Source organism: Pseudoduganella umbonata (genome assembly GCF_014192225.1).
Classification (GTDB): domain Bacteria; phylum Pseudomonadota; class Gammaproteobacteria; order Burkholderiales; family Burkholderiaceae_D; genus Rugamonas; species Rugamonas umbonata.
The window spans coordinates 1-57,671 of record NZ_JACHXS010000014.1 but is presented as its reverse complement, the minus strand read 5'-3'; the positions used below and the strand labels follow the sequence as shown (position 1 = coordinate 57,671).

General features: G+C 66.6%; 40 protein-coding genes and 1 riboswitch (1 of these 41 running past the window's edge). Of the genes, 20 read left to right on the top strand and 20 right to left on the bottom strand.

All coding sequences use genetic code 11. The annotated features are described in order from the left end of the window. The 5 genes from FHS02_RS27765 to FHS02_RS27745 all read right to left on the bottom strand — a co-directional run. On the bottom strand, positions 1-484 hold the 5' portion of the coding sequence (locus FHS02_RS27765) for a biliverdin-producing heme oxygenase (protein ID WP_137313926.1). 137 nt of this gene lie to the left of the window's left edge; 484 of the gene's 621 nt are visible here — the first part of the coding sequence; it begins with the start codon at positions 482-484; its stop codon lies off the left edge, out of view. A 16-nt stretch (positions 485-500) separates the two neighbouring features. After that, positions 501-1,490 carry an FHA domain-containing protein gene (locus FHS02_RS27760; RefSeq protein ID WP_137313925.1) on the bottom strand — a complete coding sequence of 330 codons (990 nt, stop codon included), beginning with the start codon at positions 1,488-1,490 and terminating at the stop codon, positions 501-503. Then, entirely contained in the window at positions 1,487-2,908 is a 1,422-nt protein-coding gene (locus FHS02_RS27755) for a S1 family peptidase (protein ID WP_137313924.1), read from the bottom strand. Before FHS02_RS27755 ends, FHS02_RS27760 begins: the two co-directional genes overlap by 4 nt. A gap of 136 nt (positions 2,909-3,044) precedes the next feature. Next, the gene (gene ribA, locus FHS02_RS27750; RefSeq protein WP_137313923.1) at positions 3,045-3,701 is read right to left on the bottom strand and encodes a GTP cyclohydrolase II; all 657 of its coding nucleotides are present in this window, start codon (positions 3,699-3,701) and stop codon (positions 3,045-3,047) included. Positions 3,702-3,891: 190 nt separating this feature from the next. Beyond that, the gene (locus FHS02_RS27745) at positions 3,892-4,593 is read right to left on the bottom strand and encodes a pirin family protein (RefSeq protein ID WP_137313922.1); all 702 of its coding nucleotides are present in this window, start codon (positions 4,591-4,593) and stop codon (positions 3,892-3,894) included. Positions 4,594-4,733: 140 nt separating this feature from the next. Between FHS02_RS27745 and FHS02_RS27740 the strand changes: the two genes are divergently transcribed. The 4 genes from FHS02_RS27740 to FHS02_RS27725 all read left to right on the top strand — a co-directional run bounded on the left by FHS02_RS27740 (position 4,734) and on the right by FHS02_RS27725 (position 9,968). Continuing rightward, positions 4,734-5,654 (top strand): LysR substrate-binding domain-containing protein, encoded by a 921-nt coding sequence (locus FHS02_RS27740; RefSeq protein ID WP_137313921.1) that lies wholly within the window; start codon positions 4,734-4,736, stop codon positions 5,652-5,654. A gap of 130 nt (positions 5,655-5,784) precedes the next feature. Further along, positions 5,785-6,741, top strand: coding sequence for an EAL and HDOD domain-containing protein (locus tag FHS02_RS27735; RefSeq protein ID WP_137313920.1), 957 nt, complete (start codon positions 5,785-5,787; stop codon positions 6,739-6,741). Next, positions 6,728-8,956 carry a putative bifunctional diguanylate cyclase/phosphodiesterase gene (locus tag FHS02_RS27730; RefSeq protein WP_229422649.1) on the top strand — a complete coding sequence of 743 codons (2,229 nt, stop codon included), beginning with the start codon at positions 6,728-6,730 and terminating at the stop codon, positions 8,954-8,956. The genes FHS02_RS27735 and FHS02_RS27730 overlap by 14 nt, the downstream gene beginning before the upstream one ends. A gap of 67 nt (positions 8,957-9,023) precedes the next feature. Then, positions 9,024-9,968: a DMT family transporter gene (locus tag FHS02_RS27725; RefSeq protein ID WP_229422647.1), complete on the top strand. Its 945-nt coding sequence runs from the start codon at positions 9,024-9,026 to the stop codon at positions 9,966-9,968. Between the two features lie 88 nt (positions 9,969-10,056). Here FHS02_RS27725 and FHS02_RS27720 read toward each other — a convergent pair whose 3' ends face one another. Together FHS02_RS27720 and FHS02_RS27715 are read right to left on the bottom strand one after the other, a co-directional pair. Then, on the bottom strand, positions 10,057-10,425 hold the full coding sequence (locus tag FHS02_RS27720) for a KGG domain-containing protein (RefSeq protein ID WP_137313919.1): 369 nt from the start codon (positions 10,423-10,425) through the stop codon (positions 10,057-10,059). A gap of 239 nt (positions 10,426-10,664) precedes the next feature. After that, positions 10,665-10,877, bottom strand: coding sequence for a DUF3820 family protein (locus tag FHS02_RS27715; protein WP_137317417.1), 213 nt, complete (start codon positions 10,875-10,877; stop codon positions 10,665-10,667). Between the two features lie 115 nt (positions 10,878-10,992). Here FHS02_RS27715 and FHS02_RS27710 point away from each other — a divergent pair, with 115 nt between their 5' ends. Continuing rightward, complete coding sequence (locus FHS02_RS27710) at positions 10,993-12,198, top strand: MFS transporter (RefSeq protein WP_137313918.1); 1,206 nt, start codon at positions 10,993-10,995, stop codon at positions 12,196-12,198. On the opposite strand, the gene FHS02_RS27705 is transcribed toward FHS02_RS27710, so the two are convergent. Continuing rightward, positions 12,195-12,521, bottom strand: a complete 327-nt coding sequence (locus FHS02_RS27705; RefSeq protein ID WP_137313917.1) for a DUF3861 domain-containing protein — start codon at positions 12,519-12,521, stop codon at positions 12,195-12,197. The two genes, FHS02_RS27710 and FHS02_RS27705, sit on opposite strands and share 4 nt — an antisense overlap. 221 nt (positions 12,522-12,742) lie before the next feature. Here FHS02_RS27705 and FHS02_RS31745 point away from each other — a divergent pair, with 221 nt between their 5' ends. Further along, the gene (locus FHS02_RS31745; protein ID WP_229422645.1) at positions 12,743-13,780 is read left to right on the top strand and encodes a PEP-CTERM sorting domain-containing protein; all 1,038 of its coding nucleotides are present in this window, start codon (positions 12,743-12,745) and stop codon (positions 13,778-13,780) included. Positions 13,781-13,786: 6 nt separating this feature from the next. Here FHS02_RS31745 and FHS02_RS27695 read toward each other — a convergent pair whose 3' ends face one another. Next, the gene (locus tag FHS02_RS27695) at positions 13,787-14,857 is read right to left on the bottom strand and encodes an acyl-CoA dehydrogenase family protein (RefSeq protein WP_229422643.1); all 1,071 of its coding nucleotides are present in this window, start codon (positions 14,855-14,857) and stop codon (positions 13,787-13,789) included. A gap of 70 nt (positions 14,858-14,927) precedes the next feature. Beyond that, complete coding sequence (gene dgt / locus FHS02_RS27690; protein ID WP_137313915.1) at positions 14,928-16,145, bottom strand: dGTP triphosphohydrolase; 1,218 nt, start codon at positions 16,143-16,145, stop codon at positions 14,928-14,930. 106 nt (positions 16,146-16,251) lie between these two features. Here dgt and FHS02_RS27685 point away from each other — a divergent pair, with 106 nt between their 5' ends. Beyond that, positions 16,252-17,730 carry a sodium:solute symporter gene (locus FHS02_RS27685; RefSeq protein WP_137313914.1) on the top strand — a complete coding sequence of 493 codons (1,479 nt, stop codon included), beginning with the start codon at positions 16,252-16,254 and terminating at the stop codon, positions 17,728-17,730. Between the two features lie 51 nt (positions 17,731-17,781). Then, on the top strand, positions 17,782-19,662 hold the full coding sequence (gene sppA / locus FHS02_RS27680; protein ID WP_137313913.1) for a signal peptide peptidase SppA: 1,881 nt from the start codon (positions 17,782-17,784) through the stop codon (positions 19,660-19,662). A gap of 93 nt (positions 19,663-19,755) precedes the next feature. On the opposite strand, the gene FHS02_RS27675 is transcribed toward sppA, so the two are convergent. Then, the gene (locus FHS02_RS27675) at positions 19,756-22,548 is read right to left on the bottom strand and encodes a sensor domain-containing protein (protein ID WP_137313912.1); all 2,793 of its coding nucleotides are present in this window, start codon (positions 22,546-22,548) and stop codon (positions 19,756-19,758) included. Positions 22,549-23,015: 467 nt separating this feature from the next. Here FHS02_RS27675 and FHS02_RS27670 point away from each other — a divergent pair, with 467 nt between their 5' ends. From FHS02_RS27670 to FHS02_RS27645, 6 genes are all read left to right on the top strand, one after another. Further along, complete coding sequence (locus tag FHS02_RS27670; protein ID WP_175424806.1) at positions 23,016-31,937, top strand: DUF4214 domain-containing protein; 8,922 nt, start codon at positions 23,016-23,018, stop codon at positions 31,935-31,937. 368 nt (positions 31,938-32,305) lie between these two features. Beyond that, positions 32,306-33,847 (top strand): efflux RND transporter periplasmic adaptor subunit, encoded by a 1,542-nt coding sequence (locus FHS02_RS27665; protein ID WP_137313910.1) that lies wholly within the window; start codon positions 32,306-32,308, stop codon positions 33,845-33,847. Continuing rightward, positions 33,844-36,954 carry an efflux RND transporter permease subunit gene (locus FHS02_RS27660; RefSeq protein WP_137313909.1) on the top strand — a complete coding sequence of 1,037 codons (3,111 nt, stop codon included), beginning with the start codon at positions 33,844-33,846 and terminating at the stop codon, positions 36,952-36,954. The genes FHS02_RS27665 and FHS02_RS27660 overlap by 4 nt, the downstream gene beginning before the upstream one ends. After that, on the top strand, positions 36,951-40,208 hold the full coding sequence (locus FHS02_RS27655) for an efflux RND transporter permease subunit (RefSeq protein ID WP_137313908.1): 3,258 nt from the start codon (positions 36,951-36,953) through the stop codon (positions 40,206-40,208). The genes FHS02_RS27660 and FHS02_RS27655 overlap by 4 nt, the downstream gene beginning before the upstream one ends. Positions 40,209-40,216: 8 nt before the next feature. Continuing rightward, positions 40,217-41,596, top strand: coding sequence for an efflux transporter outer membrane subunit (locus tag FHS02_RS27650; protein ID WP_229422641.1), 1,380 nt, complete (start codon positions 40,217-40,219; stop codon positions 41,594-41,596). A 196-nt stretch (positions 41,597-41,792) separates the two neighbouring features. Continuing rightward, positions 41,793-43,928 (top strand): S46 family peptidase, encoded by a 2,136-nt coding sequence (locus tag FHS02_RS27645; protein WP_137313906.1) that lies wholly within the window; start codon positions 41,793-41,795, stop codon positions 43,926-43,928. Between the two features lie 231 nt (positions 43,929-44,159). On the opposite strand, the gene FHS02_RS27640 is transcribed toward FHS02_RS27645, so the two are convergent. Further along, positions 44,160-44,579, bottom strand: a complete 420-nt coding sequence (locus FHS02_RS27640; protein ID WP_137313905.1) for a DUF1810 domain-containing protein — start codon at positions 44,577-44,579, stop codon at positions 44,160-44,162. A 37-nt stretch (positions 44,580-44,616) separates the two neighbouring features. Beyond that, a complete protein-coding gene (locus FHS02_RS27635) occupies positions 44,617-46,572 on the bottom strand; it encodes an alpha/beta hydrolase family protein (RefSeq protein WP_137313904.1) in 1,956 nt (651 codons plus the stop codon). Between the two features lie 176 nt (positions 46,573-46,748). On the opposite strand from FHS02_RS27635, the gene pnuC reads away from it, so the two are divergent. Both pnuC and FHS02_RS27625 read left to right on the top strand, forming a co-directional pair. Then, positions 46,749-47,387 (top strand): nicotinamide riboside transporter PnuC, encoded by a 639-nt coding sequence (gene pnuC, locus FHS02_RS27630; RefSeq protein ID WP_137313903.1) that lies wholly within the window; start codon positions 46,749-46,751, stop codon positions 47,385-47,387. Between the two features lie 5 nt (positions 47,388-47,392). Then, complete coding sequence (locus FHS02_RS27625) at positions 47,393-47,896, top strand: AAA family ATPase (protein WP_137313902.1); 504 nt, start codon at positions 47,393-47,395, stop codon at positions 47,894-47,896. Positions 47,897-47,905: 9 nt separating this feature from the next. Here the strand turns inward: FHS02_RS27625 and FHS02_RS27620 are convergent, their stop codons facing one another. After that, positions 47,906-50,011 (bottom strand): TonB-dependent siderophore receptor, encoded by a 2,106-nt coding sequence (locus FHS02_RS27620; RefSeq protein ID WP_137313901.1) that lies wholly within the window; start codon positions 50,009-50,011, stop codon positions 47,906-47,908. Positions 50,012-50,090: 79 nt separating this feature from the next. Continuing rightward, positions 50,091-50,194, bottom strand: a riboswitch (TPP riboswitch). A 123-nt stretch (positions 50,195-50,317) separates the two neighbouring features. Between FHS02_RS27620 and FHS02_RS27615 the strand changes: the two genes are divergently transcribed. From FHS02_RS27615 to FHS02_RS27605, 3 genes are read left to right on the top strand one after another with little or no spacing between them, the layout of a single operon-like run. Then, on the top strand, positions 50,318-50,626 hold the full coding sequence (locus FHS02_RS27615; RefSeq protein WP_137313900.1) for a ferritin family protein: 309 nt from the start codon (positions 50,318-50,320) through the stop codon (positions 50,624-50,626). Positions 50,627-50,650: 24 nt separating this feature from the next. Next, positions 50,651-51,112 (top strand): Imm26 family immunity protein, encoded by a 462-nt coding sequence (locus tag FHS02_RS27610; RefSeq protein ID WP_137313899.1) that lies wholly within the window; start codon positions 50,651-50,653, stop codon positions 51,110-51,112. A 23-nt stretch (positions 51,113-51,135) separates the two neighbouring features. Continuing rightward, positions 51,136-51,549 carry a GFA family protein gene (locus FHS02_RS27605; RefSeq protein WP_137313898.1) on the top strand — a complete coding sequence of 138 codons (414 nt, stop codon included), beginning with the start codon at positions 51,136-51,138 and terminating at the stop codon, positions 51,547-51,549. Positions 51,550-51,643: 94 nt separating this feature from the next. Here FHS02_RS27605 and FHS02_RS27600 read toward each other — a convergent pair whose 3' ends face one another. From FHS02_RS27600 to ompR, 6 genes are all read right to left on the bottom strand, one after another. Continuing rightward, complete coding sequence (locus FHS02_RS27600; RefSeq protein WP_229422639.1) at positions 51,644-52,936, bottom strand: RNA polymerase sigma factor; 1,293 nt, start codon at positions 52,934-52,936, stop codon at positions 51,644-51,646. Next, on the bottom strand, positions 52,933-53,646 hold the full coding sequence (locus FHS02_RS27595; RefSeq protein WP_137313897.1) for a YciI family protein: 714 nt from the start codon (positions 53,644-53,646) through the stop codon (positions 52,933-52,935). Before FHS02_RS27595 ends, FHS02_RS27600 begins: the two co-directional genes overlap by 4 nt. Positions 53,647-53,673: 27 nt before the next feature. Next, on the bottom strand, positions 53,674-54,096 hold the full coding sequence (locus FHS02_RS27590) for a YciI family protein (protein ID WP_137313896.1): 423 nt from the start codon (positions 54,094-54,096) through the stop codon (positions 53,674-53,676). Between the two features lie 24 nt (positions 54,097-54,120). Continuing rightward, positions 54,121-54,606: a VOC family protein gene (locus tag FHS02_RS27585; protein WP_137313895.1), complete on the bottom strand. Its 486-nt coding sequence runs from the start codon at positions 54,604-54,606 to the stop codon at positions 54,121-54,123. A 190-nt stretch (positions 54,607-54,796) separates the two neighbouring features. Then, a complete protein-coding gene (locus FHS02_RS27580) occupies positions 54,797-56,149 on the bottom strand; it encodes an ATP-binding protein (protein ID WP_229422637.1) in 1,353 nt (450 codons plus the stop codon). Positions 56,150-56,162: 13 nt separating this feature from the next. Continuing rightward, positions 56,163-56,864, bottom strand: coding sequence for an osmolarity response regulator transcription factor OmpR (gene ompR / locus FHS02_RS27575; protein WP_229418989.1), 702 nt, complete (start codon positions 56,862-56,864; stop codon positions 56,163-56,165). Between the two features lie 264 nt (positions 56,865-57,128). On the opposite strand from ompR, the gene FHS02_RS27570 reads away from it, so the two are divergent. Then, positions 57,129-57,515 carry a hypothetical protein gene (locus FHS02_RS27570; protein WP_229422634.1) on the top strand — a complete coding sequence of 129 codons (387 nt, stop codon included), beginning with the start codon at positions 57,129-57,131 and terminating at the stop codon, positions 57,513-57,515. The last annotated feature ends 156 nt before the right edge of the window (positions 57,516-57,671 follow it).

Sequence of the window (57,671 nt, the reverse complement as noted above, 5' to 3'; positions counted from 1 at the left end):
TGCGGATGAAGTGCTGCCAGCGCGGGCCGGGCGGCGTGCCGGGGTGCAGGTAGCGCAGCGGGTGCGGCGCCAGCCGTTCCGCCAGCCGGCGATACAGTACCGCGCCGCCCAGCCGCGAGCCTTCGATCACGTATGACACGCCCCAGCGATAGGCGGCACTGTCGCGGCCATGCCAGGCCGGCGCGGCAGGTGCTGTGGCGGATAAGGGGCCGCTGCGTTCCAGCGACGGATGGGCCAGGTCGGCCTCGATCAGCGGCAGGTGCGGCATCGGCGCCAGCAATGCGGCGCACTGCGGGCCATCCGTGAAACGCTGTTGCCAGGCCTCGATCGGCAGCAGCCAGCGATGCAGCAGCGCGAGGTGGTCACGGTAGTCGTCCAGCGTCGCCGCCGGCCGGGCAAGCGGCATCCCGCCGTCCAGTTCGGCATGGCGGGCAGCGGTGGCATCGCGCAAGGCGGCGAGGATGTCGTAACGTTCTGCGGTCATCCCGGTATTGTATCGTTCAGTCAATAGTATCGCCGTCCGATTCGCCGTCGTCGCCCGGTACGTCATGCTTGCGCTCGGCATCGGCCTCGAGCCGCAGCCGCCCGGCGGCGCCCATGAAATCGTCGACGCTGTGGTCCGGGCTCTGGCGCACGGCCGGCGGCAGCAATACCGACATGTACAGTTCGTCGGACAGGCGCCCGGTGCCCTGCAGGTTGCTCATGATGACCAGCCCGGAGCCCAGCCCCAGCAGGATGCCGCAGGCGACCTGCAGGCGCCTGGCCGGCATGTGCGGGCGCACGGTGCGCACATGGAAGTACACCATGCAGCAGACGATCAGGATCGTCACGTGGTTGCCGTACCGTGTAAACGCCTCGGCGGACCAGGCAAACGCCAGGACCGCGGACAGCACCTTCCACGCGCCGATGGACACCAGGCCGGCGCCCAGGATGAACAGGTGCCGCCCCAGTCGGGCGTGGCTGCCGAACAGGCGGTTCACCAGCGCCCACACGCCGCTCCACACCAGCCCGGCGCCCAGGCCGGTGGCGATCGTCAGCAGGTAGCGGATCGCCTGGAAGCCTTCGGTATCGGTCAGCGCTTCGTCCACGCCGAGGAACAGCGCGATCAGTGCCAGCCCGGCCATTGCCGGTGCGCCGCCTTCCCAGGCATGCATCGTGGTATCGGTCAGTTCCGGCTCCACCGGGAACGCGGCGTTGCGCACGCGCAGCCGCGTATGCCCGAGCCGCACGGTGGTCGTGCCGTCCAGCGCCACTTCGTCCTGGCGCCGGCCGTGCAGCACGATGCCGTTCCGGCTGCCCAGGTCGCGCAGCACGAGGGCGCCGTCACGGTCCTGCTCGAGCACCGCATGGCGCGGCGCGGTATGGGCATCGTCGAGCACGAAATCGTTGTCGTAGCCGCGGCCCAGCGTGACGGGCAGCGACTCGAAGCGCTGCCTCGACAGCACGTCGCCGTTGCGGGCCAGGATCTCGATGAAATACGGTGCCGTCATTTGGCACCCGTGCGCGCCAGCGCTTCGAGGAAGGCGCGTGCCGTGCGCATGCCGTTGTCATAGGACACGCCACGCGCGTCCAGCCGGCTTTGCAGGTTCATCATGCCGTCGTCGGTACTGGCCGTCAGCAGCGAGAAATCGTACAGGCCGGCGAACTTGCGGTAGGCGCGCACGCACAGCACGGCGCGCATCGGCAGCGAGCCGTTGGTGACGAACTGCTCGGTGCATTGCGGTCCGGTCAGGCGGCTGTCCTTGTAGCTGCCGAACGACTCGTTCTTGAACGAGCTCGACGACAGCTGGGCGAAGCGGATCGCATCGAGCCCGGTACTGCGCAGGTATTGATGGCGGATGCCGATCGCCCCGGTCTGCAGCGAACCGGAGACGAATACCGACGACTCCATCGTGCAGCTGGTGGTGTCGACGGTGAACGGTTTCTCGGTGCGCGACGTGACCTGCGCGCTGGAGTTGCCCCAGCAGCGCATCTGCTCCGTCTCGCGCACCGGCACCTCGTAGGGGCCCATGGTTTTCTTCGTCAGCGGCCCGGCCAGCAGCTGGTCGACCATCGCCTTCTGGTGCGCCAGCAGCTGCTGGGTGACGACGGCCGTGAAATCCTTCGGTGCGACGGTTTTTTCGCCGACCTGCTTGAGCAGGCGCTGGGCATAGCGGATCGGTACGAGGAAGCTGACCAGCTCGCCGTCCAGCCGCTTGGCCACGTTGACCCCGGCCACCTCGCCATCCGCCGTCACGCTGGGACCGCCGCTCATGCCGGAATTGATCGGGCCGGTGAACATCAGCTGGTCGTAGAAGCTGCGCGAGATCACGCCGTTGTACGCGCCTTCCGAGATGGCGAAGCCCAGGTCCAGCGGATTGCCGAGCGAATACAGGTACTGGCCCTGGGTCAGCCGCACCGTATCTTCCGGCACCTTGAAGAAACCGGTGCCGTAGCGGTTGACGCGCACCACCGCCAGGTCGTGCAGCACGTCCACGGCCAGCAATTCGATATTGCCGCGCTGGCCGGAGGTATCGACCCATTCCCCGGTATAGGTGTCCGGATCGAGCGCGAATTGCGACACGACGTGGTAGTTGGTCAGCACCAGGTTCGACGTGCCGACCAGGAAGCCGGAGCCGACCGAGGATTGCGTGCGGCCGCTTTTCAGCAGCGAACGCACCTGCAGCAGGTCGGCCTTGGCCGCCGCATACAGTTTCTGCGCGGCGGAAGAGGGCGTGGGCAGCGGTTTGGAGTCAGCCTGCGCGCCTGGCGCCGGCATGCGCCGGGGAGCGGGCGCGGCGCCGGGCGGGTTCTGCGCGCCGGGCAGTGCCGGCGGTACCGATGGCGGAACGGGGGCGGCCGCTGCGGCGGCACCCCAGGACACGGTGATGGCGAATTGAACGCTTGCGGCAAGCCGGGTAGGTTTCATGCAGTTCCTGAACTACTTTTCGACAACGAAGAGTGTACCTCAGGAACCCACGACCGGGACCGGCGCCAGCCCGGCCGTTACGCTTGGTTACGTTTTACTGACGAATCAATATACGTGGCGTATCGGCCGGACGATTTTACTGTTCGCCGTCGCTGGTAGCGGTGGCGACGACCGGCGACATCATGTGGCCCAGTTTCAGCGCCTTGGTATTCAGGTAATGCTGGTTGAACACGTTGCGGTTGACCAGCAGCGGCACGCGCTCGGCAACCGGCATGCCCAGCTTTTCCATCGCGGCGATCTTGCGGGGGTTGTTCGTCATCAGTCGCAGCGTCTGCACGCCGAACTGGTGCAGCATCGGTGCCACCAGTTCATAACTGCGCTGGTCCGGCTTGAAGCCGAGCTGCTCGTTGGCCTGCACCGTATCGGCGCCCGCTTCCTGCAGCCGGTACGCGCGCATCTTGTTCAGCAGGCCGATGCCGCGGCCTTCCTGGCGCAGGTACAGCAGCACGCCGCGGCCCTCGGCCGCGATGCGCTGCAGCGCGCCTTCGAGCTGGGCGCCGCAATCGCAGCGCTGGGAAAACAGCACGTCGCCGGTCAGGCACTCGCTGTGCACGCGCGCCAGCACCGGCTTGCCATCGCCGATATCGCCCAGCACCATCGCCAGGTGTTCCTTGCCGGTCGAATGCTCGATGAACGCGTGCAGCGTGAATTCCGCCCAGGGCGTGGGCAGCGCGCACGAGGTGACGTATTCGAGATCGGCGGGATCGACAGGGATTTCAGCAACGGGCAACATGGCTAAGCTCTTTTCATTCGGGTACGCATAAGCCCTTCATCATAGCAAAGATTGCGCTTCCGGCAGTAGCGGCCAACGGCCGGGCAGGTGTTTCCATGCCCGAGCTCGCGTCCCCATGCCTGAGCTCGTGTCACCGTGCCTGGCAGGGCGAGCACTGCTCGCCCAACACGAGCACGGCCATGGTGATCGATCAGTACGGCAAGTCGAACACCAGTACCTCGGCGGCCTCGGCGTGGTCCAGCTTCACCTGCGTCTCGCGGGTGATCTTGACCGCGTCGCCGGTTTTCAGCGCGGTGCCGTTGACGCTCACCGTGCCGCGGATCACGTGCACATAGCTGGTGCGCTCGTCGTCCAGCGCATGCGTGACGCTGTCGCCCTCGTTCAGGATGGTTGCATAGATGCGCGCATCCTGGTGGATCAGTACCGAGCCGTCCTGGCGGTCCGGCGAAGCGATCAGGCGCAGCTTGCCGTGCTTGCTCTCAGGGGAGAAATGCTTTTCCTCGTATCCGGGGGCGATGCCGGTTTCCGACGGCTGGATCCAGATCTGCAGGAAGTGCACGCGCTCGGTCTTCGAGTGGTTGAACTCGCTGTGCCGCACGCCGGTGCCAGCCGTCATGCGCTGCACGTCGCCATAGCGCAGCACGCTGCCGTTGCCCATGCTGTCCTGGTGTTCCAGCGCCCCTTCCAGCACGTAGGAAATGATTTCCATGTCGCGGTGGCCGTGCGTGCCGAAGCCCTGGCCGGGCATCACCTTGTCTTCGTTGATCACCAGCAGCGGGCCAAAGCCCATGTGGCGCGGATCGTGGTAATGACCGAACGAGAAGGTATGGCGCGAATCGAGCCAGCCGTGGTTGGCGACACCGCGTTCTTCACTGCGACGGACTTCTTGCATGATATGCTCCTTGAATGTTGTTTGCGATCGTTTCGAACACATCGTCTGGTGTGTTCTCTGCTCGGATGAAAAGAGTATAGGCCTGTGCAAACGATTAAAAAAACGGAAAATTTACCCCTGTATTATCGAAAAAATCGAACATGCTCAGACTCAGCCTGGAAGCCTTGCAGATCGTCGATGCGATCGACCGCCGCGGCTCGTTTTCAGCCGCCGGCAAGGAATTGCACCGTGTACCGTCGACCATTTCCTACACGGTGGGCAAGCTCGAGGATGATCTCGGGGTGCAGGTGTTCGAGCGCAACGGCCCGAAAGTGGAGTTGACGAAAGCCGGCCGCGAACTGCTGAAGGAAGGCCGCTACCTGCTGCGCGCGGCGCAGGACCTGGAGCACCGGGTCAGGCGCGTGGCGTCCGGCTGGGAAACCGAACTGGCGATCGGCCACGATTCGATGTTTTCCAGCCTGGCATTCGGCGACGACATCCGCGCCTTCTATGACGTCGCCCAGCAGACGCGGCTGCGCATCGTGCGCGAGGCACTGTCGGGCACCTGGGAAGCACTGCTCGACCGGCGTGTCGACCTGGTGATCGGCGCGCCCGGCGACGGTCCGGCCGGCGGCGGCTACGTCTCCGAGCCGATCGGCACGCTGCGCTGGGTATTCGCGGTGGCGCCTGCCCATCCGCTGGCCAGCGTCGAAGGCACGCTGGGGCGAACCCACCTGCAGCAGTACCGCGCCGTCGCGATGGCCGATTCGGCGCGCCAGATGGCTCCCCGCACGGTCGGCCTGCTGCTGGGGCAGGATACGCTGACAGTCCCCGACATGGCCTCCAAGGTGCAGTACCAGGTGGCCGGGCTGGGCTTCGGCTTCCTGCCCGAACCGTGCGCGCGCGCCGCGATCGCCGCCGGCCTGCTGGTCGAGAAAGAGGTCGAGGAACCGAAACCGGACGAGACCTTCTACCTGGCCTGGCGCACCGGCGAAACGGGGGCCGCGCTGCAATGGTGGCTGGCGCGGATGCGCGCCGGCGAGCTGTTCGACCGCATGTGCCGCCATCTGCCGGCGACATGATTGCGGTGCGTCAATAAGATGCGATGCGGCAAGATTTTGTCCGACATTGTGTTGCGGTAACAGTTGACTGACGCCAATTATTCAAGGGTATCTTCTCGTGGTCGGCTTCCGCCCCTTCGAGAGAGTTGCCATGAATACGATCTTCCTGCAGTTGCTTGCCGACCGTCACGGCAGTCCTGCCGGCCTGCTGCTGGCCACATGCGCGGGCCAGCCGGACGAGCCCGCGCAAGCGCTGCTCCTGCTGGCGGCGAAATTTCCCTGTCACTACCGCACCGGCCTGGCCGAGCGCCTCGCGCTGCCGTTGCACCGGGCCGGTTGGCATCCACTGCCCGCCACCCGCATCTGGCGTGCCGATGTGCCGCCCGGCAAATCCTTGCCCGGACACGTGCTGTGGATCGAAGGCGACTGGGCACTGGCACCGCCGGAACGGCCGGTCGGCAACGGCGCGGCATCGCGCGCGCTGGCAATGCAGCTGGTGCAGCGCGTCAGTGCCGAGGCGGATACCCACGAGATCGAGGAACTGCTGCGCCACGATGCCACGCTGTCGTATCACCTGCTGCGGCTGGTCAATTCGCTGGGCATGGGCAACGGCCGCAAGGTCACCAGTTTTTCCCAGGCCATCCTGCTGCTGGGCAGGCAGCAGCTGCGCCGCTGGCTGAACCTGATGCTGTTCGCGGCGCGCGGTGGCGACGAACGTTCGGCCATGCTGCTCGCGCGAGTCTCGGTAAGGGCGCGGTTGATGGAACTGCTGGCCCGCGCCACCGGCCTGGATCGGCTGAACCAGGAACTGGCCTTCATGACCGGCATGTTTTCGCTGCTGGGCGTGCTGTTCGGCGCGCCGCTGGCCGACGTGCTGGCACCGCTTGCCATCGCCGATGCCGTGCAGGGTGCGCTGCTCCACCGCCAGGGCGAGCTGGGGGCGTTGCTGGCACTGGTGGAAGCGGCGGAGCGGGGCGATTTCGACCCGGTGGCGGCCGCGCTCGACCGTGCCCAGCTGCCTGCCGCCAGGTTCAACGACATGGTCGTCGAGGCCAACGAATGGATGCTGGTCGTGGCCGGCGACGCGGCGGGCCATGGCCATGGTTGACGAGGCGATCGCGCACTGCCAGTCGCTGTGCCGTGCGGCCCGCTCGCAAGCGGGCATCGCGCTGGCGGCAACGCTCGACCGGCTCGACAGCGCGCTGGGCGAACTGCGGAACGCCAGCGCGCCGGCCGCAGTGGGCGATCGGCCGCCTCCGCCCGAAGCGGACGAAGCTGCCGATGGGGCCGATGGGGCCGATTGGGCCGACGCGGCCGAAGCCGCGCTGGAACTCGATCTGGCCGGTTACGTCACTGCCTGGAACGCCGGTGCCGTGCGCATGTTCGGCTACACGGCCGGGGAAGCGGTCGGCCGCCACGTGCTGTTCCTGTATACGGACGACGACGGGGACGGCAGCATTGCCGAGCTCGTCCTGGAAACGGACCAGGCAAGCGCCGAGGTGCGGCGCCGCACGAAATCCGGCGACACGATCCGGGTTCGTCTCGCCATCATGCTGATGACCGATGGCCTGGGTAACGCTACCGGCATGCATGTGCGCCTCGGGCAGGTCGACGAAAGCCTGTCGGCTGCCGAGAAAGCCAGCCTGCACGCCCGCATCGTCGAAGACACTGACCAGGGCGTCATGATCACCGACGCGAGCGAACGCATCGTCTCGGTCAACGGTGCGTTCACGCGCATCACCGGGTACACGCTGGCCGACGCGGCAGGCAAGACCCCCGACCTGCTGTGCTCCGGCGTGCATGGGGAGGGCTTTCGCGCGCAGGCACGGGCCGCGATGGCCGGCGCGGCGCCGTGGCGCGGCGAAATCGTGGGCCGCCGCCGGAACGGCGAGCTGTTTCCGCAATCGGTGGTCGTCGGCGCCGTGCGCGATGCGGCCGGCCGCATCAGCCACGCCTTCTCGCTGTTGACCGACATCAGCGTGCACAAGAATGCCGAAGCGCGCATGCAGCGCATGGCCAACTACGACGCGTTGACCGGCCTGCCGAACCAGGGCCTGCTGATGCAGCTGCTGGGGCAGGCAATGACGGAAGCGCGGCGCAACCGCGAGCCGGGCGCGCTGCTGGTCGTGGAGGTCACGCGGCTGGGGGCGATCGCCGACACGCTGGGTCACGATGTGGGCAACGCGGTGCTGGTCGAAGCCGGCCGGCTGCTGCGCTCGCGTCTGCGCGAAGGCGACATCCTGGCGCGGCTCGGTGGCGGCAAGTTCGCCGTCGCGCTGCCGCGCATCGACCGGCGCGAGCATGCGGCGCTGGTGGCACGCAAGCTGGTCGACGTGCTGTCCACGCCGATCGCTGTCGGCACGCACGCGCTGCAGGTCGGCACCCAGGTGGGCATCGCGGTCTGGCCCGAGGATGCGGAGGAGCCAGGCGCCTTGCTGCGCGGCGCCGACGTGGCCGCCATGCGCGCCGGCGCCAGCATGGAACCGGCGCTGCAGTTCTTTTCCGAAGAGATGAACCAGCGCGTCAGGGAGCACCTGCGCATCGAGAGCGAATTGCGCGAAGCGCTGGCGAACGGCGAACTGATGCTGTACTACCAGCCGAAAGTGAGCCTGCGCAGCGGCCGGATCGTCGGCGCCGAGGCACTGCTGCGCTGGCGCCACCCGGTGCGCGGCCTGGTTTCGCCTGGCGTCTTCATCCCGGTCGCGGAAGAAACCGGCCTGATCACGGAGCTCGGCAACTGGGTCATCGAGGAAGCATGCGGGCAAATCCGGCGCTGGCGCGAGGCCGGGCTGGCCATGCCGCCCGTGGCGGTCAACCTGTCGGCGCGGCAGTTCGACCGTGGCCTGCCGCAGCGCATGGCCGACGCACTGGAACGCCACCAGGTGCGCCCCGAGCAGATCATGCTGGAGATTACCGAAAGCCTGCTGGTGCGGGGCGCCGAGCCCGTCGTGGCGATCATGAACGAGCTCGTGGCGATGGGCCTGGCACTGGCGCTGGATGACTTCGGCACCGGCTATTCAAGCCTGGCCTACCTGAAGAAATTCCCGATCAGTACCCTGAAAATCGATCGCGCCTTCGTGGTTGGCCTGCCGCACGAAGAAAACGACTGCGCCATCGCGCGCGCCATCGTCACGATGGGGCAGCAGATGCGGCAGGAAATCGTGGCCGAAGGCGTCGAGACCATGGACCAGATGGCGTTCCTGCGCGACCTGGGCTGCGACCAGCTGCAGGGCTACCTGTTCAGCCAGCCGGTCCCCGCCGCCGACTTCGAACGCATGGTGCGCGCGGGGCGGCGCCTGGCACTGGCCCTACCGGATCGCTGAACGCTGGCTCTTGGAAGGAACCAGCGGCACGGCGAGAATGATCCCTCGACAACAGGAGCGAGGGAATATGCAACTTACTGAACCGCCGGGCGTGGCCATGCAGCGCGCCGAAGCAGGTCAACTGGTGCTGGTGGCGGCGATCTGGGGCGCGTCGTACCTGTTCATCCGCATCGCGGCACCGGCATTCGGCCCGGTGGCGATGGCCGGCGCGCGGGCGCTGCTGGCGGCGCTGATGATGCTGCCGCTATTGCTGTGGCGCGGCCTGGGAGGCACCGCGCTGCGGCACTGGAAAGGCATCGCGCTGGTGGGCGTGACCAATGTGGCAGTGCCTTTCCTGCTGTTCAATTTCGCCGCGCTCGCCATTCCGGCCGGGTTGTCGGCCATCCTGTCGTCGACCACGCCGCTGTTCGCGGCGCTGATCGGCGCAATATGGCTCGGCGAAGGATTGACCGTGCAGCGGATGGTTGGGCTGGCGACCGGCTTCGCCGGCGTGGTGCTGCTGGTCGTCGACAAGGTGCAATTCGGCCAGGGCCCGCTGTGGCAGACACTCGCGGCAACGTTCGCGTGCCTGGCCGCGACGATGCTGTATGGCTTCACCGGCAACTTCACCAGGCGCCACATGGCGCACGTTCCGCCCGTGGCGGTGGCCGCGGGCAGCCAGGTGGCGGCCGCCGCGCTGCTGGCCTTGCCGATGGCGGCCAGCTGGCCAAATACGCTGCCTCCGGCACACGCCTGGACGGCGTTGCTGGCGCTGTGCGCGCTGTGCACCACGTTTGCGTACGTGCTGTTCTACGGCCTGATCGCGCGCCTCGGCGCCAGCCGGGCAATGAGCGCGCTGTTCCTGATTCCCGCGTTCGGCGTGCTGTGGGGCGGCCTGTTCCTGGGCGAACCGTTCACGCTGCGGATGGCCGCATGCTGCGGCGTGATCCTGTCCGGCTGCGCATTGACGATGGGCCTGCTGAAACTGCCGGGATGGCGGCGTGTGCCGGCGGCCGGTGACGCGCCTTTGTAAACGGGAAAGCCGCTCTGGCGAGCGGCTTTCGGTGTTCCCGAATGGCCGGGAACCGCGCCTGGGCGCAGGATGCTGCTACTTGCTGCGACTAGCGCTTGTCGTCGTTCTTGTGGCTCTGGCGACCGGCTTGCGCATGCTGTTCGGGCGTGCCGCCCCGGGTGCCGCCACCTTGACCGCCCTGGCCGCCCTGGTTGCCGCCGCCGCTTGAGCCTTGATTGCCCTGGCTGCCGCTCTGGCGGTTGCCATCGTTCTTGTGGCTCATGCTGCCAGCCTTGCGTGCCTCTTCCGAGGTGAATTCATGCGCATTGCCGGAAGCGTGCGCTGCGCGGCCGCCTTCGGAAGCGATTTCGCGCTGGCGTTCAGGGTCCATGGAAGCAAAGCCGCGGTTGCTGGTATCGCCGCTCTGGTTATTGCCTTTGTTGCCGCCCTGGTTGTTGCCTTGGTTCGATGATGCCATGGTTCTCTCCTTAGTCATGATGAACATTGCACATCCGTTACCCGACCTGTTGTCACACTGCTTTCGTGTGCAAGTCGTGTAAGGGAGCGCTCATCTTAGGCCCGTTGGATGGACGTTTTTATAAGAGCTCAGGAGGGGGGCGTGTAGGATAAAGCCTCATTGAAAAGTAACACAGCGGTTGCGTGATGTGACAATGCTAGCCGTGCTGAGACGTGCATTCCAGACATAAAATGCGCCGGTCACGACCGGGGCAGCGGGTCGAGCAAGCCGCGCAGATTGTTGTGATCGAGTTCGTACATCAGCGCCAGCAGCGCGCCCAGTTCGCCCTTCGGGAAACCCGCGCGCGCCATCCAGCCCAGGTAGTGGCCGGGCAGGTCGGCCAGCTTGCGTCCCTGGTATTTCCCATAGGGCATTTCGCGGACGAGCAGCAGGGATAACGCTTCGCTATTCATAGTAGAAACATGAATTGTTGCGCCCAGGTCAAAAAACTTCTGCGTGGGCGCGTCTTTTTCGAAAGAATGACTTCCGTGATACTGCACGGCATCCGCTACTTTACAGGAGTCATCCATGCCCATTGCCTTGCTGGCGCTCACCATCAGCGCCTTCGCCATCGGTACCACCGAATTCGTCATCGTCGGGCTGCTGCCCACGATTGCCGCCGACCTGCATGTCACGCTGCCCTCGGCCGGCCTGCTCGTCAGCCTGTATGCGCTGGGCGTCGCGGTCGGCGCACCCGTGCTGACCGCGCTCACCGGCAAGCTGCCGCGCAAGATCCTGCTGCTGGCGCTGATGGTGCTGTTCACTGCCGGCAACCTGCTGGCCTGGCAGGCCCCCGGCTATGAATCGCTGGTGGCCGCGCGCATCCTCACGGGCCTGGCGCACGGCGTGTTCTTCTCGATCGGCTCCACCATCGCCACGTCGCTGGTGCCGAAGGAAAAGGCGGCCAGCGCGATCGCCATCATGTTCACTGGCCTGACGGTGGCGCTGGTGACCGGCGTGCCGCTGGGTACCTTCATCGGCCAGCATTTCGGCTGGCGCGAAACCTTCCTGGCCGTGTCGGCGCTGGGTGTCGTCGCCTTCGTCGGCAGCCTGCTGTTCGTGCCGAAGCAGATCCCGCACACGAAACCGGCATCGCTGCTGGCACAGGTAAAGGTGCTGGCGCAACCGCGCCTGCTGCTGGTGTATGCCATGACGGCGGTCGGCTACGGCGGTTCGTTTATCGCGTTCACGTTTCTGGCGCCGATCCTGCAACAGCTGGCCGGCTTCGGCGAGAGCGCCGTCGGCGCCGTGATGCTGGTGTACGGCGTGTCGGTCGCGGTCGGCAATATCTGGGGCGGCAAGCTGGCGGACCGGCGCGGCCCCGTCGGTGCCCTGAAGATCATCTTCCCGGGCCTGGCCGCCGTGCTGCTGGCGCTGACATTCACCGCGCCGCACCCGTGGCTGGCAGTACTGACGGTCCTGCTGTGGGGAGCGGTGGCATTCGGCAACGTGGCCGGCCTGCAGGTGTATGTGGTGCAGCAGGCGGAGCACTACACGCCCCGCGCGGTGGACGTGGCATCCGGCCTGAATATCGCCGCGTTCAACCTCGGCATTGCCGGCGGCGCCTGGGGCGGCGGCCACATCGTCGATCGGCTCGGCCTCGTGCACACCGGCTGGATCGGCGCGCTGGTGGTGCTGGTGGCCTATGGCCTGACGGTATTGTCCGGCCGGCTGGACCGGCTGGATCCGCGGCTGGCCGCGTCAGGCCGATCGGTGCACGCGGCGGTTCACTAAGGCGTTTCGGGGTCCGCCGCCGGCTCGCCCGGCTGGGCGGGCCCTTTCTTCAGGTGCTTCATGAACTGCTTGAAGTGCGGCTGCAATTCCGCGAACAGCGGGTGGTCGCGGTTCTCCAGCATCACTTCGGAAAACAGCTTCAGCCCGACGGCCAGCGACGTGGCGGTCGGCGCGTCGAAGTCGCCGCGCCCGCGCATCCGTTCGACGATGGCGAAAATGTCGTCGTGGTTGCCGGTCTCGAATGCCAGCGGATCGCGCGTGACCGGGTTGCCACCGGGGTCCTGCAGGTGTTCGATCGTGATGCGGTAGCGGTGCTGTTTCATTGACTTCTCCGGGTTGGACTGCAGTGCCTTGGCATGCATGGCGCTGGCGCCCTGCAACGCATCACTGGCAGCTTATCAGCGGTATGCAGCGGACGGCGGCCGTTTGCTGCGCCCGCCTGAGCATGCCCGTGGCCGATCTGTAGTGCACGGGAGACACTTGCAGGCAGCAACCTTGGCGATCCGTATAGGTTCTACATCTCACTCAAGCGGAGATGCCGATCATGCGCAAACTGGCTGTTTCACTGTACTTCACGCTGGCAACGCTGCCGGCAGTTGCTGTACCGAACTATACGCTGACGGTGCTCGGCGACGCCGATGGCACGCAAGCCTGGGCCATGAACAATCGCGGGATCGGCGTCGGCGAGAATTTCCGCACGGACGAGACACTGATGTTCAGCAGGGGCGGCATTTCCGTCCTCCCGATGCCGGCGTCGGCGCAACACACGCCGCATGCCATCAACGACGCGAACACGATCGTCGGAACGACAAGGCCCGATGCCGGATACGCCCGCGCCTTTGTGTTACAGGATGGTGTGTACCGGGATATCGGTGGAAGGCAAGGTACCTACAGCCACGCCTGGGACGTCAACAATACCGGCACCGTGCTCGTCAACTATCTCGATATCCAACCAGATGGAGGCAGGGAGGGCGCCTACATCATGAAAGCGGACGGCAGCATGGTGGACCTGGGCGCGCTGGATCCCGGTGGCGACACGTTTGGAGTAGGAATTAACGACCGCGGGCAAGTTACCGGAATGGTGCGGTGGGCGGCGGGCGGATACGCCGTGCCATTCATCTGGGAAAACGGCACGATGACGAGCTTTGGCGGACTTGGAAGTACGTTCGGCGGCGTAAACGGCATCTCCGAACTCGGCCATGTATTCGGGACTTCTGCGGACTTGTTCTCCAGCCATGCCTGGGTCATCAGGGATGGCAGCGCCGAGTCCTACTCCGACCTGGCGCGTATCTTGTACATCGATACGGCCGGCCGGATCTATGGCCTTGACCAGCAATGGCAGGCCGCCATCGTCGAGGGCGGGACCATTACCCGTGTCGGCGACCTGATCGATGGCGCGTCCGGCTGGACCTTCTGGATGGACGCCGCCAACGAACGCGGCGACATCCTGACTTCGGCCTGCTACGCCGGCAATTGCGACTATACGGTGATGCTCACGGCGGTGCCGGAGCCCTCCACGTACGCGATGCTGCTGCTGGGCGGCCTCGCCCTGTATGGGCACGCGCGGCGGCGGCGGGCCTGATCGCCATCAGTCCGGCAGCAGCAGCGCATGCTGCGTAGCGGTATGAAAATCGCGCCAGACGCGGTTGATCGGCACGTCGTCGCGTGCCGCCTGCAGGCCACAGTAGGGATACAGGCAATCGACGGTACGGCGGCAGGTGTCGACCAGCTGCAAGGATACCCGCTGCAGGCCCGCCTCGTCCGCCACGGCGTGGCGCACCACGTCGGCCCAGGCGCGGTCGAGGACTTCGTACAGGGCCGCGCGGTGCGTTGCCAGTGCTTCCCGCGCCGCGGCCAGCCGTACCGCCACCGAGGGTACTTCGCCCAGCGGCACGCCGCTGCCATGCTGGCGCCGCGCGGCGATCAGCGGTTCGGCAAGTGCCAGGAAATGCGTCGCCATGCCGAGCAGGTTGGCGGCCAGCGTCACGTAGGCCAGCGCCATGAACGGAAAACGGTACAGCGGGCCGTCGGCCGTCGCATGGGCGGCGTCGATCGTGAAGCCGTGGCTGGCCGGTATCCGCGTGCCATCGAGCCGGTAGGCGTGCGACGCCGAGGCGCGCAGGCCGATCGCCTGCCATGAAGCTTCCAGCGCCACGTAGCGGGCCGGCACGACAAAGGCGCGGATGCGCGGCTTGCCCTGTTCGTCGCGCAGCACTTCGCCACGGGCGCGCAGCACGGCGTTCAGCGTGAAGTGGGTGGCCATCGGCGCACCGCTGGCGTAATCCCACCTGCCGCTGAGCACGAAATCGTCGCCGTCGGCATCGGCGAAGCCGGTCGGCGCGCCGCTGCCGGCCAGGCAAACGCCCGGCGTGGCCATGATGTCATGTGCCAGGGCAGGGGGCAGAAAACCGGCGAACCAGCCGGCGCCCGCGCACAGCGTGACGACCCATCCCAGGCTGCCGTCGGTGGCGGCGATCCGTTCTTCCAGCCGGACGACTTCGGGCAGCGGCAGCTCGGCACCGCCGGCGGCACGCGGTGCCAGCATCTTCAGCCAGCCCTGTTCATGAATGTCGGTTTGTTGCTCGGGCAGCAGGAAGCCCGCCAGCTCCGCCTCCCGCCACGTATCCGTTGAAGGGGTGACAAAACCGGTGACAGGCACCAGTTTTTTTGAAACAGATGTTGCTAAAGAACCGGTGTCTGTCACCGGTTTTTTTGAAACAGATGTTGCTTTAGCCATAGATGCGCTCCAGGCTGCCCTTGCCGAAGTATTTTTCGTATTCGGCGGCGGCGTTCACGTCCATCATGCCGGCGATGTAGTCGAGGACGAGCCGTTCGCGCGAGTCCGTCAGGCAGCGCAGCTCGGGCGGCAGCAGCACGTTGTCGCGGTTGTAGCGGCGGTCGGTCAGGACTTCGAAAAGCCCGCGGATGATCTTCTCGCCCTTTTTCTCGTACAACTGGACGTCCTTCTTGCGCAGGATCGCCTTCCACAGCAGCGTCTTCAGGCCGCGCGCCAGCGGCCCCATCGTGCGGTAGCCCAGTTCCTGGCCATGCTTGCCGTCGACCACGGCGATATCGCGGCACAGTTCGTGCACGATCTGCGACGTCATTTCCTTGCGCAGCACGATCGAATATTCCTCGGAGCTGGCCTGCGCCTCGCTTTTCAGCGCTTCCTCGTGCGCGCAGTGCGCGATGCGGGAAAACGGCTCGAAGGCGTCGGCAAAGTCCCGGCTGATGCGGAATTCGTGCAGGATTTCTCCCCACGTGATGATGCCGAAGCTCATCGCGTCTTCCAGGTCGTGGGCGGCGTACGCGATTTCGTCCGACAGGTCCATGATCTGCGCGTCGATGGTCTTGCGGATCGCCAGCCCGTGCCGCGCCAGCTCGCCGGACAGGAAATGGAAATCCTCGTCATACAGGAATTTCCGGGGATTGTCGGCGCGGCGGTAAAAATACTTGGTGATGCCGGCCAGCGTGCGGACGGTCAGGTTCAGGCCCGCATACGCATGGTGCTTCTTCTCGAGGGTGCGCAGGATGCGGAACGCCTGCGCATTGCCTTCGAAGCCCCCGTGTCCGGCACCCAGTTCGTCGAGGATGCGCTCGCCATAATGGCCGAACGGCGGGTTGCCCAGGTCGTGCGCCAGCGCGCACGTTTCGGCCACCACGCTGCGTTCCAGTCCCAGGTCGGCGGCGATCGAGCGGGCGATCTGCGCCACTTCCAGGCTGTGCGTCAGCCGGTTGCGGTTGAAATTGCTGGCATCCACGCCGAGCAGCTGCATCTTGCCCTGCAGCCGGCGGAACGACGACGAATACAGCACGCGCGCATAGTCGCGCATGCATTCCTCGCGGCCCTCGGCGCGGCCGTCGGCCTGCGCATGGACGCGCACTTCGAGCGGCAGGATCAGCGCTTCCTGCCCGCACGCGAATTGTCTGGTTGCGGCACTGTACATGGCGTTTCCTCGGGTGTTTCCTCGGGTGTTTCCTCGTTTCCTGCACGGATTGTAGCCCGGCAGCCGGTGTATATTGCTGCCGATTCACACTTCAGATGGTTCCAGCATGTCCCCCGCTTTCCTGTTTTTCGTCATCTTCGCGTATTTCGGCCTGCTGCTGGCGGTGGCGTGGGCCACCTCGCGCAACGCCGACAACGCCAGCTTCTTCATCGGCAACAAGAGCTCCAGCTGGGTGCTGGTCGCGTTCGGCATGGTCGGCACCACGCTGTCCGGCGTCACGTTCGTCAGCGTCCCCGGCGCCGTCGGGCGCGACGGCTTCGGCTACCTGCAGATCACCGCGGGCTACGTGATCGGCTACCTGGTCGTGACCTTCGTGCTGCTGCCGCTGTATTACCGGCTGAAACTGACATCGATCTACCACTATCTCGACACGCGGCTGGGCCGGCGCGCCTGCCAGAGCGGCGCCGCGTTCTTCATCGTGTCGCGCACGCTGGGTGCCACCGCGCGGCTGTACCTGGTCGTCAATATCCTGCAGGCGACGATCCTGGACCGGCTCGGCGTGCCGTTCTGGGCCACCAACCTGGTGATCCTGCTGATGATCCTGCTCTATACGTACGAGGGCGGCGTGAAGACGATCGTCTGGACCGATACGCTGCAGACCGCCGGCATGCTGGCCGGCCTGGGCGCCAGCGTGTGGTTCCTGCTGCATGCGATGGACCTGTCCGTGGCCGACAGCCTGGCGCGGATGCAGGCGGCCGGCCTGGCGCGCGTGTTCGACTTCAATGTCGACAGTCCCGGCTACCTGTGGAAGCAGGTCGTGGCCGGCGCCTTCATCACGATCGCCATGACGGGAATGGACCAGGAAATGATGCAGAAGAATATCTCGGTACGCACCCTGCAGGGAGCGCAGAAGAACATGCTGCTGCTCACGTTCATCCTCGTCATCGTGCTGGGCCTGTTCCTGTTCCTGGGCGGCCTGCTGCACCTGTACGCACCGCAGGCGGGCGTGACCGCCAGCGGCGACAAGCTGTTTCCCGCCATCGTGATGGGGCACCTGCCGGCGGCGATGCAGCTGGTCTTCTTCATCGCCCTGGTGTCGGCGCTGTTCCCCAGCGCCGACGGCGCGATCACCGCGCTGACGTCGTCGTTCTGCATCGACCTGCTGGGCGTTCAGCGCGGAAAGGGAGCCGATGCGCTGGACGAACGGACCGCCATGCGCTGGCGCCACCGCGTGCACCTGGGCTTCTGTGCATTGTTCCTGCTGCTGGTGATGGTCTTCAAGTGGATCGACAGCGCCAGCATGATCGGCGTGATCCTGAAACTGGCCGGCTACACGTATGGTCCGCTGCTGGGCCTGTTCGGCTTCGGCCTGCTGACGCGCCGCGCCGTGCGCGACCGGCTGGTGCCGGCCGTCGTCGTCGCCGGGCCGCTGCTGTGCGCGCTGCTGGAGCACTGGCAGCACCTGTTCTTCGGCACCTACCGGCTGGGGCTCGAACTGCTGCTCGTGAACGGCCTGTTCGTGTTTGCCGGGCTGTGGCTGGTTTCCTCACCCGGAAGGCGTGGCGCGCCGGCCCGCGCAAACTGATACAGTTCACATAGCGAGAGTCACCTTATCAACATTGCCCCGGAGTTGCCTGTGTCCCGATCCGTGTTTTCGTATGTCCGTGGCGGCCTTGGCCGCGTGTGGCGCTTCATCGATGCCAGCCGCCGCACCGTGATGAACCTGATTTTCCTGGTCATCGTCATCGCGCTGCTGTACGCGCTGTTCGGCGGCGGCGCCAAGCCGCTGGGCGAGAAGACGATGCTGGTGCTGAATTTGAATGGCCAGCTGGTCGAGCAGGCGCCGGGCGGCGCCAAGCTGGCGGCGCTGGCCAATCTCGGCGACGACAACGTGCGCCGCTACATCCAGCTGCGCGACGTGCTGCGCGTGCTGGACAATGCGGCGCGCGATCCGAACATCGGCGGCGCCTTGCTGCTGGTGGACGAGATGGAAGGCGGCGGCCCGGCGATGCAGCGCGAGATCGCGGCGGCCATCGACCGCTTCCGCGCCGGCGGCAAGAAGGTGGTGGCCTGGGGTTCGAACTACAACCAGAGCCAGTACCAGATCGCCGCCCATGCCAGCGAGGTCTACCTGCACCCGATGGGTACCCTGATCCTGGACGGCTACGGCAAATACCGCACCTATTACCGCGATGCCCTCGACAAGCTGGGTGTCACGGTGAACCTGCTGAAAGTGGGTAACTTCAAGAGTGCCGCCGAGCCGCTGGTGGCGAATGGCCCGTCGCCGGCCGCGATGGAAGCGGAAGCCTACCTGAACAACGACCTGTGGAACCGCTACCTGCAGGACGTGGAAACGGCCCGCAAGCTGCCGGCCGGTACGATCGCGCGCGGCATCGAGAACCTGCCGGCGCTGCTGGAGCAGAGCGGCGGCAACCTGGCGAAGATGGCGCAAAGCGTGAAACTGGTCGACGGCCTGAAGACGCGCGACGAGATTCGCGCGTTGGTGCTCGGCTATGGCGCCCCCGATCCGCAGAACAAGTCGTTCCGCCAGGTCGGCTTCGACGAATACCTGGCGCGCCTGGCGCCGCAGCTGAGCGGCGACGCGATCGGCGTGGTGATGGCGGTCGGCGAGATCGGCGACGGCATCGCCGCGCCGGGCTCGATCGGCGGCCTGTCGACATCGAACCTGATCCGCATGGCCCGCGAGGACGACAGCATCAAGGCCATCGTGCTGCGCGTCGATTCGCCCGGCGGCAGCGCATTCGGCTCGGAGCTGATCCGGCGCGAGCTGGAACTGACGCGCGCGGCCGGCAAACCGGTCGTCGTCTCGATGGGCAACCTGGCGGCGTCGGGCGGCTACTGGATCTCGATGTCGTCCGACGAAGTGATCGCCGACGCATCGACGATCACCGGTTCGATCGGCGTGTTCGCGCTGTTCCCCACCGTCGACAAGGTCATGGACAAGCTGGGCATCCACAGCGGCGGCCAGCCGACCACGTGGCTGGGCGACGCCGGCAACCCGACGCGCCCGATGGACCCGCGCTTCGGCCAGCTGCTGCAATCGTCGATCAACCACGTCTATGCCGAGTTCACGACGAAGGCCGCGCAGGCCCGCAAGAGTACCCCGGAAAAGATCGACGCCGTGGCGCAGGGCAGGGTCTGGACCGGCGCCCAGGCGCAGGAGCGCGGCCTGGTCGACACGCTGGGCAGCTTCAACGACGCGGTGCGCTCGGCGGCGCGCCGCGCCAAGCTGGGCGCCGACCCGCGCATCGTTTACATCGAGCGCGAAACCACGCGCTTCGACAAGCTGCTCGACTTCTTCGGCGCGCCGCAGGCCGTCAGCGAGCTGATCGACGCGGCCGTGGCGCGGCAAGTGGGAACGGTGCTGGCGCCGGCCGGCATCCCCGCCGGCGTGGCGGGCCATGTCGCGAAGGAGCTGAACTGGCTGAACGAGATGACGGCGCAGAAGAAGCCGTTCATGGCGCTGACGCACTGCATGTGCGGGGTGCCGGAGTGACGCATCCGGCGACGGCTGGATGACCGCCGCGGCACGGGGCAGGGGTATGAGATCGCCCTGGCTCGGGGCGGCATCGGCGCACTGGCCGCGCCGTCAGCGCGCCGATTCCTGCTCCAGCGCATTGCCGGAGCGGGTTTCCTCGTCCGCCAGGAACGCTTCCAGCTCCTCGAGCGGCATCGGCCGCGCAAACAGGTAACCCTGCCCCTCGTCGCACGCGGCATCGCGCAGCGCCGCCATCGTGCCGGTGGTTTCGATGCCCTCGGCGACAACGGAAAGATTGAGCGCGTGCGCCATGCCGATCACCGCGCGCACGAAGCCGTCGCCGGCCGGGCTTTCGGCCACGAACGAGCGGTCCAGCTTGAGCACGTCGATCGGGAAGCGCTTCAGGTACGACAGGCTCGAATAGCCGGTGCCGAAATCGTCGATCGACAGCCGCACGCCCAGCGATTTCAGGCCGCGCAGTACTTCGGCCGACTGGTCGAGATCCTCGATCAGCGCGCTTTCCGTCAATTCCAGTTCCAGCGCGGCGGCCGGCAGGCCCGAGCCGGCAAGCGCCTGCTGCACCTGGGCCACCAGGTCGGGCGAGCGCAGCTGCCGCGCCGATACGTTGACCGACACATGCAGGGCCATGCCGAACCGGTCGTTGATGCGCTTGACGTCGCGGCATGCCGCCCCCAGCACCCACTGGCCGATCGTACCGATATGGCCGCGTTCTTCGGCCAGCGGAATGAATTCCAGTGGTGCGACCCGGCCGAATTCGGGGTGGTCCCAGCGCAGCAGCGCTTCCACGCCGAGCGTACCCATCGTGCCGAGGCTGACGCGCGGCTGGTAGTGCACCTCGAACTGGCCGTGGTCCAGCGCCCGGTGCAGCGCCGCCTCGAGCTGCAGGCGGCGCTTCGCCGCGACGCACATTTCCGGCTCGAAGAACTGGAACGAGCCATTGCCCTGTGCCTTGGCCTTGTACATCGCGGTATCGGCTTTCTCGAACAGCTGCTCGGTCGACATGGCGCCGGGTCGTGCCAGGCTGATGCCGATCGAGGCGCCCACGCGCATTTCCAGGCCGTCCGTGTAGAACGGCAGCGCCAGGGTGGCCAGCAGCCGCTGCGCGATGGCGGCGGCGGCATCCCGGCCGGCGCAGCTTGCCGCCACCACGAATTCGTCGCCGCCGAGCCGGGCCACCACGTCGCCCGGCCGCATGCAGGACTGCAGGCGCTCGCCGACCTGCTGCAGCAGCCGGTCGCCGGTAGCGTGCCCGAGCGAATCGTTGACTTCCTTGAAACGGTTCAGGTCGATGAAAAACACGGTCGTGTACGTCTCATGGTGGGGGCCACCCAGCATGTCGCCCACGCGCCGGTTGATCCATGCCCGGTTCGGCAAGCCCGTCAGCGTGTCGCGCGTGGCCATTTCCTCGAGCCGGGCTTCGGCGTGCTTGCGCTCGGTGATATCGGTGATGAATGCCGTGAGCGAGCGCGGCTGGCCGTCGGCGTCCACCTCGATCGTCTGGTTCACCAGTGCATACACGCGGTGGCCCTGGCGGTGCAGCAGTACCGTTTCCAGCGCATGCACGCGATGGCCGGTCTGGCGGAGGTTCAACGCCGCGCTGGCGTCGCCATCGGCGAGGAATGACGCCACCGCCTTGCCGACCAGCTCTTCGCGGGCATGCCCGGACAGCTGGCACAGTGCGGGATTGACATCTTCGATGATGCCGCCACCGTTCACCAGCACGTAGCCGGCCGGCGTGATGCCGATCGTCTCACGGAAGCGCCGCTCGCTTTCGCGGATCTGCTTCTCGCGTTCCACGCGGTCCGAGATATCGTGGAAGAACACCGACAGGCCGTCTTCGTGCGCGTAGATCCGTTCGCTGACCCAGACGCCGACCGGCTCGTAGAAAGCTTCGAAGCTGGCATCCTTGCGGTGCGCCATCGCGCTGCGCAGGTGGCGGCCGACAGTCGACTCCTCCAGGCCCGGCGCCACTTCCCATACCACCCGGCCGATCGCGGCATCCCGTTCGACGCCGACGAACGCGGCGGCACGGCTGTTGGCATAGGTGATTTCCCAGTTCCCGTTGACGGAGAAAAAGCCGTCGTTGATACTCTCCAGCAGCGTCATGTTCTGTTCGGCCATGCGTTCGAGCCGTGCCAGCATCTCCGTTTCACGCGCGATGTCGCGCGACACGAGTACCGCGCCGAGGCAGGCGCCGGTGTCCGGGTCGAGTACCTGCCGGGCGATCGTCCCCAGCGCTACATAGCCGCCCGCCGTGGTGCGTTTGCGAACCTGCATGGGATCGTTGCGCTGCGAGGTGCCCGCGAGGGTGCGCATCAGCCTTTCGCGCGCCGGCGCCTGGTCGTCCGGATGCAGGAAGCCGATCACGGACTGGCCGATCATCTGCGCAGGTGTCCATCCCATGATCCGGGTGTACGAGGACGAGATGTGGAGATAGCGGCCATCCGGGTCGCAGCGGGCGATCAGGTCGGTGGTGTTATCGACGATGAGGCGATGCGCCGCCTCGCTGCGTAACGCGTGCGCGAGCTCGCTGTGGTGCGCGGTGATGTCCACGAGCGCTCCCGACCAGCCGGCATGGTGGCCGTTTGCCGCCATGCGGGGCAGGCCGGTCAGCAGCGCGTGGCGCCGCCAGCCATCGTGGCACGTGATTTCCAGTCGATAGTCGAAGGGACGGCCGTGCCGCAGCGCGGCACCGATCTGCAGCGCCATCGCCGCGCCGCCTTCCATCGCCAGCGATGCAATCCATGCCGGCAGCGACAAACCGGCCATATCGGGAAGCAGCCCTGGGCAACGCTCACAGGTCGATTCGCACAAGCCTTCCGCATTGGTGGACCAGGTCAGGCCGATGACGGCTTCCCGGGCTGAGCTGCTGACAGGGTTCATCTTATCGCTGCCTCATGGCTGGACGGCGCCACCGGGGCGCACGCAACATTCTTCAATGGACTGTAGGAGGCGGCCTGGTCGGTGACGAAGCCGCAAGCACGGCGCAGCGGGGGGCCGTTTGCTCGGTGCTACTGGGAAGGGCAGGGGTGGGGCCGGATCGGGAGCAAGCCCGCCACACTAGCATGAAAAGTTCCTAAAAGCAATATGAAGTTCATTGCGGAACTTTTTGCGTCATCCCGGCGTTCCTGATGCAGGCCCTGTAGGGAAGCGCAAGAGACCTTATATCGCCCATGCATGAACGACAACTGTTACGGCGGTGTTTTGCGCCAACAGCAAGAAACGCTTCGTTTCTGTCGTTCCATCGCGACTGCCTTCGCACGTTCTCGGCGATGTTTGACGCAGGGCAAAGGCGCGATATGTCCCACCGGCATCATTTGAATTCCAAAAATTACTGTTGGGAAATCGCGATGAGTACCGTTACGACCCTGTTCGAAGCCGTCCTGGACGGCACGCACCAATATAACCGTCCTCGTCTGCCGTGCGATTTTCCTGGCCAGGACAACGACATCGGCTATTCCAAGATCTGGTATGAGGCCGATATTCTCGCGGTCGACCAGACCAATCAAACCGCACTCTTCAGTTACACGACGCAGATCCTCACGCCGACCGTCAGCGGCGCCTATACGCTCACCGTGGACTCCGCCGTGGACCTGTGGACCGACGCCGGCGTGGGGGATCTGCGCCATGACACGCAGATCTGGCTGTATGACACCACCTTCGATCCGCAGAATCCCCTTGTCAATATCATTGCGGCGAACGAAGACATCGACTTCAAGGATGACAATGGCGATCCGGTGAACTGGTTGTCGCAACTGCCGAACATGGCGCTGGTTGCCGGGCACACCTACGTGCTGGTGGTGACCACGTATTCCGCCGACGCCACCGGTGCAGCGAACTTCAGCGCCATCGGCCCCGGCGAACTGATACTGGGCGAACTTCCGCCGGATGCCACTGCACCGGTTGTGAGTGCGGTCGGCGCGCCGGCAGCGGATACCTACGGCGCTGGAGAACACCTCGACTTCACCGTCACGTTCGATGAAACGGTCATGGTCGACACGAACGGCGGGGTGCCGGCACTGGGCCTCGTCATCGGCGGCCAGGCGGTGCGGGCGGAGTACGCCGGCGGCAGCGGCACCGCCACGCTGACGTTCCGCTACACGCTCGTCAATGGCCTGCAAGATACCGACGGTATTGCGGTCACGGCGCTGGCGCTGCACGGCGGCACGATTCGCGATCTCTCCGACAACGATGCCGACCCCACGCTGCACGCCGTGGACAGCACCTCCGGCGTGCTGGTCGACAGTGTCGCACCCGCGGTCGTTGCCGTCGCGGTACCGGTAGCGGGCACCTATACGGCGGGTGGGCAGCTGCAGTTCACGGTCACGCTCGATGAAGCCGTTACCGTCAATACCGGCGGAGGCACTCCGCGTATCGCGCTGGTCATCGGCAGCCAGACCGTCTATGCAAATTACGTGAGCGGCAGCGGCACCACGGCGCTGGTTTTCCGGCACACCCTGACGGGTGGCAAGTCAGACAGCGACGGCATCACGATTGGCGCCCTGTCGGCCAATGGCGGCACGCTGAAAGATGCCGCCGGCAACGATGCCGCGCTTGCGCTGCAAGGAGTTGCCAGCACTGCGGGCGTGCTGGTCGACAGTACTGAACCCTCCGTTTCCGGCAACATCGGCATTCCTGCGCCAGGCACGTATCGTGCCGGGGAAACGCTGAGCTTTACCGTCACCTTCGACGAGAACTTGACCGTCACGGGTACCGACAGCTCGCTGAGCATGATCATCGGCGGCACGGTGCGCCTTGGCTCGTTTGTTTCGGCGACCGCCAATTCGATCACGTACACGTATACCGTGCAGGCAGGCGACAACGATGCCAACGGCATTGCCATCAGCGCGCTGTCCGCAGGCACCGGCACGATCCGGGACGCGGTCGGCAATGACGCTTCGCTGACGCTGTTCCGGCATGTACCATCGACCGCCAGCATCCTGGTGGATACGCAGGCGCCCGCAGTGACCGGCGTTACCGTACCTTCGAATGGCACGCATACGGCCGGCACGCACCTCAATTTCACAGTGGCGTTCGACGAGGCGGTCACGGTCACCGGTACCGACGGCACGCTGGCCCTGACCATCGGCGGTACGGCGCGCAGCGCGACGTTCCTGTCCAGCAGCGGCAATACGGTGACTTACCGCTACACGGTGCAGGCGGGCGACAACGATGCGGACGGCATCTCTGTCGGCGCGCTGGCCCTGGGCACGAGCACGATCCGCGATGCGGCCGGCAACAACGCCGCGCTGTCGCTGGTCGGAAAAGCGCCATCGACCACCGGCATCATGGTGGACGCGCAGGCGCCGGCAGTGGCCGGCGTTACCGTACCTTCGAATGGCACGCATGCCGCCGGCACGCACCTCGATTTCACGGTGGCCTTCGACGAAGCAGTCACCGTCACCGGTACCGACGGCACGCTGGCCCTGACTATCGGCGGCACGGCCCGCAGCGCGACGTTCCTGTCCAGCAGCGGCAATACGGTGACTTACCGCTACACCGTGCAGGCAGGCGACAACGATGCCGACGGTATCGCTGTCGGCGCGCTGGCACTGGGCACGAGCACGATCCGCGACGCGGCCGACAACGACGCCGCGCTGTCGCTGGCCGGGAACGTGCCATCGACCGCCGGCATCACGGTGGATACCCAGGCGCCAGCCGTGGCCGGCGTGACGGTACCTTCGAACGGTACGCATGCCGCCGGCACGCACCTCGATTTCACCGTGGCGTTCGATGAGGCGGTCACCGTTACCGGCACCGATAACACGCTGTCCCTGACCATCGGCGCCACGGCCCGCAGCGCGACATTCCTGTCCAGCAGCGGCAACACGGTAACTTACCGCTACACGGTGCAGGCCGGCGACAACGATGCGGACGGCATTGCTGTCGGTGCGCTGGCACTGGGCACGAGTACGATCCGCGATGCCGCCGGCAACGACGCCGCGCTGTCGCTGGCCGGGACGGTGCCATCGACAGCCGGCATCACGGTGGATACCCAGGCGCCAGCTGTGGCCGGCGTGACGGTACCTTCGAACGGTACGCATGCCGCCGGCACGCACCTCGATTTCACCGTGGCGTTCGATGAGGCGGTCACCGTTACCGGCACCGATAACACGCTGTCCCTGACCATCGGCGGAACGGCCCGCAGCGCGACATTCCTGTCCAGCAGCGGCAATACGGTGACTTACCGCTATACGGTGCAGGCCGGCGATAACGATGCGGACGGTATCGATGTCGGCGCGCTGGCCTTGGGCACGAGCACGATCCGCGATGCGGCCGGCAACGACGCCACGCTTTCGCTGGCCGGGACCGTGCCATCGACAGCCGGCATCACAGTGGATACCCAGGCGCCAGCTGTGGCCAGCGTGACGGTACCTTCGAATGGCACGCATGCCGCCGGCACGCACCTCGATTTCACCGTGGCGTTCGATGAGGCGGTCACCGTTACCGGCACCGATAACACGCTGGCCCTGACCATAGGCGGGACGGCCCGCAGCGCGACATTCCTGTCCAGCAGCGGCAACACGGTAACTTACCGCTACACGGTGCAGGCCGGCGACAACGATGCGGACGGCATTGCTGTCGGTGCGCTGGCAGTGGGCACGAGCACGATCCGCGATGCGGCCGGCAACGACGCGACCCTCACGCTGACGGGCCAGGTACCCGCCACGGGCAACATCCGGATCGATGCCGATGCTCCCGTCGTGGCCAGCGCCATCGGCGTGCCCGCCGCCGCCACGTACGCGGCCGGCGACACGCTGGTGTTCACGGTGACGTTCGATTCGAATGTCGTCGTGCAGGGCGGCGGCAGCGTGCTTGGCCTGGTGATCGGCGGCTCCGCGCGTGAAGCCACGCTCGTTTCCGCGCCGGGCACGGCAACGCTCACGTATGCCTACACGGTGCAGCCGGGTGACAGCGACGCCGACGGCATCGCCGTCACCGGCATCGCCCTGAATGGCAGCACGATCCGCGACACGGCCGGTAACGATGCGACGCTGGCCCTGGCCGGCCACGTGCCGCCGCTGGTGGGCGTGCTGGTCGATACGCAGGCCCCATCGGTGGCAGGCGTCATCGCTCCGGCGGCCGACACGTACCGTGCCGGCGAGACGCTGGGCTTTACCGTCGCCTTCGATGAGGCTGTCACCGTCAGCGGCGGCGGCAGCACGCTGGGCTTGACGGTGGGCGGCACCGCGCGCAGCGCAACGCTGTTCTCCAGCAGCGGCAATACGCTGACGTACCTCTATACGGTGCAGGCGGGCGACAACGATGCGGACGGCATCGCCATCACCGGTCTGTCCCTGAACGGCACAACAATCCGCGATGCGGCGGGCAACGATGCCGTGCTGTCGCTGGCCGGGCACCTGCCGTCGACCGCGGGCATCCTGGTCGACACGCAGGCGCCGTCGGTGACGGTCGTCACGGCGCCGCCGGGCGGCCTGTACGGGGTAGGTGCGTCCCTCGATTTCACTGTTGCCTTCGACGAGGCTGTCAATGTCAGCGGCGGCGGCAGCACGCTGGGCCTGACGATCGGCGGCACCGCACGCAACGCGACCTTGATGTCGAGCGGCGGCAATATGCTGACGTACCGCTACACGGTGCAGGCAGGCGACAGCGATGCGGACGGCATCGCCATCACCGGCCTGTCCCTGAACGGCACCACGATCCGCGACGCGGCCGGCAACGATGCCGCGCTGTCGCTCGCCGGGCACGTGCCGTCGCTGGGCGGCGTACTGGTCGATACGACGGTACCCGGTCCTGGCGATACGCAGGCCCCGTCGGTGGCAGGCGTCATCGCTCCGGCGGCCGACACATACCGTGCCGGCGAGACGCTGGGCTTTACCGTCGCCTTCGACGAGGCTGTCAATGTCAGTGGCGGCGGCAGCACGCTGGGCTTGACGGTGGGTGGTACCGCACGCAGCGCAACGCTGTTCGCCAGCAGCGGCAACACGCTGACGTACCTGTACACGGTGCAGGCGGGCGACAACGATGCGGACGGCATCGCCATCACCGGCCTGTCCCTGAACGGCACCACGATCCGCGATGCGGCCGGCAACGATGCCGCACTGTCGCTGGCCGGACACCTGCCGTCGACCGCGGGCATCCTGGTCGACACGCAGGCGCCGTCGGTGACGGTCGTCACGGCGCCGCCGGGCGGCCTGTACGGGGTAGGTGCGTCCCTCGATTTCACTATTGCCTTCAACGAGGCGCTCAGTGTCAGCGGCGGCGGCAGCACGCTGGGCCTGACGATCGGCGGCACCGCACGCAACGCGACCTTGATGTCGAGCGGCGGCAATACGCTGACGTACCGCTACACGGTGCAGGCAGGCGACAGCGACGCGGACGGCATCGCCATCACCGGCCTGTCCCTGAACGGCAGCACGATCCGCGACGCGGTCGGCAACGATGCCGCGCTGTCGCTCGCCGGGCACGTGCCATCGCTTGGGGGTGTGCTGGTCGATACGACGGTACCCGGTCCTGGCGATACGCAGGCCCCGTCGGTGGCAAGCGTCATCGCTCCGGTTGCCGACACGTACCGTGCCGGCGAGACGCTAAGCTTTACCGTCGCCTTCGACGAGGCTGTCAATGTCAGCGGCGGCGGCAGCACGCTGGGCTTGACGGTGGGCGGTACCGCACGCAGCGCAACGCTGTTCTCCAGCAGCGGCAATACGCTGACTTACCTCTATACGGTGCAAGCGGGTGACAACGATGCGGACGGCATCGCCATCACTGGCCTGTCCCTGAACGGCACAACAATCCGCGATGCGGCGGGCAACGATGCCGTACTGTCGCTGGCCGGGCACCTGCCGTCGACCGCGGGCATCCTGGTCGATACGCAGGCGCCGTCGGTGGCGATCGTCACGGCGCCGCCGGGCGGCCTGTACGGGGTAGGTGCGTCCCTCGATTTCACTGTTGCCTTCGACGAGGCGCTCAGTGTCAGCGGCGGCGGTAGCACGCTGGGCCTGACGATCGGCGGCACCGCACGCAACGCGACCTTGATGTCGAGCGGCGGCAATATGCTGACGTACCGCTACACGGTGCAGCCGGGAGACAGCGACGCGGATGGCATCGCCATCACGGGTCTGTCCCTGAACGGCAGCACGCTCCGCGACGCGGCCGGCAACGATGCCGCGCTGTCGCTCGCCGGGCACGTGCCATCGCTGGGCGGCGTGCTGGTCGATACGACGGTACCCGGTCCTGGCGATACGCAGGCCCCATCGGTGGCAAGCGTCATCGCTCCCGCGGCCGACACATACCGTGCCGGCGAGACGCTGGGCTTTACCGTCGCCTTCGACGAGGCTGTCAATGTCAGCGGCGGCGGCAGCACGCTGGGCTTGACGGTAGGCGGCACTGCGCGCAGCGCAACGCTGGTGTCCAGCAGCGGCAATACGCTGACGTACCTGTACACGGTGCAGGCGGGCGACAACGATGCGGACGGCATCGCCATCACCGGCCTGTCCCTGAACGGCACAACAATCCGCGATGCGGCGGGCAACGATGCCGTGCTGTCGCTGGCCGGGCACCTGCCGTCGACCGCGGGCATCCTGGTCGACACGCAGGCGCCGTCGGTGACGGTCGTCACGGCGCCGCCGGGCGGCAATTACGGGGTCGGCGCACACCTCGATTTCACTATTGCCTTCGACGAGGCGCTCAGTGTCAGCGGCGGCGGCAGCACGCTGGGCCTGACGATCGGCGGCACCGCACGCAACGCGACCTTGATGTCGAGCGGCGGCAATATGCTGACGTACCGCTACACGGTGCAGGCGGGAGACAGCGACGCGGATGGCATCGCCATCACGGGTCTGTCCCTGAACGGCACCACGCTCCGCGACACGGCCGGCAACGACGCCGCGCTGTCGCTCGCCGGGCACGTGCCATCGCTGGGCGGCGTGCTGGTCGATACGACGGTACCCGGTCCTGGCGATACGCAGGCCCCATCGGTGGCCGCCGTGGGGGCGCCGGCGAACGGTACATACGCCGTCGGCGGGCAGATGGAGTTCACGGTGACGTTCGATGAAGCGGTAATCGTCAGTGGCGGCGGCAGCACGCTGGGCCTGACGGTGGGCGGTACTGCGCGCAGCGCAACGCTGGTGTCCAGCAGCGGCAATACGCTGACGTACCGCTACACGGTGCAGGCGGGCGACAGCGACGCGGACGGCATCGCCATCACCGGCCTGTCCCTGAACGGCAGCACGATTCGCGATGCGGCCGGCAACGACGCGACGCTGGCCATTGCCGGCCGCGTGCCGCCGCTGGGCGGCGTGCTGGTCGACGGCAGCGTACCCGATACCAGTGCCCCGGTATTCACGGGCGCCACCGTCAACGGCCGCACGCTGGTACTGTCGTACGACGAGGCCGGCCAGCTCGACGCGGCACATGGTCCGGCAGCCGGTGCGTTCACGGTGATGGCGGCCGGCAGGGCCGTGGCCGTTTCGGCGGTGGTCGTCGACGCCGCTGCCGGCACGGTCACGCTGACCCTTGCCAGCGCGGTGCAGCATGACCAGCCGGTGACGGTTGGCTACGAAGACCCGACCGGCGGCAACGATGCCGCCGCGATCCAGGATACGGCCGGCAACGATGCCGCGCTGCTGGCGGCAACGCCGGTCCTGAACACCACGCCGCCGGTCCTGAACCCTCCGCCGGTCGATCCGCCGCCATCGGGCGGCGACACGATCGATGGCGTAGTGGTCCGGGTCGTCACCGTCACCAACGGCGACGGATCGGTGTCGCAGGTCGTGACGATCCCGGTCGTGATGCCGACGCGCGTCGAGCAGGTGGGCGACAGGGACATGGCCGACATCCCGCTGGTGAAGGACGCGGCCGGCACCAGCCTGCTGACCGCGCAGCTGCCGCTGGGCTTCGGCCTGGAGGCCAGCGGCGCGGCGCGGCCGGCATCGGCGGCGGCATCGGTGGCGGATCTGGTCAGCGAAATCCGCGCGCACACCGTGGACGGTTCGGCCGACCAGGCGCGACTGACCGGGGCCGGCAGCAACTACGTCGGCACCCTGGAGGATGCGACACCGCTGCTGGTGCAAACCCTCGTGCCGACCGCCGCGGCAAATGCCGCTCCGGGAACGCTGGTGATTTCCGGCGCGGCCGCCGCCGCGGGACACGTGCCGACGGCCCTGGTCATCGATGCCTGTGGCTTGCCGGCCGGTTCCAGCGTTGCATTGCACGACGTGGAATTCGCGGTGGTGATGGGTGCCGCGTGGATCGTCAGCGACGCCGGAGCCCAGGTCGTCTGGGGGGACAGTGCCGCGCAGGCAATCATGCTGGGTGCGGGCGACGACGTCGTGCATGGCGGTGCCGGCAACGATATCGTCGGCGGCGCCGCCGGCAAGGACATCGTGTCCGGCGACGAGGGCGACGATCTCGTCTTCGGCGGCCAGGACAACGACACGATCGACGGCGGCAGCGGCAACGATATCGTGCAACTGGCGGGCAACGGCCGGGCCGACTACATCGTGCGCGTGGTTGACGGAGAGCTCGTGATGACGCACAGCGGCGGCGGCAGCGATGGCACCGACATCGTCGGCAACGTGGAAACGCTGCGCTTTACCGGTGCGGACATGTCGGTTGCCGGTACGGCGGCGCGCGTGGTCGAAGCACTGACCGGCGCGCAGGCCAGCGTGGCCACCGTGGACACGATGGAGCGCATGGTGGAGCAGGGCGCCAGCCTGTCGCAGGTCGCGCAGGCGCTGTACGGGCAAGCCGGCGCCAACGCCGCACTGGACGATGCCGCATTCGTCAGCCGGCTGTACCGGAATGCACTCGACCGGGAGGCCGACAGCGACGGCATGGCGTTCTGGCTCGGCCATCTGGCGCGCGGCGTGACGCGGGCAGACGTGGCGCTGGGCTTCGCCAGTTCCGCGGAAAAGCTGGAAATGCCCGCCGAGGTGGAATTCAGGGCCACCGACGTGGCGGCGATCGTGCGGCTGTACAGTGTATTGTTCGACCGGGCGCCGGAGGAAGCGGGCCTGAACTACTGGATCGGCGCGCATGAAGCGGGCATGTCGATCATGGCGATCGCCGATGCCTTCGTGGCCAGCAGGGAAAGCGCTGCCCTGCATGGCGCGTCGAGCGACCTGGCATTCACCGAAGCGTTGTACCTGGGCGGCATGCATCGCGACGCGGCGCCGGACGAGGTGCGCTTCTGGACCGAGCTGATGGCGAACGGCCAGGTCGACCGGGGCGACATGCTGCTGGCCTTCGCCGATTCGCCGGAAAAGGTTGCGCTGATGGGAGTCATGTCGACCAGCTTCGAGGTGCTGTAACCCGCCCGGCACAGGAAGTGGTGCGCCGGGGCGATCACTGCGGCGCGGAAGGAAACGCGGCGCGCCCGGACCAGGTCCCGGCGCGCCGCCGCTTTTTTTGCTTCCTGCCCGGGGCCGTGCCGCACGGAGATTTGTAGCCAGTTTGTAACTGCCGCCGGTCCGGGCCCCGCCGCGCGGCCGGCACCGCGCAAGCCCTGCCAGTTCAGCCTTTCCGCCGGCACGCGTGCGGCTGCGGTCCGGTACATCTTCCCTTATCCCATCGTTTCAGCGTGTAAATGTACGCAAACCGAAACAAGCCGCAGAATTCGCTGTGATAGAGTCGATTTGATAAGCATAGTTACTCTACTGAACAGCCACAAGGATCAGCGATGACCTCGCCAGCAGCGCTCACGAACTCCCCGAACAAACCCCGCCGCCGTACCCGCATCCTCGGAACCATCATTGCCATTCTCGCCATTGTCGCCATGGGCTGGCTGGCGTGGTATCTGACGCACCGGCCCGCCGAGGGCGGGCCAGGCGGGCCAGGCATGGGTGGTCCGGGCGGGCCTGGCGGCCCGGGTGGTCCGGGCGGGCCGGGCGGCCGCCGCGGTGGCATGGCGACTACCGTCGGCGTCGCAACGGCCGAGCAGGCCAACCTGCCCGTCACGCTCGACGCGCTCGGCACGGTGACGGCCGCCGCGACCACCACGGTGCGGCCGCAAGTCTCGGGCATCCTGCAAAAAGTGCTGTTCAAGGAAGGCCAGCTGGTGAAGGCGGGCCAGGTGCTGGCGCAGATCGACCCGCGCCAGTTCGAAATGGCGCTGCTGCAGGCCACCGGCCAGCGCCAGCGCGACGAGGCGCAGCTGGAAAACGCGCGCCTGACGCTGGAGCGCTACCGCACGCTGCTGGCGCAGGATTCGATCGCCCGGCAGGACGTCGACACCCAGGCCGCCCTGGTGAAACAGCTGGAGGGCACGGTGATGACGGACCGCGCCGCCGAAGGCACGGCAAAGCTCAATCTCGGCTACACGAAGGTGGTGGCGCCCATCACCGGACGGGTGGGCCTGCGCGTGGTCGACGTCGGCAACCTGGTGTCGAGCGGCGACACCAGCGGCATCGCCGTGATCACGCAGCAGTCGCCGATCGACGTGGAATTCGCCGTGCCGCAGGACCGCGTGCCGGACATCATGAGCCGCGCCTCCACCGGCGCCACGCTGGTCGCCCAGGCGTATGATCGCACCCGCACCGAAGTGCTGGCCAGCGGCCGCTTCGCCGCGCTGGACAACCAGGTCGATACATCCACCGGCACGGTGATGGCCAAGGCCCGCTTCGACAACGACAGGATGACCCTGTTCCCCAGCCAGTTCGTCAACGTGCGGCTGGAAATGCGCACGATCGCCAATGCCGTGCTGGTGCCGGTGACGGCGCTGCGCCATGGCACCGACGGTGACTATGTGTGGGTGCTGAAGAGCGACCGCACGGTGACGATGCGTCCGGTAAAGCGCGGCCAGGCCACGGTCGACAAGGTGCAGGTCGTCTCCGGCCTGCAGGTCGGCGAGAAGGTCATCACCGAAGGCGCGGACCGGCTGAAGGAAAGCGCGAACGTGACGCTGCCGGGGGATAAGCCGGGACAGCAGCATGGGGGACAGCGGCGCGCGGGCGGCCAGCCGGGAGCGGCCGGGAGCGGCGCCGCCGGCCAGGCAGGCACGCGCCCGGCCGGCACGCCGGACGTGGCGCCGGGCGCGGTGGGCAGCGATGCGGCGAAGATGACGGGCCGCCGCGCCACGCAGGGCGAGGCGCCCGAGCGTTCGATGCCGGAAGAGGGCGGCCGCAGTGCGCCGAGCGCCGCGGACGGCAGCAATACCGCGGCCGGCGTGAGCGGTGGCCAACGCCCTGCTGAACGCCGCGAACAGCCGGCGGCCGCACGATGAGTCCATCGGCACCATTCATCCGCCGGCCGGTGGCGACATCGCTGCTGATGCTGGCGATCATGCTGGCCGGCCTGGTGGGTTTCAAGTTCCTGCCCCTGTCGGCGCTGCCGCAGGTCGATTTCCCCACCATCCAGGTGCAGACGCTGTACCCGGGTGCCAGTCCGGAAGTGATGGCGCAGACCGTGACGGCACCGCTGGAACGCCAGTTCGGCCAGATGTCCGGCCTGCAGCGCATGAGTTCGAACAGCGCGGCCGGCGTGTCGATCATTACCCTGCAGTTCGGCCTGGGCCAGACGCTCGACGTGGCCGAGCAGGAAGTGCAGGCGGCCATCAACGCGGGCAGCTCGCTGCTGCCCACCGACCTGCCGGCGCCGCCGGTGTACGCCAAGGTCAACCCGGCCGATGCGCCGGTGCTGACCCTGGCCATCACGTCGGACACGATGCCGCTGACGGAAGTGCAGAATATCGTCAATACCCGCCTGGCCCTGAAGATCAGCCAGGTGTCGGGCGTGGGCCTGGTCAGCCTGTCCGGCGGCCAGCGCCCCGCGGTGCGCATCCAGGCCGATACACTGGCGCTGGCCAGCTACGGACTCGGCCTCGACACGCTGCGCACGGCGATCGGCAATGCCAATTCGAACAGCGCCAAGGGGTCGTTCGACGGCCCCACGCGCGCGTTCACGATCAACGCCAACGACCAGCTGCTGACCGCCAACGACTATAAAAGCCTGATCGTCGCCTACAAGAACGGCGCGCCGGTGCGGCTGGCCGACGTGGCGCGGGTCGTCGACTCGGCCGAGAACATCAAGCTCGGTGCGTGGGCCAACATGAAACCGGCGATCATCCTGAACGTGCAGCGCCAGCCCGGCGCCAACGTGATCGCCACCGTGGATGCGATCAAGCAGCGCCTGCCCGAACTGCAGGCCGGGCTGCCGAGCGCGCTGCGGGTGGACGTGCTGTCCGACCGCACCACCGGCATCCGCGGTTCGGTGCACCACGTGCAGCTGGAACTGCTGCTGGCCGTCATCCTGGTGGTGCTGGTGATCTTCCTGTTCCTGCACAGCGTGCGCGCGACGGTGATCGCCAGCCTGGCGGTGCCGATCTCGCTGATCGGCACGTGCGGCGTGATGTACCTGATGGGCTACAGCCTGAACAACCTGTCGCTGATGGCGCTGACGATCGCCACCGGCTTCGTGGTCGACGATGCGATCGTCATGATCGAAAATATCGCCCGCTACATCGAGGAAGGCGAAACGCCGATGGCCGCCGCGCTGAAGGGCGCCAAGCAGATCGGCTTCACCATCATCTCGCTGACGGTATCGCTGATCGCCGTGCTGATCCCGCTGCTGTTCATGGGCGACGTGGTGGGGCGCCTGTTTCGCGAGTTCGCCGTCACGCTGTCGATCACCATCCTGATCTCGGCCGTGGTGTCGCTGACGCTGGTGCCGATGATGTCGGCGCGCTGGCTCACGTCGCACAAGAACGACGATCCGAAAAGCTTCGGCGCCCGCGTGCAGCATTTCTTCGACTGGGTGATCCACCATTACGACCGCTCGCTGCAGTGGGTGCTACTGCGCCAGGGCCTGACCATGCTGGTGGCGCTGGGCACGCTGGTCCTGACGGCCGTGCTGTACGTGCTGATTCCCAAGGGCCTGTTCCCCACGCAGGACACGGGCCAGCTGCAGGCGCGCATCGAGACGGCGCAGGCGGTGTCGTACAGCCGCATGGCCGAGTTGCAGCGCCAGGCCGCCGCGGCGATCCTGCAGGATCCGGAGGTGCAGTCGCTCAGCTCCATCGTCGGCGTGGACGCCGCCAACAACACCATGCTGCACACGGGCCGCATGCTGATCAACCTGAAAGAGGGCCGCGGCGACCAGGCCGACCTGATGAACCGGCTGCGCGAGCGTGTCTCCGAAGTGGCCGGCGTGCGTATCTACCTGCAGCCGACGCAGGACCTGACGATCGATGCCGAGAGCGGTCCGACGCAGTTCCGCGTCTCGATCGAAGGGGCCGACACGGCCACCGTGACCGAATGGGCCAACAAGCTGGCCGTGCAGATGGCGAAAAAGGAACAGTTGCGCAACGTGGTATCCGATGCCGGCGCTACCGGTGCCGCGGCCTACATCAACATCGACCGCGACACCGCGTCGCGGCTGTCGATCACCGCGTCGGCCATCGACGACGCGCTGTACAGCGCCTTCGGCCAGCGCATCGTGTCGACCATCTTCACGGAAACCAACCAGTATCGCGTGATCCTCGAAGCGGCGCCGGGCATGCTGTCGACGCCGCAATCGCTGGGCGACCTGCAGATCCGTACCGGCGGCGGCAAGCCCACGCCGCTGTCGGCCGTGGCGACGATCACCGAGCAGCCGGCGCCGCTGCAGATCACGCACGTGGCGCAGTATCCGGCCACCACGCTGGGCTTCGACACCGCCGATGGCGTGTCGCTGGGCCGCGCCGTGGAAGCGATCCGCGAGGCCGCCGCCGATATCGGCCTGCCCGGCTCGGTGACGATGACGTTCCTCGGCGCAGCCGGTGCGTACCAGGCGTCGCTGACCAACCAGCTGTGGCTGATCCTGGCCGCCGTGGTCTGCGTGTACATCGTGCTGGGCGTGCTGTACGAAAGCTATATCCACCCGCTGACGATCCTGTCGACGCTGCCGTCGGCCGGCGTGGGCGCGCTGCTGGCGCTGATGGTGTCCGGCCAGGACCTGGGCGTGATCGGCATTATCGGCATCATCCTGCTGATCGGCATCGTCAAGAAGAATGCGATCATGATGATCGACTTCGCGATCGAGGCCGAACGGGATGACGGCCGCAGCCCGCGCGAGGCAATCCACCAGGCCGCGCTGCTGCGCTTCCGCCCGATCCTGATGACGACGCTGGCCGCGCTGTTCGCCGCCGTGCCGCTGATGTTCGGCTGGGGCGAGGGCGCCGAGCTGCGCCGGCCGCTGGGCCTGGCCATCTTCGGCGGCCTGCTGCTGAGCCAGTTGCTGACGCTGTACACCACGCCGGTGATCTATCTGGCTTTCGATCGCCTTGGCCAGCGCTTCGGCAGGAAGCCCGGCTTGTCCGCGGGCGACCAGAATCCTGGCGGAGCGGCATCGTGAACCTGTCCGAACCGTTCGTCCGGCGCCCGATCGCCACCGTCCTGCTGACGATCGGCCTGGCGCTGGCCGGCATTGCCGCGTTCTTCGTGCTGCCGGTTTCGCCGCTGCCGCAGGTCGATTTCCCGGCCATTTCCGTGTCGGCCAACCTGCCGGGCGCCAGCCCGGACACGATGGCCAGCAGCGTGGCCACGCCGCTCGAACGCAGGCTGGGCGTGATCGCCGGTGTCAACGAGATGACCTCGAACTCGTCATCCGGGTCGACCCGCATCAACCTGCAGTTCGACCTGAACCGCAAGATCGATGCGGCCGCCCGCGAAGTGCAGGCGGCCATCAATGCCTCGCGCGCCGACCTGCCGGCCACGCTGAAGAGCAACCCGACCTACCGCAAGATGAATCCTTCGGATTCGCCCGTGATCATCCTGGCGCTGACGTCGCCGACGCGCCGGCCGGGGCAGATCTACGAGGCCGTGTCGAACATCGTGCAGCAGAAGCTGGCGCAGGTGAAGGGCGTGGGCGACGTGGAGATCGGCGGCGGTTCGCTGCCTGCGGTGCGCATCGAACTGCTGCCGTTCGCGCTGAACCAGTACGGCGTGTCGACTGAGGACGTGCGTGCGGCGATCCAGGCCACCAACGCGAACCGGCCGCGCGGCGCCATCGAAAGCGAAGGCCGGCGGCTGCAGATCTATTCGGCGCCCGGCACCGAAACGGGCGGGCGCACCGCAGCGGACTACCGCGACCTGGTGGTCGCATGGCGCAACAACGCGGCGATCCGCCTGCGCGACGTGGCCACCGTCGAGGATGGCCCGGAAAACAAGAATACCCTCGGCCTGTTCAACGGTAAGCCGGCCGTGATCGTGCTGATCACCCGCCAGCCGGGCGCCAACATCATCGAGACGGTGGACAGCGTGCGCGCGCTGCTGCCGCAACTGCGCGCCCAGCTGCCGCAGGACATCACCGTATCCGTCGCATCGGACAGTACCACCTCGATCCGTTCGTCGCTGCACGAAGTCGAGTTCACGCTGATCCTGTCCGTGGTGCTGGTGGTGCTCGTGGTCAGCGCCTTCCTGCGCAGCGTGCGTGCCACCATCATCCCCGCCATCGCCACGGTGGTGTCCCTGCTGGGCACCTTCGGCGTGATGTACATGCTGGGCTTCTCGCTGAACAACCTGTCGCTGATGGCGCTGACGGTGGCCACCGGCTTCGTCGTCGACGATGCGATCGTGGTGCTGGAGAATACCGCGCGCCACGTCGAGAACGGCATGGACCGGTTCAAGGCGGCGCTGGTCGGCGCGCGCGAGGTCGGCTTCACCGTGCTGTCGATCAGCCTGTCGCTGGTGGCGGTCTTCATTCCGCTGCTCTTCATGGGCGGGCAGGTCGGCCGGCTGTTCCGCGAATTCGCCGTGACGCTGTCGGCCGCCGTGATGATCTCGCTGGTGATCTCGCTGACGACGACGCCGATGATGTGCGCATGGCTGCTGAAGGCCGAGAAGGACCGCAAGCCGCCGGGCCGCGTCTCGCGCGCGTTCGAAGCCGCTTTCAGCTGGATGCAGCGCGTCTATGCGCACGCGCTGGACTGGGCGCTGCACAGCGTGTGGCTGGTGATGCTGATCCTGGCCTTCGTGGTGGCGCTGAACGTGTACCTGTTCGCGGCCGCGCCGAAGGGCTTCTTCCCGCGGCAGGACACGGGGCAGGTCAACGGCGGCATCCGCGCCGACCAGAGCATCTCGTTCCAGGCGATGCAGCAGAAGCTGCGGCAACTGGTGGAGATCATCCGCAAGGATCCGGCCGTCGATACCGTGGTGGGCTTCACCGGCGGGTCGCGTGCCGGCGGCGGCTTCATGTTCGTCAACCTGAAGCCGGCCGGCGAGCGCGACGTGGCGGGGCAGGCCGTGATCGACCGGCTGCGCCCGCAGCTGGCGAAAGTGACCGGCGTGCAGCTGTTCCTGAACCCCGTGCAGGACCTGCGCATGGGCGGGCGTTCCAGCAATTCCACCTACCAGTACACGCTGAAGAGCGATAACCGGGCAGACCTGAAGAACTGGGCGACGAAACTGGCCGACGCGATGAAGAACCAGCCGGAAATGACGGATGTCGATACCGACCAGCAGGATAACGGCGTCGAGACCTTCGTCACGATCGACAAGGAAACCACGGCGCGTTTCGGCATGAGCGTGCGCGACGTGACCAATTCGCTGTACAACGCGTTCGGCCAGCGGCAGGTGGCCACCATCTACGATGAGCTGAACCAGTACAAGGTGGTGATGGAAGTGGCGCCCGAGTACGCGCAAAGTCCCGAGGCGCTGCGCGACGTATACGTGCCGGCCAGGGCCGCGGAGACGGTGGAGACTGGCACCGGCACCGGCACCGGCACCGACACTTCCGCGACTTCCGGCGGCACCAACGCATCGGCCAATAACGCGCAGGGCCAGCGCGATACGTCGACCGGTTCGGCATTGTCGACCGCGCGCTCGGCGATGGTGCCGCTGTCCGGCATCGCCTCGTTCGCCGAAAGCGCGACGCCCACTTCCGTCAACCACCAGGATGGCGAACTGGCGACGACGATCTCGTTCAACCTGGCCGACGGCTTCACGCTGAGCCAGGCGCAGGAAGCGGTGAAGCAGGCCGAGGCCGAGATCGCGATGCCGAACAATGTGCGCGGCAGCTTCGAGGGCCAGGCGAAACAGGCGGAGGAATCGAACAACCAGCAGCCATTGCTGATCCTGGCCGCCATCATCGTCATCTACATCGTGCTGGGCATCCTGTACGAAAGCCTTGTGCACCCGATCACGGTGCTGTCCACGCTGCCGTCGGCCGGCGTGGGCGCCGTGCTGGCATTGCTGCTGTTCCGCATGGAGTTTTCCATCATCGCGCTGATCGGCGTGTTCCTGCTGATCGGCATCGTCAAGAAGAACGCGATCCTGATCATCGACTTCGCGCTGGAAGCGGAGCGGGCGCGCGGCATCCCGGCCATCGAGGCGGTGCGCGAGGCCTGCCTGCTGCGCTTCCGCCCGATCCTGATGACGACGCTGGCCGCGGCGCTGGGCGCACTGCCGCTGGCGATCGGTTTCGGCGAGGGCTCCGAGCTGCGCCAGCCGCTGGGCATCGCCATCATCGGCGGCCTGATCGCCAGCCAGTTGCTGACGCTGCTGACGACGCCGGTCGTCTATATCCTGCTCGACAAGCTGCGCACGCGCAATCCCGAAGAACGCAACCTGAGCCGCGCCGCTGGCGGCGACGAGCCTTTGACAACATGAAGACACCCATGATTTTTCGCCTGACCGCCATTTCCCTCGCCGCCGTGCTGTGCGGTTGCGCCGTCGGCCCGAAGTACGAGGTGCCGGCCGCCGCGGCGCCGGCCACGTTCAAGGAAGCCGAGGGCTGGACGCCGGCGGCGCCTGCCGATGCGCTGGAGCGCGGTCCGTGGTGGATGCTGTTCGGCGACCCGGTGCTGAACGAACTGGCCGCGTCGGTCGAGGTGAACAACCAGAACGTGGCGCTGGCCGCCGCGCAGTACGCGCAGGCACGCGCCGTCGTTGCCGAGCAGCGCGCGTCGCTGTTCCCCAGCGTGGCGCTGAACGGATCGGGCTCGCGTTCCGGTGGCGGCGGGGCGTCGCAGGCATCGAACAACTACCGTGTGGACATCGGCGGCAGCTGGGAGCCGGATATCTGGGGCAGCCTGCGCGCCGGCGTGACGGGTGCGCAGGCCAGCGCCCAGGCCAGCGCCGCCGATCTCGCCGCGGCGCGGCTGTCCGCCCAGGGCGAGCTGGTGGCCAACTACATCGGCCTGCGCCAGGCCGACGTGGAAAAACAGATCCTCGAGACGACGATCGCCGGTTACGAGCGCGTGCTGCAGATTACGCAGAACCGGGTGAACGCCGGCGTGACGGCACGCTCCGACCTGCTGCAGGCGCAGACGCAGCTGTTCAACGCGCGTGCCGACCTGCTGACGGTGGTTCGCCAGCGCGCCGTGTACGAGCATGCGATCGCCGTCCTGCTGGGTAAGGCGCCGGCTGAATTCGCACTGGCGCCGGCGTCGTGGCGCATCGCCGTGCCGGAGGTGCCGCTGGGCGTGCCGTCGACCCTGCTGCAGCGCCGGCCGGACATTGCCGCCGCCGAGCGCGATGTGGCCGCCGCGAATGAAAACATCGGCATCGCCCGCGCGGCATACTTCCCGTCGCTGAACCTGTCGGCTTCTTATGGTTATGGCAACAGCCAGGTGGGCGGCCTGTTCAGCGCATCGAACAGCCTGTGGTCGCTCGGCCTGTCGGCCGCGCAGACGATCTTCGACGCCGGCGCCATCGCCGCCCGTGTCGAGCAGACCAAAGCCGCGCGCGACGCCGCCATCGCCCGCTACCGGCAGACGGTGCTCGACGCGTTCGCCGACGTGGAAGACCAGCTGGCCGCTACCCGCGCACTGGCGCAGCAGCAGGAACTGCGGCGCCAGGCCTCGGAGGCCGCCGACCAGGTCGAGCAGCAGATGGAGAACCGCTATCGCGCCGGGCAGGTGAATTACACCGAAGTGGTCAGCGCGCAGGTTACCGCGCTGTCGGCCCGGCGCGCGCTGATCCAGGCGCAGGCCGACCGGCAGACCACCGCGGTCGCGTTAATACAGTCATTGGGAGGTGGCTGGCACGTGCCATGATGGTCCGGTGCAGGCGAAAACCGGTGTCCGACACCCTGCGGGTGTCCGACACCAGCGCGGGCCGACGCCGCTGGTGTCGGACATTATTTCCCGGGCGGTTTACCGGGGAATAGTGTCGGACACCGGTTTTTTCCCCCACGCCGCCGATTTTTTCCTATACTTCCCCGGCTTTTTATCAACCCCAGGGGAACATATCTTGTTCAAAAAACTAGTCCTGCCGGCCACTTTGCTGGCCGCCTTCGGTACCGCACACGGCGACGAAGGCCAGTGGCAACCCCACCAGCTGCCGCAACTGAAATCGGAACTGAAGCGCATCGGCATCCAGATTCCGGCCGAGCGGATCGCCGACCTGACGAAGCACCCGATGAGCGCCATCGTGTCGCTCGGCGGCTGCTCGGCGTCGTTCGTGTCGCCGGACGGCCTGGTGGTCACCAACCACCACTGCGCCTATGGCTCGATCCAGCGCAACTCCACGGCGGAGAAGAACTATATCGTCAACGGCTTCCTGGCGAAGACGCGCGCCGAGGAATTGCCGGGCGGTCCGAACGCGCTGGTGTACGTGACCGAGAAGGTCGAGAACGTGACGGAGCGCGTGCTGAAAGGGCTGGACAACGTGGGCGGCAAGGCGCGCCACGAGGCGATCGCCAGCCGCATCAAGGCGTTGACCGCCGAATGCGAGACGGATAAATCCTACCGCTGCTCGGTGCCCGCGTTCCACCGCGGCCTGGAGTACTACCGCATCCGCCAGATGATGATCCGCGACGTGCGCCTGGTCTACGCACCGGCGGACATGGTGGGCAACTACGGCGGCGATATCGACAACTACGAGTGGCCGCGCCATACCGGCGACTACTCGTTCCTGCGCGCCTACGTGGGCAAGGATGGCCGCCCCGCCGATCCGTCGCCGGACAACGTGCCGTACAAGTCGAAGGACTTCCTGGTGGTGTCCGCCGAAGGCCTGAAGGCCGGCGATCCGATCCTGCTGGCCGGCTACCCCGGCCGCACCAGCCGCTACAAGCTGCCGGCGGAGATCCGTTTTGCACGCGATGTGAGCTATCCAGCGACGGTGGCCGAATACCAGGCCGACCTGGATACCATCGCCGCCGCCACGAAGAGCAGCAAGAACGACGAAGTGCGCTACGCGTCGGTCGTCAAGTCGATCAACAACCGCATGAAGAAGACGCAGGGCCTGCTGGACGGCTTCGCGCGCAAGGACCTGGCCGCCATCAAGGATGGGCAGGATGCCGAGTTCCGGGCGTGGTACGGCAGGCAGGCCGGCGTTTCCGGGTCGATGTTGTCCGACCTGGACGCGGCCATCGCCGCCGACATGGCGCTGGAACAGCAGACGTTCGGCTGGAACGTCGCCACCAACTCCGACCTGTTCAAGAGCGCCCGCACGCTGTACCGCCTGGCGCTGGAGCGCAAAAAGCCCGATGCCGAGCGCGAATCCGGCTACCAGGACCGCGACCTGGCCATGATCAAGGCACGCCTGACGCGCCTGGAACAGTCGTACGTGGGCAGCGTCGACGAGGCGCGTTTCGCGGCAGGCCTGCAACGCTATGCCAAGCTGCCGGCCGCGTTCCATCCCCAGGGCCTCGATGCGCTGCTGCCGTCGGTGGCCGACGTGCCGGCGCTGTACCGGAAGTCGGCGCTGGGCGATACGAAGACGCGCCTGGCGCTGCTGGACGCCGACGCCGCCACGCTGGAGAAATCCGCCGATCCGTTCATGCAGCTGGCCGTGAAGATGCATGCCTTCGCACTGGCGCTGGAAGACCGCTCGAAGGAATCGGAAGGCAACCTGGAAAAGGTGATTCCGCAGTACATGAGCGCCGTGATCGCGTGGAAGAAATCGCAGGGCAAGCCGGTCTACCCGGACGCCAACTCGACCCTGCGCGTGACCTACGGCACCGTCGATGCGTATTCGCCGAAGGATGGCATCACCAAGGGGCCGTTCACCACGGTGGAAGGCATCGTCGAGAAGCATACGGGCAAGGATCCGTTCGATGCGCCCAAGGCACTGCTGGACGCGGTCAAGGCGAAGCGCTATGGCCAGTTCAAGGACCCGGTGCTGGGGACCGTGCCGGTGAACTTCCTGTCCAGCGCCGATACCACCGGCGGCAATTCCGGTTCGGCGATCGTCAACAAGCGCGGCGAACTGATTGGCCTGAACTTCGATTCCACCTATGAGTCGATCACGAAGGACTGGTACTTCGACACCGCCATCACGCGCGCCATCCACCTCGACGTGCGCTACATGCTGTGGGTGATGAAGGAAGTCGACGGTGCCGACAACCTGCTGAAGGAAATGACGATCAAGTATCCGAAGAAGTAATTCCTTCGGTACCTGGTCCCGGACAGGCCGCCGCTCGCAGGAACGGCGGCCTGTTTCGCATGGGGCCCGACATTGCCCGCGGCTGGACCTTTCGGGATGGCTCCCTATACTGGTGGGTGACCATGATCGGGTTCAACCACGAGAGAAGCTGCCATGCGATGCTGCTGGGTTGTGCGATCGTGGCGGTCGCCGCGCGCAGGGGCCGGCGGCGCCTGGCAACATGACAGCACGTCACCCGGCCAGCAGGGCAAGCGTGGCCCGGTCGGGCTGGCCTTCGTAGAAGGCTGCCAGCGCTCCGGTGAACAGGTCTTCGCCGGGCCGGGCCGAGGCGAACAGCGTCATCGACGAACGGAACTTCAAGGCATCGACATGGCCCAGGATCGTATCGATCGGCGTGCCGGCATGGTCATTGACGAGCCGGGTGCATTCGCGCAGCCGCGCGCCCAGCACCGCATGATCGAGATAGGCGCGCGCCTCGTCGAGCGTGGCGATGCCGTAGAAGCGGCTCGTGTCCGAGCGGCCCAGGTCCTTCAGCTGCGGGAAGATGAACCACATCCAGTGGCTCGACTTGCGCCCGGCGCGCAACTCGCGCAGCACGTCGCCATAGATGCGATCCTGCGCGGCGATGAAGCGGTCGAGATCGTGCGGCATGCTTCCTCCTGTGGGCGAACCCGCAGTCTACCCCGGCTTACCTGCGCAGGTGTTTCGCCAGGAAGGTTTCCAGCCTGCGGTACACCTCGACCTGGTTCTCGGTGTCGTAGAAGCCGTGCCATTCATAGTCCACGTAATACCACTCGGGCGGCCGGCCGGCCTTCGCCAGCGCATCGCGCATGCGGAAGGCGTGTTCCTTGGGCGTAATCTTGTCCTTGCCGCCATGAATGAGCAGCACGGGCGCCTTGATCGTGTCCGCATGCAGGGCGGGAGAGATACGGTCCAGTTCCTTGACGTCGTCACCGATGTACCGTCGCCAGTAGCTGGTAAACGTCTTCGAGCGCTTGACGTCGTCGCCTTCGAGCAGCAGCTTCAGATCGTAGGCGCCGGCGTAGCCGACGGCGCACTTGAACAGGCCCGGCTCGCGCGACGCCAGTGTCATTGCCGCATAGCCGCCGAAGCTGGCGCCGAAGACGCACATCCGGTTGCTGTCGACGCCGGCATTGCCGACCGCCCAGCGCACGCCATCGACCAGGTCGTCCATGATTTTGCCGTGCCATTGACGGTAACCGGCGGCCTCGAACGTCTCGCCGCGGCCGCCCGAACCACGGAAGTTCACCTGCAGGACCGCGTAGCCGCGGCTGGCAAGGAATTGCGCGTCGGTGTCGAAGTACCAGCTGTCGTAGGGTCCGTGCGGGCCGCCATGCGGAATCAGCACCAGCGGCAGCTTGCCGGCAGCCGGCTGGCGCGGCACCGTCAGGTAGCCATGCAGCTGCAGGCCGTCGCGCGCCTTGAAGGAAACCGGCTTGCGTTCGGCCATCTGGTCGGGTTCGAGCGATTCCATGGCGGCAAACAGCATGTCTGCGCGGCCGTTCTTGCGGTCGAACAGGTAATATGTTCCCGGATCGCGGTCGCTGCGAACGACGAACAGCACCTTGCCACCATCCTGGGTGACGTCGAGGAAACGCACGACGTCGCCAGGGAACTGTGCGGCCAGCTGCTTGTGCAAGGCCACGTCGGCATGGCTGTCCGGCTCCACATAGCGGACCTCCGGCTTGCCGACGGACGTAAAGGCGGCGATCGGCAGGTAACGGCGGCTGCCGAACATGGCATCGCTGACGGAGCCGTCGGCGTGCGAGGCGACCACGTGCCGGGCGCCCGTGGCAAGGTTCTCGCGCACCAGTACTTGCGGTCCACCGCGCTCGGAGTGCCATGCCATGAACTCGCGATCGTCCGCCGAGAACGCAAAAGGATCGAGCAGCGTGCCGGTTTTTTCCTGCGGAACGCGGGTCCATTTGCCGCTGTCGCCTTCGCGCCGCAACAAAGCGAATTGCGCGTTGTCGTCACTGCCGACAGCAAACCGCGGCTGGCCATCGTTCTGCACGTAGAAATTGAAGCGAGAATGGGGCACGCGCGCGACCGAGCGGCGCTTGCCCTTGACCGTGTCGATCTCGAGCAATTCGCTGAAATCGGCGTCCCACAGGTAAGCGGACAGGAAGACGCGGCCATTGCGTTCGGCCGGGATGTCCGAGACGTAGGCGTAGCCATAATCGTCCTGGTAGCCGCTGGTGCGCGCCGAGTTCTGGAACCGGTCGTAGCCGTACAGGTATTCCTGCTTCTTGCCGTCGTATTCCATCGCCAGGACTTCGCCGTAAGATGTGGGGATCTCGCGCGAGCCCTGTTCATGCCCCTTGCGCACGACGAGGCGGGTGTTGCTGACCCAGTAGTAGCCAAGCGGTACCTGGAACGCCGGCAGCCGCACCACGCTTTCGATCTTCAGGTCCGGCAGGCTGTAGAACGTCATCGTCGGCACGTCGCGTGCGCCGATCGGCATGCGCACCGTGACGGCGAGGTGCTTTCCGTCGGGCGACAGGCGCGGCTGGGAAAACTGTTCCTGCTTGACGAATGACTCGATGGGGATCGGTGCGGCGGGCGCCTGCGCGATGGCGGGCAAGGCGGGTGCGGCGAGAAGGAGGGGCAGGGTGCGCAGCATGGCGGGACAGGGGGATGTGGTAGTACGCCATTATTCGGCAAGCCGGCGATATTAACAATATGCAATAATTGGTGAGAATTGTGCACGGTTGCCGGGCATTGGCGCCGCAGCGGCGGCCACGCTGTGCCGCATCCCGCCGCCATGGCATAATCCGCAGTCCTCCAGAGCGCTGCCTCATGAACGAAACCCTCAATATCCTCCCCGGCCTGTCCACCACGCCGCTCGAACTGCTGTCCTTTGTCCTGTCGATTGCCACCGTGTGGCTGAACATCCGCCAGAAGCACTGGGCCTGGCTGTTCGCGATCCTGTCATCCGCGCTGTACGGCGTGGTGTTCTTCCAGTCGAAGCTGTATGGCGACATGGGGCTGCAGCTGGTGTTCATCACGGTATCGTTCTGGGGCTGGTACCAATGGCTGCATGGCGACGACACGCATGCGCGCCTGCCGGTCACGCAGCTGTCCTGGCAGGGCAGGGCGGTGGCTGCGCTGGGCTGGATCGCCGGCTTCATCGCGCTGGCCTGGTTCCTGAAGACGTTTACCGATACCGACGTGCCGTTCGCGGACGGTTTCCTGACCGCCGGCAGCCTGGTGGGCCAGTTGCTGCTGTCCCGCAAGAAGCTGGAGAACTGGCACGTATGGATCATCGTCGACGTGCTGTACGTGGGGCTGTACGTGCACAAGGGCCTGATGTTGACGGCCGTACTGTACGGCCTGTTCGTGGTGATGGCGGCGATCGGCCTGCTGGCATGGCGCAAGTCGATGCAGGCCGACGAATCGGGCAAGGAGCCGGCCAGCGAAGCGATGGTGCTGCGGTGAGGGCGATGCGCATCGCGATCGTCGGCAGCGCCTCGTCGGGCAAGACGACGCTGGCCCAGGCGCTGGCCGAGCGCTATCGGGACGTGTGGGTGCCGGAATACCTGCGCGAGTTCGTCGACCTGCACCAGCGCGTGCCGGTCGAGGCCGATCAGTTGCATATCGCCGAAACGCAGGCCGCGCGCGAGGAACTCGCGATGGCGCGTGCCGGCCGCTTTTTGTTTTGCGACACCACGCCGCTGATGACGGCCGTGTACAGCCGCCATTACTTCGGCCGCATCGATCCGCGCCTCGCTGCACTGGCGGCGTCGCGCCGCTACGACGTCACGCTGGTCTGCGCACCCGACATGCCATGGAAGGCCGATGGCCTGCAGCGCGAGCCGGAGGACCAGAGCGCCGCCGTCCACGCGCTGCTGGCCGAGGAACTGGCCGCACGCGCGATCGCGCACGTGCGCATCCACGGGCCGCTGGCACAGCGCCTGCGGCAGGTGGAGGAAGTGCTGGGCTCCTGATTCGCCGGATCAGAAATCGAGCTGCGCCGACACGTGGAACGTGCGGCCCAGCCCGGGCATCAGGTAGCCGCCCAGGTCCGGCGTCACGTCGCGCCAGTAGAACTTGTCGAGCGCATTGCGCACCTGGGCGCGCAGCATCAGCGGCATGCCGTTCACGCGCGTGACATAGGAAGTGCCGACGTTCAGCAGGTGGTACTTCGGCACGAATACCCGGTTCTCTTCATCGAACGCCTTCTTGCCGGCGAACTGCCAGTCGCCGTTCACCTTGAACGCCGCCGATAGCGCATATTCGGCGAACACGGTGGAACGGATGGCCGGCACGTTGGTCACGCGCTTGCCGTCGTAGATGGCCTGGCCGGTGCCGTCCTGCCTCGTGCTCAATGCGGCCAGCGAGGCGCCCACGGTCAGTTCGCGCGTCGCCTTGCCCTGCGCCGCGAATTCGACGCCGCGATGCTGCGCCTCGCCGTTGCGCACGAAGGTATTGGCGGCATCGATGTATTCCAGGCCTTTCTCGATCTGGAACAGCGCGGCGGTATAGCTGATGCTGCCGACCAGGGCCTTGGCGCCCAGTTCGACCTGCTTCGACTTCGACGGAGCCAGCGCGCGATTCTCATTCACCGTCTGCAGCGGCGCGATGCCGCCGTGCTGCAGGCCGCGCGCGTACGTCGCATACAGCGACACGTTGCTGCGCGGGCTGTACACCAGCGCCACGTTCGGCAGCCAGAAGTTGGCGCTGCTCGGCGCCACGCCCGCTTCGTCGCGCTTCAGCTTCACGTAGCGCGCGCCGGCATGCAGCGTCAGCCCGCTGGTAAGGCCGACGATGTCCTGCACGAACAGGGCGCGTTCGTTGTCCTTGCGCTGCACGGATGCCGGGCCGGTCTCCAGGTCGCTGCGCGGCGGTACCACCACCGGGCGGTAGATGTTGCTGGTGCCGGCATATTCATAGACGTCCTCGCCCCAGCTTTCCTTGTTGCCGTAGTAGGCGAAGCCGGTCGACAGCTCGTGCGACAGCGCGCCGGTGGCAAAGCGTCCCTGCAGCATGGCCTGCGCGGCCAGCGGCTTCTTCTGTTCGCCCAGGCTGCGGTAGTCGTACACGTCATAGTCGCCGTTGGCGCAGAAGCCCGGATACAGTTCCTGGGCCGAGCAGCCGTACGGGAATGCGGTGTAGTCGTCGCGCTTGAACACGTGGCGGTTCGCTTTCAGCTCGACTTTCCAGTCCTGCGCCAGCTGGTACTGGAAGCGCGCGCCGAAGTTCATGCTTTCCGTGGCCACCGGGTAGCTCCAGGGCTGGTCGTTCAGCAGCGTGTCGGCATCCACGACCGGCAGCGACACGTTGTTGATCAGCTGGAAGCCGGGCGCCGAGACCTGGGATTTCTTCTGGTAGTCGGCGTCGACCTGCAACAGTGCCTGCGGCGAAATCTGCCAGTCGAATGCGCCGGACACGAAGCTGCGGCGGCCATCCGCGCCGTCGACGTACGAGCGCAGCCGCTCGCCCGCCACGTTGACGCGGTAGCCGAAGCGCCGGTCCTCGAAGCGGCCGCCCAGGTCCACCGCGCCGTAGACGGTGCCCCGTTCGCTGACCCCGAACAGGACCGAACGCAGCGTGCCGTTGGTCGGCCGCTTCGTGGTGTATTCGACGATGCCGCCCGGCGCCGCCACGCCGGCCGTCAGGCCCGCCAGCCCTTTCTGTACCTGGATGTTTTCCTTGTTCTCCAGCGGGATCTGCGTGTCCGCCGAAATCGCCAGGCCATCCTTGCGGTAGCTGCTGGCATTGTCCAGCTTGAAGCCGCGGATCGAGAACTGTTCGGCGTAGCCGACCGCGTTGTAGGCGTCGCTGATACTGGCGTCGTAGCGTGCCGCATCCGTGGTGGAACGGATGTTCAGCGCCTGCATCTGCTCGCGCGTGACGACGCTGACCGAGGCCGGCGTCTGCAGCAGCGGCCGTTCCGAGAAGCCGGCGACGGACGCGCTTTCGGCGGTCCCGCGCGCCGCGGTGATGACGACTTCCGTCATCGTGGGCTCATTGGTACCCGCCGCGGCCTGCTGTGCAAATGCGGGGAAGGCCTGTGCGATGGCCAGCGCGGCGGCGGATACGGCGAAAGTGGTCTTGTTCATCGATGTGCTCTAATTCTCGTTCTCGTTCGTTATCGAACCAGCGAGGGAGCACACCCGGGAAGAGGAAGGGGAGAGTGACGAGCACTGCGTTGCGCTTTCCTTCGCTGGCATTATCCAGATCAGGTACGAAGGGTATCTCTCACCCGGAACATGCAAACCTGTCCAGGACCCCTAGCGAAGCCGGAAGCTTATCACATCCGAATGCAATGTCGTGCGCCATCCGTCCCGGGCCATTGTTATACTTGTGGAAACATGGACTCCGAAGCACAATACCGGCTTTCCATGCCACGCCGACAGGAGGGCGCCATGACGCAGGAACACGTCGTTGAAAACCGCGAGAGCCTGGATGCCCAGGTGCTCGACATGCATCGCGCATTGACCTCGCTGATCGACCGGCTTGGTGCGTTGGACATGGCGAACCAGCGTTGCGCGGCGTGTACCGATCCCGAACTGAAACTGGTGCTGGCCAGCCAGCGCGACAGCGTGCGCAAGCACGTGGCCATGCTGGTCGAATGGGTGCGCCGGCGCGACCCGAAGCTGGACAAGGAACTGCGCGATGCGCTGTTCAAGGCCGGCCCGATCGCGGCCCAGTACCGCTACGACGAGAACATGTAAGGCAGTCCACATAATGAGAATCGAATGAAGCAGCCGTATCACGAAGGAAGCTGGTTCGCCGTACCGCTGATTAACGGCGGCTACGCGGCCGGGCTCGTTGCCCGCATGTCGCCCCAGGGGAAGATCATGCTGGCCTATCTGTTCGGACCGAAACGTGCCACGATGCCCACGCTGGCCGATGTGCAGGGCCTGAAGGCGGGCGATGCCGTCAAGGCCATCCGCACCGGCGACATGGCGCTGGCCAACGGCCGCTGGCCAGTGCTCGGCGAAGCCGACAACTTCGAGCGCAACGACTGGCCGGTGCCGGTCTTCATCCGCCGTTCGGATGCGCTGAAACGCGCCTGGCAGGCCACGTATGCCGACGACCCGGCCAAGCCGGAGCGCGAAGTATCGGTACCGTATGAAACCGCGGGCCTGGAAAGCGATTCCCTGTACGGCTACGGGTCCACCGAGCTGCTGCTGACCAAGCTGCTCGAGCAAGGCTGAAACAGGCCGGCAAGGAGAGGGGAATGCACCAGGGAGGCTGCTTCTGCGGTGCCGTGCGCTACCTGGTCACGGCCGTACCGTTCAACAGTACGCTGTGCCACTGCACGATGTGCCGCCGCTCCAGCGGGGCACCCTGCGTGGCGTGGTTCTCGGTGCCGCGCACCGGCCTGCGTTTCACGGCGGGCATGCTGGCGTACTATGCGTCCAGTCCCGGCGTGCGCCGAGGCTTCTGCGCCGGCTGCGGCACCCAGGTCACGTTCGAGGACGCACGCTGGCCGGGAGAACTCGATGTGACCACCGCCAGCCTGGACGACCCGGAGGTGGTGCCGCCCGGCGATCATACCTATATGCAAAGCCACTTGCCCTGGATAAAGCTGGCGGACAGCCTGCCGCGCTATCTGCGCACGCGCACCGAGGGTACCCGCGACATGCCCTAGTCCTTCATCCCGTCAGCCCGACATTCCGCCATCGGGTGACCCGACATCCCCAACATCCCCAACATCCCGAAATCTCGCCCATCCGTGCATCCGGTCATCCCGGCAGCGACGGGCAGGCTGCCGCGCGTGACAGCAGCAGGGTGCGTTCGCGTTCGTTCTGCGTCAGTTCGGCGGCGCGCAGGAACTCGGCGCGCGCTTCGTCCAGCCGGCCCAGCTTGAACAGGAAATCGCCGCGCACGCTGGGCAGCAGGTGATAGTGGCGCAGCGCCGGCTCGCCGACCAGCGTATCGGCCACTTCCAGCCCGGCGGCGGGGCCGAACGCCATCGCCAGTGCCACGGCCCGGTTCAATTCCACCACCGGCGATGGCGCCAGCTGCGCCAGGCCGTCGTACAGCGCGGCGATGCGTTCCCAGTCGGTATCCGCCGCCCTGCGGGCACGCGCATGGCAGGCGGCGATCGCGGCCTGCAGCCCGTACGGTCCCAGGCTCTTGCCGAGCTGGCCGGCGCGCTCCAGCGCGGCAAGGCCACGGCGGATCAGCAACTGGTCCCAGCGCGCGCGGTCCTGGTCCAGCAGCAGTACCGGCGCGCCGTCCGCCGCGATGCGGGCACGGGCGCGCGAAGACTGGATTTCCATCAGCGCCACCAGCCCGTGCACTTCCGGCTCGCCCGGCATGAGCCCGGCCAGGATGCGGCCCAGGCGCAGGGCCTCGTCGCACAGCGCGGGGCGCATCCAGTCGGTGCCGGCGCTGGCCGAATAACCTTCGTTATAGATCAGGTAGATCACCTGCAGGACGGAAGACAGCCGCTGTACCAGCTCGTGTTCGGCCGGTACCTCGAACGGCACGCGGGCTTCGAGCAGCGTGCGCTTGGCGCGCACGATGCGCTGCGCCACCGTGGGCTCCGGCACCAGGAAGGCGCGGGCGATTTCATCGGTCGTCAGGCCGCCCAGCAGCCGCAGCGTGAGTGCCACGCGGCCTTCGGTGGGCAGCACCGGATGGCAGGCAATGAAGACGAGGCGCAGCAGGTCGTCGCCGATGCGGTCGTCCAGCGCGCGGTCCAGCGCCTGTTCCGCATTGTGCGCGGCGTCCTCCAGCAGGCTTTCGATCTCGTAGGCAAGCTCCGGTTCCCGCTCCTGCACCAGCTTGCGGTGGCGCAGGTGGTCGAGCGCGCGGTTCTTCGCCGTGGCCATCAGCCATGCGGCGGGATTGTCCGGCGTGCCGGTGCCGGGAAAACTCGCCGGCCACGTTTCCAGCGCGGCGACCAGCGCTTCCTGCGCCATTTCCTCGGCCAGGCCGACGTCGCGCAGCATGCGTGCCAGGGCGGCGATGATCTTCGCCGACTCGATGCGCCACACCGCCTCGACGGTGCGATGGACCCTGTCGTTCAATGCGCGGCGGGGCAGGCGGGCGGGCAAGCCACGGCACGCAGTTCCAGCGTCACCTCGGGCCACGGGAACGGGTAGCTTTTCACCCAGGCGATCGCTTCGTCGCGCGAGGCGGCCTGGATCAGCCAGAAGCCGGCGATGAGTTCCTTGATTTCGGTGAACGGGCCGTCGACGACCGATGGCCGGCCGCCCTTGAACTTGACCCGCGCGCCTTTCGCGGTGGGTTTCAGCCCGTCGCCGGCCAGCAGCACGCCGGCCTGGGCATCCCGGGCATTGCGCGCGTTCATCAGGGCGATGACTTCGGCCGGCGGCATGTCGTCGGCCTCGAGGGCGGGGCTCGAGCGCAGCAATACAGCATACGACGTCAGGTGCGGCGGCGATTGCGTGTCGATGCCATGGCAGCCGCCGGAGCAGCCGGTTTCGCGCACTTCCAGTATCGCGCCGCCTTCCGCATCGGCCGTGGGCCACTGCGAAGCCCAGGCAATGGCCGCTTCCTTCGACGGCACGTCGATGATCGCGAAGCCGGCCGCCAGCTCGCCAGCCGGAAACGGGCCGTGCTCGACGCGCCATGCGCCGCCGGCGCGATGCAGCCGCGCGGCCTCCGAACCGGGATGCAGCCAGCGGCCGGCCGGTATGGCCTCCGCCAGCGGTGCAGGGGGAAAAGCGCTGCTTTCGGAACCGGCGTCGGCGCGCCGTATCACCATGAAATGCATCCCGTTCTCCTCGTCGCGGTGTGAAATTCAGGCAGGGCTTGCGGAGATGCGCTCGCGCAGCCGTTCCTCCTGTTCGCGCAGTTCCGGCGTGAAGTCGGCGCCGAAGTCTTCCGCCTCGAAGACCTGGCGGATCTCGACTTCATCGCCGTCTTCCATCGGGGCGCGCTTGAGCCACTCGATGGCTTCCTCGCGCGACTTTACCTGAATCAGCCAGAATCCCGCAATCAGTTCCTTGGTCTCGGCGAACGGGCCGTCGATCACGGTGCGCTCCTTGCCGTGATAGCGGATGCGCACGCCTTTCGAGCTGGGATGCAGGCCTTCTCCGGCCAGCATTACGCCGGCGTTGACCAGTTCTTCGTTGTATTTGCCCATGGCTTCGAGCAATGCGGTGGAGGGCATCCTGCCCGCTTCGCTGTCGGCGGATGCTTTGACGATGATCATGAATCGCATGGCGGTGTCTCCTTGTCGCGCTGGTTATTGGCGCAGTTCAGGGCAGTCCATTGCCGTCTTCGACGCTTCGATGGCTTCCTCGGGCGGCACGTCGCGGATGTGCGTGGCCAGCGACCAGCTGTGGCCGAACGGGTCGCGCAGCACGCCGTAACGGTCGCCCCAGAACATGTCGGCCGGCGGCATCTTGGCCGTGGCGCCGGCGTCGACCGCGCGCTGGTACGCGGCATCGACATCCTCGACGTAGCAATGCAGCGTCACCGGGGAAGCCGGCAGGTCCTGCGGGCCGAAGCTGCCATAGTCGGGAAATTCGTCGACAAGCATGATTTTCGTATCGCCGAACTGGATCATTGCGTGCATCAGCTTGCCGCTGTCGTCGGGCACCGGCATCCGCACCAGCTCGACGGTGCCGAACGCCTTCCTGTAGAACTCGATCGCGTCCGCGGCGTTGCGGCAGACGAGGTGCGGCGTCACGGTCGGCATGCCGGCAGGGATTTTTTCGACTTCGCTCATGGCCTATCTCCTTCATGGTGGTTTCAGGGAACACGAACTGCGTTTCCATACTCCCACGACGAACGGCGAAACGCCAGATCGACAAACCGCTGAAACTTTTTTGGCGCCAGCCGTCCGCGCGTGGGCACGGTGCCAATGGTAGGCGCGGAGGCTGACAGCTCCTGTCAGGAGCAGGAACGGATGGACTTCGCTAGACTGCTTCCAGCGTGATCTGGATCGACAGGCCGCCACCTTCGCGATTGCTGAGGTTGAGCTCCGCATCGTGCCGTTGCAGCACGCGCTCGACGATGGCCAGGCCCAGGCCGGCGCCGTTGGCCTGGCTGCGCGCCTCGTCGAGCCGGGTGAACGGTTTCAGCAGCTCGGCCATCCGCTCTTCCGGCACGCCCACGCCATGGTCCTCGACGTCGATCACCACCCGTTTCGCGGTATGCATGCCCTTGACGGAGCAGCGGATGTCGATCTCGGCCATGTCCGTGCCGGGCGTCTTGCCATAGCGGCGCGCATTCTCGATCAGGTTGTGGAACACCCGTTTCAGGTCGGTACCATTGCCCATGACCTGGGCCGGGCAGGTGATGTCGGTAGTGACTTTCACGTCCGGCAGGCGCGACACTTCATGTGCCACTTCTTCCAGCATGGCCGTCACGTCCAGCGGCACGAAGGTGGAAGCCTCGGTCGGTTTCGCGTAATCGAGGAACTGGGCGATGATCGCATCCATCTGCGCCAGGTCGGACTTCATGCCGTCGCGCGCATCCGCCGACAGGTCGGCCATTTCCACTTCCAGCTGCATCCGCGTCAGCGGCGTGCGCAGGTCGTGCGAGATGCCGGCCAGGATCACCGCGCGGTCCGATTCCACCTGCTGCAAGTCGTCGACCATCTGGTTGAAGCTGCGGTTGGCCTGGCGGATTTCCTGCGGCCCTTTTTCCGGCAGCGGCTCCGGGCGGCGGCCCTGCGCGATGGCGCGGAACGCGGCGGTCAGGCGGCGCAGCGGCGCGTTGACGAGACTGGAAATCGCGGCTGCGCCCAGCAGGGAAACCAGCGACACGACGGCCGCCCAGCCGAGCCACTGGATGCCTGTCAGCCATGGAATGCGTTCGCGCTCGAGCATCAGCCAGTACTGGTCTTCGCCGATGTAGAAGCTGACCCAGAAGCCGCGCATGCCGTTGACGCGCGCCGAGAAGCGGGTGGACTTGCCCAGCTTGGCCTTGACGAGCCGTTCGATGTCGGGCATCAGGGCGATGTCCGGCGGCGGGTCGACTTCGTCGTTTTCTTCCAGCAGGAATACGCGGATGCCTTCGTTCGACACGAGTTCGAACAGCAGTTCGGTGCGCAGTTCGGGGGCGGAGTGGGTCAGCGCCGCGCGCGTGATGGTGACGACCGAGATCACCTGCGCGGCCAGTTGCTGCGCCTGCGGCCCGCGCTGGACCCAGCTGATCATGCCGGTCCACGACGCCATCGACAGCGTCGTCAGCACGCCGAGCAGCAGGAAGGTACGCCAGAACAGCCCGCTCTTCAGGCGGGCCAGACTTATATTACGGAACCTCATCGGACGGCACGCATCAGCGCGGCTGTCCCTCCGGGATGAACACATAGCCCAGGCCCCATACGGTCTGGATGTACAGGGGGCTGGACGGATCCGGCTCGATCAGCTTGCGCAGGCGCGAGATCTGCACGTCCAGCGAGCGGTCGAAGACTTCGTACTCGCGCCCGCGCGCCAGTTCCATCAGCTTCTCGCGGGATAGCGGCTGGCGCGCATGCCGGGCAAACACTTTCAGTACCGAGAATTCGCCGGTCGTCAGCGGTACCGTTTCACCGTTCTTCTTCAGCGTGCGGGTGCCCAGGTCCAGCACGAACTGGCCGAATTCGAAGGTTTGCGGGGTTTCCGACGGCGCGCCCGGGATTTCATCGGGCGCCTTGCGGCGCAGCACTGCGCCGATGCGGGCCACCAGTTCGCGCGGGTTGAACGGCTTCGGCAGGTAGTCGTCCGCACCCATCTCGAGGCCGACGATGCGGTCCACGTCCTCGCCCTTCGCGGTCAGCATGATGATCGGCGTCTGGTCGCCGGCGCCGCGCAGGCGGCGGCAGATCGACAGGCCGTCCTCGCCCGGCAGCATCAGGTCCAGCACCAGCAGGTCGTAGCGCTCGCGCAGCCACAGCTTGTTCATCGCGGTGGCGTTTTCCGCCGTGAACACATTGAAACCCTGTTCGGTGAGGTAGCGGCGCAGCAGGTCGCGCAGGCGAACGTCGTCATCCACGACCATGATCTTGGCCTGGTGGCCACCGTGCGAAGCGGTGGAAGAAGAAGAGGTGCCGTTGTTGCCGGTGTCGGTCGATGTCATCATATTGCTGTCGGAATTGTCAGAAGCATGTCGCTATGGTAACGTCTTAACGCGCTGTGCGGCGCGCACGGGCGTACCCATTACAAAGTGTTACAAACTTTACCCAATCACCCTTATACGTATGGGTAAAGGGGCATACACTTCGTCCATCGGGTACAGGTTACCAGACACCAACAAGGACATCGCATGAACCAGCAGGCACACGATCGGAGCAGGGCAGACGCGCAGCGCGCGCGCGCCGCGATCGCGTCGCTGGCGGCGTTTGTTTTTGTCACGCTGTGCGGCGCAGTGCCGGCGATTGTCCATGCCGGCCCGAACGACGGCCCACCGCGCCGCGATGAACAGCAGCAGCAACAGCAGCAACCGCGCCGCGACAGCCGCTGGGGCGGCGCGGCCGATTCGCGGGCCTTCGAAGCCCGCGCCGAAGAACAGCGCCGGATGATGCAGGAAAGTGCCAGCAACGCCGAAATGTCGCGCCGCATGAGCCGCATGACGCCCGACGAACGGCGCGACCTGCGCCGCCAGATCAACGAAGCGGGCATGGAAGTGTATTCCGTGACGCCAAAGCGCTGACACTGCCGAAAGGCCAGCATGTTTCCCCAACGGGCCGGTTGATTACCGGCCCGTTTTCATTGGCAATGGGATGGACGCCCCCTCCGAAACGGCATCGATGTGCCAAAGTGGAAGTGTCAACAAGCCACGATATCGAGGGAGGCGTCATCATGAAGA

Bases quoted from the DNA above. Each gene is read 5' to 3' on its own strand.
- FHS02_RS27760 (WP_137313925.1), bottom strand. From the start codon at position 1,490: ATGACGGCACCGTATTTCATCGAGATCCTGGCCCGCAACGGCGACGTG.
- FHS02_RS27755 (WP_137313924.1), bottom strand. From the start codon at position 2,908: ATGAAACCTACCCGGCTTGCCGCAAGCGTTCAATTCGCCATCACCGTG.
- ribA (WP_137313923.1), bottom strand. From the start codon at position 3,701: ATGTTGCCCGTTGCTGAAATCCCTGTCGATCCCGCCGATCTCGAATAC.
- FHS02_RS27745 (WP_137313922.1), bottom strand. From the start codon at position 4,593: ATGCAAGAAGTCCGTCGCAGTGAAGAACGCGGTGTCGCCAACCACGGC.
- FHS02_RS27740 (WP_137313921.1), top strand. From the start codon at position 4,734: ATGCTCAGACTCAGCCTGGAAGCCTTGCAGATCGTCGATGCGATCGAC.
- FHS02_RS27735 (WP_137313920.1), top strand. From the start codon at position 5,785: ATGAATACGATCTTCCTGCAGTTGCTTGCCGACCGTCACGGCAGTCCT.
- FHS02_RS27730 (WP_229422649.1), top strand. From the start codon at position 6,728: ATGGCCATGGTTGACGAGGCGATCGCGCACTGCCAGTCGCTGTGCCGT.
- FHS02_RS27725 (WP_229422647.1), top strand. From the start codon at position 9,024: ATGCAACTTACTGAACCGCCGGGCGTGGCCATGCAGCGCGCCGAAGCA.
- FHS02_RS27720 (WP_137313919.1), bottom strand. From the start codon at position 10,425: ATGGCATCATCGAACCAAGGCAACAACCAGGGCGGCAACAAAGGCAAT.
- FHS02_RS27715 (WP_137317417.1), bottom strand. From the start codon at position 10,877: ATGAATAGCGAAGCGTTATCCCTGCTGCTCGTCCGCGAAATGCCCTAT.
- FHS02_RS27710 (WP_137313918.1), top strand. From the start codon at position 10,993: ATGCCCATTGCCTTGCTGGCGCTCACCATCAGCGCCTTCGCCATCGGT.
- FHS02_RS27705 (WP_137313917.1), bottom strand. From the start codon at position 12,521: ATGAAACAGCACCGCTACCGCATCACGATCGAACACCTGCAGGACCCC.
- FHS02_RS31745 (WP_229422645.1), top strand. From the start codon at position 12,743: ATGCGCAAACTGGCTGTTTCACTGTACTTCACGCTGGCAACGCTGCCG.
- dgt (WP_137313915.1), bottom strand. From the start codon at position 16,145: ATGTACAGTGCCGCAACCAGACAATTCGCGTGCGGGCAGGAAGCGCTG.
- FHS02_RS27685 (WP_137313914.1), top strand. From the start codon at position 16,252: ATGTCCCCCGCTTTCCTGTTTTTCGTCATCTTCGCGTATTTCGGCCTG.
- FHS02_RS27675 (WP_137313912.1), bottom strand. From the start codon at position 22,548: ATGAACCCTGTCAGCAGCTCAGCCCGGGAAGCCGTCATCGGCCTGACC.
- FHS02_RS27670 (WP_175424806.1), top strand. From the start codon at position 23,016: ATGAGTACCGTTACGACCCTGTTCGAAGCCGTCCTGGACGGCACGCAC.
- FHS02_RS27665 (WP_137313910.1), top strand. From the start codon at position 32,306: ATGACCTCGCCAGCAGCGCTCACGAACTCCCCGAACAAACCCCGCCGC.
- FHS02_RS27660 (WP_137313909.1), top strand. From the start codon at position 33,844: ATGAGTCCATCGGCACCATTCATCCGCCGGCCGGTGGCGACATCGCTG.
- FHS02_RS27650 (WP_229422641.1), top strand. From the start codon at position 40,217: ATGATTTTTCGCCTGACCGCCATTTCCCTCGCCGCCGTGCTGTGCGGT.
- FHS02_RS27640 (WP_137313905.1), bottom strand. From the start codon at position 44,579: ATGCCGCACGATCTCGACCGCTTCATCGCCGCGCAGGATCGCATCTAT.
- FHS02_RS27635 (WP_137313904.1), bottom strand. From the start codon at position 46,572: ATGCTGCGCACCCTGCCCCTCCTTCTCGCCGCACCCGCCTTGCCCGCC.
- pnuC (WP_137313903.1), top strand. From the start codon at position 46,749: ATGAACGAAACCCTCAATATCCTCCCCGGCCTGTCCACCACGCCGCTC.
- FHS02_RS27625 (WP_137313902.1), top strand. From the start codon at position 47,393: ATGCGCATCGCGATCGTCGGCAGCGCCTCGTCGGGCAAGACGACGCTG.
- FHS02_RS27620 (WP_137313901.1), bottom strand. From the start codon at position 50,011: ATGAACAAGACCACTTTCGCCGTATCCGCCGCCGCGCTGGCCATCGCA.
- FHS02_RS27615 (WP_137313900.1), top strand. From the start codon at position 50,318: ATGACGCAGGAACACGTCGTTGAAAACCGCGAGAGCCTGGATGCCCAG.
- FHS02_RS27610 (WP_137313899.1), top strand. From the start codon at position 50,651: ATGAAGCAGCCGTATCACGAAGGAAGCTGGTTCGCCGTACCGCTGATT.
- FHS02_RS27605 (WP_137313898.1), top strand. From the start codon at position 51,136: ATGCACCAGGGAGGCTGCTTCTGCGGTGCCGTGCGCTACCTGGTCACG.
- FHS02_RS27595 (WP_137313897.1), bottom strand. From the start codon at position 53,646: ATGCATTTCATGGTGATACGGCGCGCCGACGCCGGTTCCGAAAGCAGC.
- FHS02_RS27590 (WP_137313896.1), bottom strand. From the start codon at position 54,096: ATGCGATTCATGATCATCGTCAAAGCATCCGCCGACAGCGAAGCGGGC.
- FHS02_RS27585 (WP_137313895.1), bottom strand. From the start codon at position 54,606: ATGAGCGAAGTCGAAAAAATCCCTGCCGGCATGCCGACCGTGACGCCG.
- FHS02_RS27580 (WP_229422637.1), bottom strand. From the start codon at position 56,149: ATGAGGTTCCGTAATATAAGTCTGGCCCGCCTGAAGAGCGGGCTGTTC.
- ompR (WP_229418989.1), bottom strand. From the start codon at position 56,864: ATGGTCGTGGATGACGACGTTCGCCTGCGCGACCTGCTGCGCCGCTAC.
- FHS02_RS27570 (WP_229422634.1), top strand. From the start codon at position 57,129: ATGAACCAGCAGGCACACGATCGGAGCAGGGCAGACGCGCAGCGCGCG.